The sequence below is a fragment of the Rhodococcus oxybenzonivorans genome (assembly GCF_003130705.1).
In the GTDB taxonomy this organism is placed as follows: domain Bacteria; phylum Actinomycetota; class Actinomycetes; order Mycobacteriales; family Mycobacteriaceae; genus Rhodococcus_F; species Rhodococcus_F oxybenzonivorans.
This window is the reverse complement of record NZ_CP021354.1, coordinates 1,770,254-1,827,617: the sequence shown is the minus strand read 5'-3', so window position 1 is coordinate 1,827,617 and position 57,364 is coordinate 1,770,254. Positions and strand designations below refer to the sequence as shown.

52 protein-coding genes and 2 pseudogenes (2 of these 54 cut by a window edge) are annotated in these 57,364 nt (G+C 63.5%); 35 read left to right on the top strand and 19 right to left on the bottom strand.

The window, feature by feature from the left end:
• Positions 1-1,233, bottom strand: the 5' portion of a protein-coding gene (locus CBI38_RS08790) for an LVIVD repeat-containing protein (RefSeq protein WP_109328142.1). It extends 291 nt beyond the left edge of the window; 1,233 of the gene's 1,524 nt are visible here — the first part of the coding sequence; it begins with the start codon at positions 1,231-1,233; its stop codon lies beyond the left edge, outside the window.
• Positions 1,234-1,380: 147 nt separating this feature from the next.
• Here CBI38_RS08790 and CBI38_RS08785 point away from each other — a divergent pair, with 147 nt between their 5' ends.
• The 10 genes from CBI38_RS08785 to CBI38_RS40260 all read left to right on the top strand — a co-directional run bounded on the left by CBI38_RS08785 (position 1,381) and on the right by CBI38_RS40260 (position 11,647).
• A complete protein-coding gene (locus CBI38_RS08785) occupies positions 1,381-2,040 on the top strand; it encodes a TetR/AcrR family transcriptional regulator (RefSeq protein WP_109328140.1) in 660 nt (219 codons plus the stop codon).
• Between the two features lie 3 nt (positions 2,041-2,043).
• Positions 2,044-2,523 carry a nucleoside deaminase gene (locus CBI38_RS08780; RefSeq protein WP_109328138.1) on the top strand — a complete coding sequence of 160 codons (480 nt, stop codon included), beginning with the start codon at positions 2,044-2,046 and terminating at the stop codon, positions 2,521-2,523.
• A gap of 532 nt (positions 2,524-3,055) precedes the next feature.
• Positions 3,056-3,829 (top strand): deoxyribonuclease IV, encoded by a 774-nt coding sequence (locus tag CBI38_RS08775; RefSeq protein WP_109328137.1) that lies wholly within the window; start codon positions 3,056-3,058, stop codon positions 3,827-3,829.
• Between the two features lie 264 nt (positions 3,830-4,093).
• Positions 4,094-5,416, top strand: a complete 1,323-nt coding sequence (locus CBI38_RS08770; protein ID WP_162603197.1) for a PucR family transcriptional regulator — start codon at positions 4,094-4,096, stop codon at positions 5,414-5,416.
• A gap of 384 nt (positions 5,417-5,800) precedes the next feature.
• Positions 5,801-7,261 carry an NAD(P)/FAD-dependent oxidoreductase gene (locus tag CBI38_RS08765; protein WP_335743617.1) on the top strand — a complete coding sequence of 487 codons (1,461 nt, stop codon included), beginning with the start codon at positions 5,801-5,803 and terminating at the stop codon, positions 7,259-7,261.
• 20 nt (positions 7,262-7,281) lie between these two features.
• The gene (locus tag CBI38_RS08760) at positions 7,282-7,605 is read left to right on the top strand and encodes a 2Fe-2S iron-sulfur cluster-binding protein (protein WP_109328131.1); all 324 of its coding nucleotides are present in this window, start codon (positions 7,282-7,284) and stop codon (positions 7,603-7,605) included.
• Between the two features lie 83 nt (positions 7,606-7,688).
• Complete coding sequence (locus tag CBI38_RS08755; RefSeq protein ID WP_109328129.1) at positions 7,689-8,429, top strand: SDR family NAD(P)-dependent oxidoreductase; 741 nt, start codon at positions 7,689-7,691, stop codon at positions 8,427-8,429.
• Between the two features lie 77 nt (positions 8,430-8,506).
• Positions 8,507-9,742 (top strand): cytochrome P450, encoded by a 1,236-nt coding sequence (locus CBI38_RS08750; RefSeq protein WP_109328127.1) that lies wholly within the window; start codon positions 8,507-8,509, stop codon positions 9,740-9,742.
• A gap of 373 nt (positions 9,743-10,115) precedes the next feature.
• A complete protein-coding gene (locus tag CBI38_RS08745; protein ID WP_109328125.1) occupies positions 10,116-11,423 on the top strand; it encodes a 3,4-dihydroxy-2-butanone-4-phosphate synthase in 1,308 nt (435 codons plus the stop codon).
• A 26-nt stretch (positions 11,424-11,449) separates the two neighbouring features.
• Complete coding sequence (locus tag CBI38_RS40260; RefSeq protein WP_335743616.1) at positions 11,450-11,647, top strand: riboflavin kinase; 198 nt, start codon at positions 11,450-11,452, stop codon at positions 11,645-11,647.
• A 208-nt stretch (positions 11,648-11,855) separates the two neighbouring features.
• Here the strand turns inward: CBI38_RS40260 and CBI38_RS08735 are convergent, their stop codons facing one another.
• Complete coding sequence (locus tag CBI38_RS08735; RefSeq protein WP_230990112.1) at positions 11,856-12,569, bottom strand: carboxymuconolactone decarboxylase family protein; 714 nt, start codon at positions 12,567-12,569, stop codon at positions 11,856-11,858.
• Positions 12,570-12,896: 327 nt separating this feature from the next.
• Between CBI38_RS08735 and CBI38_RS08730 the strand changes: the two genes are divergently transcribed.
• Complete coding sequence (locus CBI38_RS08730) at positions 12,897-13,547, top strand: TetR/AcrR family transcriptional regulator (RefSeq protein ID WP_109328121.1); 651 nt, start codon at positions 12,897-12,899, stop codon at positions 13,545-13,547.
• A 101-nt stretch (positions 13,548-13,648) separates the two neighbouring features.
• Here CBI38_RS08730 and CBI38_RS08725 read toward each other — a convergent pair whose 3' ends face one another.
• Genes CBI38_RS08725 through CBI38_RS08715 form a run of 3 tightly spaced genes read right to left on the bottom strand, consistent with a single transcriptional unit; the run spans position 13,649 to position 15,785 of the window.
• The gene (locus tag CBI38_RS08725) at positions 13,649-14,425 is read right to left on the bottom strand and encodes an enoyl-CoA hydratase-related protein (RefSeq protein ID WP_109328119.1); all 777 of its coding nucleotides are present in this window, start codon (positions 14,423-14,425) and stop codon (positions 13,649-13,651) included.
• Positions 14,422-15,303 (bottom strand): enoyl-CoA hydratase-related protein, encoded by an 882-nt coding sequence (locus tag CBI38_RS08720; protein ID WP_109328117.1) that lies wholly within the window; start codon positions 15,301-15,303, stop codon positions 14,422-14,424. The genes CBI38_RS08725 and CBI38_RS08720 overlap by 4 nt, the downstream gene beginning before the upstream one ends.
• A complete protein-coding gene (locus tag CBI38_RS08715) occupies positions 15,300-15,785 on the bottom strand; it encodes a nuclear transport factor 2 family protein (protein WP_109328115.1) in 486 nt (161 codons plus the stop codon). The genes CBI38_RS08720 and CBI38_RS08715 overlap by 4 nt, the downstream gene beginning before the upstream one ends.
• 508 nt (positions 15,786-16,293) lie before the next feature.
• Here CBI38_RS08715 and CBI38_RS08705 point away from each other — a divergent pair.
• Complete coding sequence (locus CBI38_RS08705) at positions 16,294-17,487, top strand: flavin reductase (protein ID WP_109328111.1); 1,194 nt, start codon at positions 16,294-16,296, stop codon at positions 17,485-17,487.
• Positions 17,466-20,759, top strand: a complete 3,294-nt coding sequence (locus tag CBI38_RS08700; RefSeq protein ID WP_204164895.1) for a carboxyl transferase domain-containing protein — start codon at positions 17,466-17,468, stop codon at positions 20,757-20,759. The genes CBI38_RS08705 and CBI38_RS08700 overlap by 22 nt, the downstream gene beginning before the upstream one ends.
• A 51-nt stretch (positions 20,760-20,810) precedes the next feature.
• On the opposite strand, the gene CBI38_RS08695 is transcribed toward CBI38_RS08700, so the two are convergent.
• Complete coding sequence (locus CBI38_RS08695) at positions 20,811-22,142, bottom strand: MFS transporter (protein ID WP_109328109.1); 1,332 nt, start codon at positions 22,140-22,142, stop codon at positions 20,811-20,813.
• 303 nt (positions 22,143-22,445) lie between these two features.
• Here CBI38_RS08695 and CBI38_RS08690 point away from each other — a divergent pair, with 303 nt between their 5' ends.
• Complete coding sequence (locus tag CBI38_RS08690; RefSeq protein WP_109328107.1) at positions 22,446-24,404, top strand: NAD(P)/FAD-dependent oxidoreductase; 1,959 nt, start codon at positions 22,446-22,448, stop codon at positions 24,402-24,404.
• A gap of 968 nt (positions 24,405-25,372) precedes the next feature.
• On the opposite strand, the gene CBI38_RS08680 is transcribed toward CBI38_RS08690, so the two are convergent.
• Positions 25,373-26,086 (bottom strand): ATP-binding protein, encoded by a 714-nt coding sequence (locus CBI38_RS08680; protein ID WP_472515504.1) that lies wholly within the window; start codon positions 26,084-26,086, stop codon positions 25,373-25,375.
• A gap of 208 nt (positions 26,087-26,294) precedes the next feature.
• Between CBI38_RS08680 and CBI38_RS38895 the strand changes: the two are divergent.
• Positions 26,295-26,464, top strand: a pseudogene (locus CBI38_RS38895) (ISL3 family transposase); the annotation flags it as partial.
• 95 nt (positions 26,465-26,559) lie between these two features.
• Here CBI38_RS38895 and CBI38_RS08670 read toward each other — a convergent pair.
• Both CBI38_RS08670 and CBI38_RS08665 read right to left on the bottom strand, forming a co-directional pair.
• Positions 26,560-27,306, bottom strand: coding sequence for a glucose 1-dehydrogenase (locus CBI38_RS08670; RefSeq protein WP_109328100.1), 747 nt, complete (start codon positions 27,304-27,306; stop codon positions 26,560-26,562).
• A 201-nt stretch (positions 27,307-27,507) separates the two neighbouring features.
• Positions 27,508-30,135, bottom strand: coding sequence for a LuxR C-terminal-related transcriptional regulator (locus tag CBI38_RS08665; protein WP_230990111.1), 2,628 nt, complete (start codon positions 30,133-30,135; stop codon positions 27,508-27,510).
• A 381-nt stretch (positions 30,136-30,516) separates the two neighbouring features.
• Between CBI38_RS08665 and CBI38_RS08660 the strand changes: the two genes are divergently transcribed.
• The 9 genes and pseudogenes from CBI38_RS08660 (at position 30,517) to CBI38_RS08620 (ending at position 39,189) form a co-directional block, all read left to right on the top strand.
• The gene (locus CBI38_RS08660) at positions 30,517-32,178 is read left to right on the top strand and encodes a class I adenylate-forming enzyme family protein (RefSeq protein WP_109328096.1); all 1,662 of its coding nucleotides are present in this window, start codon (positions 30,517-30,519) and stop codon (positions 32,176-32,178) included.
• 60 nt (positions 32,179-32,238) lie between these two features.
• Positions 32,239-32,640, top strand: a complete 402-nt coding sequence (locus CBI38_RS08655) for a nuclear transport factor 2 family protein (RefSeq protein ID WP_109328094.1) — start codon at positions 32,239-32,241, stop codon at positions 32,638-32,640.
• A gap of 77 nt (positions 32,641-32,717) precedes the next feature.
• Entirely contained in the window at positions 32,718-33,839 is a 1,122-nt protein-coding gene (locus CBI38_RS08650) for an LLM class flavin-dependent oxidoreductase (protein WP_109328092.1), read from the top strand.
• A gap of 302 nt (positions 33,840-34,141) precedes the next feature.
• Positions 34,142-35,257: an NDMA-dependent alcohol dehydrogenase gene (locus CBI38_RS08645; protein ID WP_109334946.1), complete on the top strand. Its 1,116-nt coding sequence runs from the start codon at positions 34,142-34,144 to the stop codon at positions 35,255-35,257.
• Positions 35,258-35,314: 57 nt separating this feature from the next.
• Positions 35,315-35,809 (top strand): annotated as a pseudogene (locus CBI38_RS08640) (steroid 3-ketoacyl-CoA thiolase); the annotation flags it as partial.
• 148 nt (positions 35,810-35,957) lie between these two features.
• A complete protein-coding gene (locus tag CBI38_RS08635) occupies positions 35,958-36,719 on the top strand; it encodes an SDR family NAD(P)-dependent oxidoreductase (RefSeq protein WP_109328090.1) in 762 nt (253 codons plus the stop codon).
• A 226-nt stretch (positions 36,720-36,945) separates the two neighbouring features.
• Positions 36,946-37,734, top strand: coding sequence for an amino acid ABC transporter substrate-binding protein (locus CBI38_RS08630; protein WP_109328088.1), 789 nt, complete (start codon positions 36,946-36,948; stop codon positions 37,732-37,734).
• 25 nt (positions 37,735-37,759) lie between these two features.
• Positions 37,760-38,428 carry an amino acid ABC transporter permease gene (locus CBI38_RS08625; RefSeq protein WP_109328087.1) on the top strand — a complete coding sequence of 223 codons (669 nt, stop codon included), beginning with the start codon at positions 37,760-37,762 and terminating at the stop codon, positions 38,426-38,428.
• The gene (locus tag CBI38_RS08620; protein WP_109328085.1) at positions 38,425-39,189 is read left to right on the top strand and encodes an amino acid ABC transporter ATP-binding protein; all 765 of its coding nucleotides are present in this window, start codon (positions 38,425-38,427) and stop codon (positions 39,187-39,189) included. The genes CBI38_RS08625 and CBI38_RS08620 overlap by 4 nt, the downstream gene beginning before the upstream one ends.
• Before the next feature lie 3 nt (positions 39,190-39,192).
• On the opposite strand, the gene CBI38_RS08615 is transcribed toward CBI38_RS08620, so the two are convergent.
• From CBI38_RS08615 to CBI38_RS08600, 4 genes are all read right to left on the bottom strand, one after another.
• A complete protein-coding gene (locus CBI38_RS08615) occupies positions 39,193-39,687 on the bottom strand; it encodes a GNAT family N-acetyltransferase (RefSeq protein WP_109328083.1) in 495 nt (164 codons plus the stop codon).
• A gap of 104 nt (positions 39,688-39,791) precedes the next feature.
• Positions 39,792-40,640 (bottom strand): patatin-like phospholipase family protein, encoded by an 849-nt coding sequence (locus CBI38_RS08610; protein WP_109328081.1) that lies wholly within the window; start codon positions 40,638-40,640, stop codon positions 39,792-39,794.
• 17 nt (positions 40,641-40,657) lie between these two features.
• Positions 40,658-42,457, bottom strand: a complete 1,800-nt coding sequence (locus CBI38_RS08605; protein WP_109328079.1) for an AMP-dependent synthetase/ligase — start codon at positions 42,455-42,457, stop codon at positions 40,658-40,660.
• On the bottom strand, positions 42,450-42,992 hold the full coding sequence (locus CBI38_RS08600) for a MarR family winged helix-turn-helix transcriptional regulator (RefSeq protein WP_109328077.1): 543 nt from the start codon (positions 42,990-42,992) through the stop codon (positions 42,450-42,452). Before CBI38_RS08600 ends, CBI38_RS08605 begins: the two co-directional genes overlap by 8 nt.
• Before the next feature lie 270 nt (positions 42,993-43,262).
• On the opposite strand from CBI38_RS08600, the gene CBI38_RS08595 reads away from it, so the two are divergent.
• From CBI38_RS08595 to CBI38_RS08565, 7 genes are all read left to right on the top strand, one after another.
• Positions 43,263-43,766: a GNAT family N-acetyltransferase gene (locus CBI38_RS08595; RefSeq protein ID WP_109328075.1), complete on the top strand. Its 504-nt coding sequence runs from the start codon at positions 43,263-43,265 to the stop codon at positions 43,764-43,766.
• Between the two features lie 74 nt (positions 43,767-43,840).
• Positions 43,841-44,236: an antibiotic biosynthesis monooxygenase gene (locus CBI38_RS08590; RefSeq protein ID WP_109328073.1), complete on the top strand. Its 396-nt coding sequence runs from the start codon at positions 43,841-43,843 to the stop codon at positions 44,234-44,236.
• Positions 44,237-44,297: 61 nt separating this feature from the next.
• Positions 44,298-45,638 (top strand): SWIM zinc finger family protein, encoded by a 1,341-nt coding sequence (locus tag CBI38_RS08585; protein WP_109334945.1) that lies wholly within the window; start codon positions 44,298-44,300, stop codon positions 45,636-45,638.
• The gene (locus tag CBI38_RS08580; RefSeq protein ID WP_109328071.1) at positions 45,635-47,110 is read left to right on the top strand and encodes a DUF5691 domain-containing protein; all 1,476 of its coding nucleotides are present in this window, start codon (positions 45,635-45,637) and stop codon (positions 47,108-47,110) included. The genes CBI38_RS08585 and CBI38_RS08580 overlap by 4 nt, the downstream gene beginning before the upstream one ends.
• On the top strand, positions 47,107-48,210 hold the full coding sequence (locus tag CBI38_RS08575) for an ATP-binding protein (RefSeq protein WP_109328069.1): 1,104 nt from the start codon (positions 47,107-47,109) through the stop codon (positions 48,208-48,210). Before CBI38_RS08580 ends, CBI38_RS08575 begins: the two co-directional genes overlap by 4 nt.
• Positions 48,207-50,375 carry a DUF5682 family protein gene (locus CBI38_RS08570; protein WP_204164892.1) on the top strand — a complete coding sequence of 723 codons (2,169 nt, stop codon included), beginning with the start codon at positions 48,207-48,209 and terminating at the stop codon, positions 50,373-50,375. The genes CBI38_RS08575 and CBI38_RS08570 overlap by 4 nt, the downstream gene beginning before the upstream one ends.
• Positions 50,372-51,532, top strand: coding sequence for a VWA domain-containing protein (locus CBI38_RS08565; protein ID WP_109328065.1), 1,161 nt, complete (start codon positions 50,372-50,374; stop codon positions 51,530-51,532). Before CBI38_RS08570 ends, CBI38_RS08565 begins: the two co-directional genes overlap by 4 nt.
• A 7-nt stretch (positions 51,533-51,539) precedes the next feature.
• Here the strand turns inward: CBI38_RS08565 and CBI38_RS08560 are convergent, their stop codons facing one another.
• The 6 genes from CBI38_RS08560 to CBI38_RS08535 all read right to left on the bottom strand — a co-directional run bounded on the left by CBI38_RS08560 (position 51,540) and on the right by CBI38_RS08535 (position 55,943).
• Positions 51,540-51,743: a hypothetical protein gene (locus tag CBI38_RS08560; RefSeq protein WP_109328063.1), complete on the bottom strand. Its 204-nt coding sequence runs from the start codon at positions 51,741-51,743 to the stop codon at positions 51,540-51,542.
• Positions 51,744-51,932: 189 nt separating this feature from the next.
• Positions 51,933-53,060: an acyl-CoA dehydrogenase family protein gene (locus tag CBI38_RS08555; protein WP_109328061.1), complete on the bottom strand. Its 1,128-nt coding sequence runs from the start codon at positions 53,058-53,060 to the stop codon at positions 51,933-51,935.
• 10 nt (positions 53,061-53,070) lie between these two features.
• Positions 53,071-54,246 carry an acyl-CoA dehydrogenase family protein gene (locus CBI38_RS08550; RefSeq protein ID WP_109328059.1) on the bottom strand — a complete coding sequence of 392 codons (1,176 nt, stop codon included), beginning with the start codon at positions 54,244-54,246 and terminating at the stop codon, positions 53,071-53,073.
• 117 nt (positions 54,247-54,363) lie between these two features.
• Positions 54,364-54,807, bottom strand: coding sequence for a hypothetical protein (locus CBI38_RS08545; RefSeq protein ID WP_109328057.1), 444 nt, complete (start codon positions 54,805-54,807; stop codon positions 54,364-54,366).
• A 24-nt stretch (positions 54,808-54,831) separates the two neighbouring features.
• Positions 54,832-55,350 (bottom strand): twin-arginine translocation pathway signal, encoded by a 519-nt coding sequence (locus CBI38_RS08540; protein WP_109328055.1) that lies wholly within the window; start codon positions 55,348-55,350, stop codon positions 54,832-54,834.
• Positions 55,347-55,943, bottom strand: a complete 597-nt coding sequence (locus CBI38_RS08535; protein ID WP_109328053.1) for a hypothetical protein — start codon at positions 55,941-55,943, stop codon at positions 55,347-55,349. The genes CBI38_RS08540 and CBI38_RS08535 overlap by 4 nt, the downstream gene beginning before the upstream one ends.
• A 184-nt stretch (positions 55,944-56,127) precedes the next feature.
• Here CBI38_RS08535 and CBI38_RS08530 point away from each other — a divergent pair, with 184 nt between their 5' ends.
• The 4 genes in view from CBI38_RS08530 to CBI38_RS08515 are tightly spaced (each overlapping or abutting the next) and all read left to right on the top strand, a layout consistent with a single transcriptional unit that may run on beyond the window.
• Positions 56,128-56,586: an Asp23/Gls24 family envelope stress response protein gene (locus CBI38_RS08530; protein WP_109328051.1), complete on the top strand. Its 459-nt coding sequence runs from the start codon at positions 56,128-56,130 to the stop codon at positions 56,584-56,586.
• On the top strand, positions 56,583-56,897 hold the full coding sequence (locus CBI38_RS08525) for an Asp23/Gls24 family envelope stress response protein (protein WP_109328049.1): 315 nt from the start codon (positions 56,583-56,585) through the stop codon (positions 56,895-56,897). The genes CBI38_RS08530 and CBI38_RS08525 overlap by 4 nt, the downstream gene beginning before the upstream one ends.
• Entirely contained in the window at positions 56,894-57,073 is a 180-nt protein-coding gene (locus tag CBI38_RS08520) for a DUF2273 domain-containing protein (RefSeq protein WP_109328047.1), read from the top strand. The genes CBI38_RS08525 and CBI38_RS08520 overlap by 4 nt, the downstream gene beginning before the upstream one ends.
• Positions 57,066-57,364: the beginning of a DUF6286 domain-containing Asp23/Gls24 family envelope stress response protein gene (locus CBI38_RS08515; protein ID WP_230990110.1), read on the top strand. The gene runs 685 nt beyond the window's last position; only the first 299 of its 984 coding nucleotides appear in the window; it begins with the start codon at positions 57,066-57,068; its stop codon lies beyond the right edge, outside the window. Before CBI38_RS08520 ends, CBI38_RS08515 begins: the two co-directional genes overlap by 8 nt.

Here is a 57,364-nt window from a genome sequence, read left to right as displayed (position 1 = left end):
CGGGACGAAGTACGCGATCTCCTTGATGTCCTGCAGGTCGCGGACGTCGAAGACACGAATACCGGACTGAATCCAGCCGCAAGCCAACGCGGTGGGGTCCACGGGCCGATCCACACTGCAGTAGTGCGCGTCGTAGCCGAAGGCACCGTTGCCACCGTTGTCCCGGGCCCACACGTCCATGTTCTGCGGCAGGTTCACCTCGAGTTTGATCGTGTTGATCAAGCGCAGATTCGCATCATCGGACGAGTCGATCACCTTCACGCCACCGGATCCGCCTTCGTCCACGGTGAAGATGACCGGTGCGCCGTCCACAGTGATGGGGATGGTGTGCTGCGTCAGCTGACCGTCCGACCACAGTCTGCGGCCCACGTGCGGCACCACGGGAAAGAGATCGCGGCGCTGGACAGCGCTGATGTCCAGCACGGTGATGCCCGCCAGCGTCGAGATATACATGCGGTTTCCATCAGGCGTGATCCCGAAGCCGTGGTTCGACACACCGGTCAGGCCCGTCCAGACCACGCGGGGTTCGGCCGGGTTGCTGACGTCGATAGCCGACAACTGGCCGCCGGCAGTGCCTGCAGCCCAATATGTCCGGCCGTCCGGCGAGAAGCCGCCCTCGTGCGTCGTGATCGGCAGCGGGAGCGACAGCTGCGTTCCCGTCCCCGGATTGAGGAGCCGCGGACGCGTGCAGTCCTGGGATACGTCGTAGATCGAGAATCCACCGATGCCGGTCAACAGTCCGACGCCCGTGCCCGCGAGCAGACCGCGCCCCGGATCGACCTTGAGCGACTCCCAGGTGCCGGCCTGCATCGGCGGTTCGATCAGGGTCCCGGTGTGACGCGGGCGGGCGGGATCGGATACATCCACTACCTGGACGCCAGGGCCTGGACGGTCGAGCCGGGTGGGAATATTCGATCCCACATACACGCAGTTGCCATACGCGGCGCTGACGATTCCCGCCCCTTGACCCTGGAGTTGGCCGAGCAGTCCGAGGTTGCACGAGTACGGTTCCTTACTGCGTCCACTCCGGCGGTCCGCGAGCGGCACCTGCCCTTGCATCCCCGATTCCTGATCCGACCCCGGTCCGCACTCGGCGCGATCGACCGCTGTGCGTTGGACGGAAAGGAAATCCGTCACCGGGTCTGCGACCGCGGGCGCGGCAACGAGCCAGACAACGAGGACTCCAGCTAACGCGGCAACCCGGCGACCTCGGTGCGAGCGGTGTGAACCCATGCGCGACATGCTAGGTATTTCACACCAGAAACACCGGCGTTTCTGGAAAACAGTTCAATTCTTCGATTCGCGCACCGGCACCGCGCCGACACGGTGCCGCGCGTGTAGCGACGCCGAACAGGCTCGGTGCACGTCTACTCTGACACTATGCGCGAGTCGGCAGGATCCACAGCCATTGAGCCACTTCCCGCAGGCCGCCATCGCCTCGACCCGACGGCGGTAGCGGCCTCCCAGCGGTACCGCATCGACTTTGCCGCCCTCGACGTTCTGGCCGAAAAGGGCTACGCGGCAGCAACAGTGGCCGACATCATCACCTCCGCGCGCGTGTCCCGACGCACGTTCTACGAGTTCTATGCGAACAAGGGTGAGTGCTTCGTCGCCGTGTGCGCGCTCGCGACCCGGATCATGGCGGAAGAACTCGACGCGGCCACAGACACCTCGCTGCCCTGGGAGCTGCAGTTGCGCGCCCACATTCAGCGCTACCTCGACGTCCTGGCCGCACAACCCGGCGCAGCGTATGCCCTCACTGTGCAGACGTTCGCCATCCCCGAGCTTCGGCAGGCCCGCGAGGCGATGTTCGACAGTCTTCTCGATCGAATGCGCGGACTTCATCAGCTCGCCCGTCAGCAAGATCGCACGCTCCTCCACCTGCCCGACGACCTTCTGCGGCTACTTGTCGGGGGCTTCGACGAACTGCTGCGCACGAATCTGCGCGCGCGTGACGGGCACAGCCTTCCGTCGCTTGCTCCGATGATGACGCGGGCGGCAATAGCAATACTGCAGAGTTCCGGAACAGCGGAGCGCTGACGGATGTCGACGTCGCCCAAACCCACCCGGCTCACCCTCGATCCGGAAGAGTTGCTCGCGGCCGCGGTTGCCCAAGCGGAACTGGGCGCCCGGGAAGGCGGCATCCCGATCGGCGCCGCCCTCTTCGCCGGAAACGGAGACCTCCTCGGCAGTGGCCGCAACCGTCGCGTCCAACACGACGACCCCTCGGTGCACGGTGAAACCGATGCCTTCCGGGCCGCCGGACGTCAGCGTGACTATCGCTCGACCGTCATGGTGACGACGCTGTCGCCGTGCTGGTACTGCAGTGGACTGATCCGCCAGTTCAACATCGGGGCGGTCGTCATCGGCGAGAGCGTCACCTTCACCGGAGGGCACGAATGGCTCCGAGAGCACGGGGTCGATGTGACGGTTCTCCGCGATCAGCACTGCATCGACTTGATGACCGAGTTCATCGAAACCCAGCCGGACCTGTGGAACGAGGACATCGGGGTCGCCGACTGAGGGATGCCTGCTCTGCGCAGGGTGGTCTGATCCTCACCCCGGGGTCGGTATCGGTACCGAGCACGCTCGCACAGGATGGAATCACGTCAGAAACGCCGAGCTGACGCCCTCGCCGCCTCCGAGAAGGAACACCAGATGTCGAAGAGTCGTTCACCCCGAACCCGCGTGATCGCAGCGCTCGTAGGAGCCGCCGCCGCATTGTCGATCGGGATGGTGGGTCCGGCGGCTGTGGCTTCCGCCGCGCCTCCCTGCAAGATCAACTGCCATCAGCCGAATCCGAAGCCACTACCCAAGGACCTCGGAGACAGCTGCCAATTCTGCACTTCGACGCCCGGCGGACCCTCACAGCCGCCCCCTCCACCGCCGCCGCCACCGCCGCGCCCGCCTGACAAAGACCAGCCGACACAGAGCCCCTCGCCCCGCATACGGAGCGAGGGGTGTCGGCGTGTCCGGGTCCGTGCGTCCCGAATCGACCCGCACTCCGGCCAGGTGTTGCGCCCCACACCCGACACCCACCCCCTACCCTGAGTGCATGCGCATAGGAGCACATGTCCGCCAGGACGACGATCCGATCGGATACGGCGAGCGGCTCGGGGCCGACATCATCCAGATGTTCCTCACCGACCCCCAGAAGTGGAACAAACCGCCCACGCACCCGCGGACCGACGAGATCCGCGAGAGCCCCATCGACGTCGTCGTCCACTCCTCCTACGTGATCAACGTGGCGAGCCTCAACAACCGGCTCCGCATGCCATCGCGCAACGCCGTGGCACAGCAGGCTCAGGCCGCCGCAGACATCGGCGCATTCGGGCTGGTGGTGCATGGCGGCCACGTCCGCGACGGTGAGGACGTCAACGAAGGGATCATCAACTGGCGCAAACTCTTCGAGCGCCAAGCCGATAAGGGTGGTTTCCCGGTGCCGATCCTCATCGAGAACACGGCAGGTGGTGACTTCGCGATGGCCCGCCACTTCGACGCGATCGACCGGTTGTGGCAGGAGGTCGGCGACTTCGGTGCCGGCTTCTGCCTCGACACCTGCCACGCCTGGGCCGGCGGTGAAGACCTGGTGGGTGTGGTCGAGCGCATCAAGGCCATCACCGGACGCATCGACCTCGTGCACCTCAACAACTCGCGGGACGCGTTCAACTCCGCGCGGGACCGGCACGCCAACCTGGCCGACGGGACCATCGACCCGGAACTGCTCGCCGAGGTCGTACGCACGGCAGGCGCACCCGTGGTCCTCGAAACGCCGGGCGAAGGACTCGTCGATGATCTGGCTTTTCTCCGGGAGACAGTCGGGCACTAAACGGTATGGCTAACAGCGGGACGAGCCGGGGGTTTAGTGCCCAACGAATCTGGGTGAGTCGCAGCTTCGCCAGGGGTGGACCGGCGGGTATGCATATGATGCAAAGCCATCGGCGGACGACTCGGTCAACAAATAATGCGTCGGTCGAGATCATGGCCGAGCCGCAGCCATCGCGATCGCTTGGGCGCGCCCCAGCACGACGTGCGGTGCCCATCGACGAACCTCGGTGCCTGGTGGTCAGTATTCTTGTCACACGTTCGAGAAATGAGTTTGCGGATGAAGAGAGCTGACGGCGTCGGCGAGTGGGTGGCATATTCGGGCATCGGTGTCCACGAAGTGATCCTCGCCATCACAAGGGCCGCGGACAGAAGCCTCTTGGAAATCGCGGACGAGATCGTCGCACGACTCACCTCCGAGATCGCTGAATTCACCGCCGACGAGCCCATTGTCGAACAGTTGAACGCTGGTGCCGCACATAACTTCGCCATCACCATGCGAATACTTCGACACGAAATCGAGATCGATCAGGTTGATCCGTCCGAACCTGCGAATGAACTTGCCCGACTACTCGCCCAACGCGAGATTCCGATCACCGCACTGGAGCACGCCTACCGCCTGTACCAGGACAGTGTTGTTCGGTGGTGCCTTCGGGAGCTGGCGGTCCGCAGTGACGACGCGGCCGTAACCGCGCAGGCTGCATTGGAGATCACCGCACTGGTATCTGCCCACGTCAACCTGATTGCCCAGAATTTGTTGACGACATATGAGGCTGAGCGAGATGCATGGCGGCTTCGGCGGAGCGCCTCCCGCTCAGCACGTATCAAGGACATACTGGACAACCAAGCGATCGATATCGGCTCGGCCGAGGCAGCACTTGGCTACCGCCTCAACCAATACCACATCGGGGTGATCGCGTGGACAGTACGGAGCGAAAGGCCCGATGACGAGCTGAGTCATCATGAGGGAGCGGTAATTGCACTCGCCAGGCACCTAGGCATCTCTGGCCACACGCTGTTCGAGCCGCGCGACGAACACACCGGATGGGCTTGGCTACCGCTCGGACAACAAGACAACCTCGACCTCGAGAAGTTTGCATCGATCACAACGAATTGGGACCAGCCAGTTTCGGTGGCGGTTGGTGCACCTCAGAAGGGCGTCGCCGGGTTCGTCCGCACTCACTCGCAGGCCAATCAAGCTCGAACTGTTGCCCAAGCTTCGCGCGTCCCGACCCCACGAATCATCTCCATTGCCGATATCGGCGCGGTCGCGCTGATGTGCAGCGACCTCAGCGCGACTCGGGCCTGGGTCGCCGACGTTCTGGGTCCGTTAGCCGCTGATGACCCGGCGGCCGAGGATCTACGCACTACACTGCGTGAATTCCTTCGCGCCGGTGGGAGTTATGCCGCCACCGCCACTGCGTTGCACATGCACCGGAACTCCGTCGTCTACAGGATCCACAAAATCGAAGATCAGCTCGGCCGGAACGTGCGCGAAAGACGGCTGGAACTCGAGAACGCTCTAGAGTTGTGCTTTTGGCTCGGCGGGACGGTACTCGCTCCGGACCCGGACAAAGCCGGGACATCCTGATTACTGGCCTATAGCCGGCACCGAGAGGCAACCGAACACGACGGACGACCGGCGACGGGCGTCTCTGGTTTCTGTAAAGGCTATGCGAGGAAGAGATCGCCTGTCGCACGCTCGGTGCCGGTTCGTCGATTGAACGCGCACGCTCATGCCGGGCACCTGGGTCACGTGCAGTCGGCAACTGAGGTCTGTCGCGCACCAATGCAGCCGACGCCGGAGAGTGTCGGACGCAGCCCAGATCATGACTGCCCACACAGCCGTTACCGAATGTGATGGGGCGCACAAAACTGCACGAAATCTGTGTGCGGCCAGCACGGTGATATGCCGCTGGCACCCTCTTAGCGTCTAAGTAACAACTTCAATGATGCCGACGCGAAATGCGACGACATGTGTGGACGCAGAGCCGGGAGGCGGCCAGAACCTTTCGGAGACGAAAGATTTGCTCATTCAACACGCCACCAACGTTACCGCTGCAAAAGCAGAGCACAGAACGCTTCACGGGTAGCTCACCGTCCGGCAACAGCCGGACGCCCGCGTGACCGGTTCGTTCGCGAAAGAAAACAGAGAAGGGGACTTCAGATGTCGAACCGACACCTGCTTGTCATAGGTAATGGCTGCGGTGGTACCGAAGCGGCATTTGCCGCACGCACCTCCGGATGGGAGGGACCGATCACCCTGCTGGGTGACGAGAGGTTTCAGCCATACCATCGACCACCCCTCTCGAAGACATACCTCGAGGGCGAAGTCACCGCAGAATCATTGCACTTGCGTGGCGACGTGGCATATGAGCGCAGTGCGATCACCCTCCACGCAGGCCATCGCGCTCAGGCGATCGACCGCAAGCATCGCAAGGTCGCAATGTCCGACGGTACCGAAATCGGATACGACGAGCTGATTCTTGCAACGGGAGGCCGCCCGCGGACGCTTCCGGTCGCAGACGCGCTTCCCCAAAGACCCTCGAATCTCCACTATCTCCGCACAAGGACTGATGCAGACGCGCTTCGAGATGAACTGCGCCCCCAACGGAGCGTCGTTATCATCGGCGCCGGATACATCGGCTTGGAGGTGGCCGCGGCCGCCGTCCGGATCGGCATGACCGTCACCGTGCTGGAGGCTGCGTCCCGCGTACTTGCTCGCGTTACTGCGCAGCCGATCTCCGAATATTACGAGGCCGTTCACCGTGAGGCGGGGGTCAATATCCTTACCAACTGCGTGTTAGAAGGGCTGGAGACTCGAGGAGACGGCCGCATCGAAGCAGTTCGCTGCTCGGATGGCACACGACTCGCCGCCGATGTGGTCGTCGTTGGTATCGGGCTGATACCGAACAGCGAATTGGCCGCAGCAGCAGGCCTCGAGGTCGATAACGGCATCGTGGTCGACGACGACCTTCGCACAGCCGATTCCCACATCATGGCTGTAGGAGATTGTGTTCGCCAGTACAGCCATTTGTACGACCGCTTTGTCCGTGTCGAGTCGGTCCCCAACGCACTCGAACAGGCGCGCAACGCGGCTGCCGTACTGTGCGACAAGCCGACCCGCCCGACTGGCGCTCCATGGTTCTGGTCCGATCAGTACGACCTGAATCTGAAGATGGTCGGCCTGTCGGAAGGGTACGACCGCTTGGTGTTACGCGGAAGGCCCGAAGACCGTTCCTTCAGCGCCTTCTACGTAGTGGGTGACCGAGTGCTTGCGGTGGACACAATCAACCGACCTGCCGATTTCAACGTCTCCAAGAGACTTATCTCGGAGCGAATTCCTGTGACCGCGGACCTGCTCGCAGCGAGCGACGTTTCGCTCCGGGATCTCGTCAATGCGGCGCAACCGTCAACCTCGAGCTCCACAGCCTGAATCTAGGAGGATCACCGACCATGCCAAAAGCAACCTTCATCTCCCCTGACGGGAACCACGACGAACTGAGCGTCGCGTCCGGAACCACTCTTATGCAAGCTGCAGTCGGGCACGGCATCCGTTCGATCGTGGGTGACTGTGGTGGCAGCGGTGCCTGCGCAACCTGCCACGTCTACGTGGAGCAGGAGTTTCTCGACAAGCTCACTCCCATGGATTCCAACGAGCAAGAGATGCTCGAATGCGCCTCCTCCCCCGTGCAAGACAACAGCCGTTTGAGCTGCCAGATCGCGATGCACGACCACCTCGACGGAATCACCGTCGAAGTCGCCCCGACCCAGTGGTAGTTGACCGACCAGACGCAAACCAGACAGTACTGATCAGCGGCTCCTGGTGCCGCACACGTCGACAGACAGATGAAGGAGCTCACATGAGAATGCAGGACAAGGTCGCACTCATCTCGGGCGGCGCACGAGGTATGGGCGCTTCCCACGCTCGAATGATCGTCGCCGAGGGTGGGAACGTCGTCATCGGCGACATTCTTGATGACGAGGGCGAAAGTCTGGCAAAGGAACTGGGAGCGGACAAGGCGGTCTACACGCGACTCGACGTTACCGATTACGCCGATTGGCAGAACGCTGTCGACCTGTCTGTGAGGACGTTCGGCAAGCTGAACGTCCTCGTGAACAACGCCGGCATCGTCAATATGGGGTCGCTGACCGACTATTCCATCAAGGAATGGGACGACATCATCGCCGTGAATCAGACCGGACCGTTCCTGGGCATCAAAGCCGCCACGCCGACGCTGATTTCGTCTGCGCCGTCGTCCATCATCAATATATCGTCGACCGCCGGCTTCCAAGGCATCGCCGAACTTCACGGCTACACGGCCTCCAAGTTCGCCGTGCGTGGTCTGACCAAATCGGTCGCGCTCGAATTGGCCCAGCACGGCGTTCGGTCGAACTCCGTCCATCCCGGGACCGTGTCGACGCCGATGAACGCCGACTTGGATGTGGCGGACTTCAACCCGATGAAACGCATGGGCAACGTCAAGGAGGTTTCACAACTGATCATCTACCTCGCCAGCAACGAATCCAGCTTCGTTACTGGAGCCGAATTCCTCATCGATGGAGGGGAACTGGCGGGCATGGGGCCGCTCAGCTCGAAATAGCACCACCCGAAGGTAGACAGCAACAGAGACCGAACGATCCCACATCACCAACAAGCTATAGCGGAAGTGAGCGAATAATGGGAACAGCACCTGAAACGATCGTCCCAACCCCCGCACGTAACTTGCCGGCGAATGTTCCGCCGGAACGGATGGTTGATTTCGACATGTTCAATCCGCCCCACATCGACCAAGGCGCCCAGGAGGCATGGAAGCACCTGCAGGATCCCGGCACGCGCGATCTCGTGTGGACTCCCCACAACGGTGGGCACTGGATTGCAACGCGCGGCTCACTGATCCAGCAAATGTTCACGGACTTCGAGCACTTTTCGAGCGAATGCCCCTTCCTGCCGCGCGAGGCAGGCGAACAATACAGTTTCATTCCCACATCGATGGATCCGCCCGAGCAGCGACCGTATCGGCGCATTCTCAACGCGAGCGTCGGACCCCATACCATCGACCGCATCGGCGACGACATCAGGGAGACCGCACGGGCACTGATCGGGGACATCCGCACCACCGGCAGTTGCGACTTCACCAAGGAGTACGCGGAGGTCTTCCCGATCAAGATCTTTCTCATGATCGTGGACCTTCCGCTGAGCGATGCCCCGAAGCTTAAGTACATCGGGGATCAAATGACCAGGCCTGACGGCTCGATGAGTATGGGCGAGGCAATCGATCTCTTCTTCGAGTACCTGTCACCCTTTATCGACGCTCGTACGGAGAATCCGGGCGATGACGCGATCAGCACCGTCGTGCAAAGCCAGGTCAACGGCCGACCGATCACCAAGGACGAGGCACTGAAAATCTGCGGCCTTCTTCTGCTGGCAGGGCTGGACACCGTGGTGAACTTCTTGAGCTTCACGATGCACTTCCTGGCCACGCATCCTGAGGAGCGGCGCGCCCTTGTCGCTGATCCCCAGCTGATACCGACCGCCACGGAGGAGTTGCTGCGGCGCTTCGGATTGGTATCCGATGCCCGCCTGATCAAGAAGGACATCACCATCGACGGAGTGGATCTGAAAGCGGGCGACATGGTGGCGTCGCCGACCATGCTCTACGGTCTCGACGACCGCAAGAACAAGTGCCCGATGGATGTCGACTTCGGTCGGGAGGAAATCGACCACATTACCTTCGGTCACGGCGTACACCATTGTGCGGGCGCTCATTTGGCGCGTGTCGAAATACAGACGACCTTGGAGGAGTGGTTGGGGCAAATTCCCGAATTCGAGGTTGCCGACCCATCGAGGGTGGGCTTCCAGTCAGGAATTGTGAGCTCCATGACATCGGTTCCATTGCAGTGGACTACTGATTAATCGACGACACACCGCGATCGGCATACGGGCCGATCGACGCCTCTGAGGAACGAGGGCAGTGCACCGTAGGTGGCATCCATAGCGATGCCGCCAAAGGGTGAGCCTCACGGCCATCAAGGGTCTCCCCTTGTTCGCCGTGAGGCCACTCCCTCGCCGCGGGCGCTGTCGATCCGCATGTGTCTGCCCGTCGCCATGACTCGACGTCGAACCGATCGATCACCGAGGAGTACGCCACCGATGCGCACATCTACGTTGACGTTGACATGTCGAGGCGCAGCTGCGATTCTGGTCACAGGGGAAACGCCGCCATTCGAGAACGTGACCAAGGCAGGACTCCGACGTCCGTTCGCCCCCCAAGATTGGAGATGCACGCATGAGTAATTCGGTGACCCGAGTCCAGCAAGCTCTGTCCGACCTCGCCGCCGGCCGAACCGTTGCGCTCGCGGGCAGTGCGGGCGGCGATCCCGATGGCTACCTGCTCTTGGCGGCGGAGAAGGCATCCCCTGCCGCGCTCGCATCTATGGTCCGCCATAGCTCTGGTTTCGTCTGTGCGGCGGTCACCCGGCGTGTCTGCGAACGTCTGGGGTTGCCACCGATGATGGGGACGATCCCGGACCAGGCCAGCGACTGGTACACCGTCTCGGTGGATGCGATCGCCGGGGTGGGTACGGGGATTTCCGCCGCCGACCGGGCACGCACCCTCGCAATGCTCGCCAATCCCGACAGCGCGACCGGCGACTTCACCCGCCCCGGCCATGTCGTACCGGCCCGGGCGCGCGAGAACGGAGTACTCGAGACCCGTGGTCCAGCGGAAGTCATAACGGACCTCGCTCGTGCGGCCGGTCTACGCCCGGTCGGCGCATTTGCTGCGCTCGTCTCGGAGGAAGATCCCACCCGCATCGCGAACGAGGACGAAACCCGTGATTTCGCCCAGGCACAACAATTGACATGGTTGTCTGCGGACGACGTCGCTATCTATCGCCGGGTATCCGAACTACACGTCCGATGCACCTTCACCATCACTCGGGAAAGCCCTTACGGCGAGCTGCTCACCTCCGGATTTCGGAGTGAGGTGACCGGCACCGATTACATCGCCTACCGAATCGGTCGACCCCAGAGTGCGGACGCGCCATGGATCCACGTTCACCGCGAATCAGACTTCGCCCCGCATGCCGACTCCACAGACCCTGATCGTCAGGCAATGTTTGCGCGGATAGCCGCACATGGTGACGGCGTGGTGCTGATCGAACGGAACACGAACGATCTCGATTCGTACACTCTCACCTCAGAGCAGCAGGACCGCAGACGCATTGACCGGAATGCGGACATCGCACAGGTGATCCGAGAGCTCGGGATTTCCTCATTGCAGCTGCTGGACCCGCCAGCCGATCTTCGCGGGACCCTGGAGATCATGGGAATCGAGGCGTCGGTGCTGTCCCACGCTGATGCGGGTTCGACTGTGAAGGCACCGACTTGCACCACGACAAGCACCGCGCACACCGTCGCCGGGCTGGTGCGACATGGTGACCAGCGGGGTCGCGAACTCGGTTTCCCCACCGCGAATCTCGAACTCGATACCGAAGCCGGGAGCCCTTCTTCCGAGGCTCACCTGGTGGATGGCGTGTGGGCAGGTCACTGCGCGCTCGCCGATGGCAGGTCGATCCCGCCGCAATCTCGATAGGTCGACGTTCGACATTCTACGGCCGTGTGGGGACGCGACTGCTGGAGGCGCATCTACTCGATTTCGATGAAAATTTGTACGACCTCGAAGTCACCGTGCATCTCGAACACTGGATACGCGGACAAGCGACCTTCGCCTCGAAGGAAGAACTCATTGCCGCGCTCGAGGACGATGTTCGGCGCACTAAGGAGCTTCTGTCCGACACTTATCCCACCGCCGGATAGCTGAGCGGATCCCTGACGGAGACCGAAGAACCGATCAGCGACGTGATGAATGCGTGCCATAGTTCGGCGGCTGGCGCGACCCTCGATCGCTGACCGCTCCATCACCTCCGTCGCGACTCGGCAGAAAGTCCAGACGATATGTCACTACCGGTTGCGCTCAACCCTGGTTGCGACCTCCTCAACCCTGGTTGCGACCTCATAGAGACGGTCAGCGCACTCCCCTGTGCGGTGGCGCGTGGGATGCGATCAGGAGGACCTCCAGTATCGCGATGCGGCCGGCGCCGAGTTCGATCGCATTGCGCAGGTGCAGCTTCATGCCGGGAAGAAAACGATGGGTCGGCGTTGCATCCACCGCCAGGGCGATAAGTTCTTTGGTGACGGCGCGCACGTTTTTCGTCTTCCATGGGAGACCGCAATACTCGCAGAATGCAGCGAATCCTTCGGGAGAGATCCGTATCAGCGCAGCGAGGAAACCAGGTAGCTCATCCTCTAGACGCTGACGGTAGGGGTCGCTTCCTACGTATCGCTCCCAGAGGAGACGCTGGTCGGCATCGAGCGCTGAATCCGCCTGCTCGTTGTGCCGTTCCGAGGTGAGAGCGTGGAGGTGTTCGGCGGTTGCGAAGAGGGTGTGCACTCCGAGCCCCGACACCAGCATGAGTACCTCGTGGACTTGGTTCGCGGTCGCTCCCAGGTCGAGCGCCTCCTGCATGTAGCGTTCGGCACCCACGATGTCCAGAGTGGTGACGGACGCGCGAACCGCGAGTTCGACTAGCGCGCGGGTCAGCGGGTCCAACGGTTCCCCGTCGCCGACGTCATTCAGGTACACGTCGGCGACGGCGCGCAGGTGATCGAGCGAAACTTCATCGCGGATGGACGGTACCGACGGCCGCGCGGAGTCGGGCGGGCCCTCGGACTCGGTCACCGCGGGACAGCTTCCGTGTGCAGCAATCGGACGATAACGGCGGCTTCATCGGGACTATGGCGAGTACCGCACACCACGGAACCACCGACGGACGTGATCCGCTCCCCGGGATCGGTATTCGTCATGTCGGCCTCGCTCATGAGTCGGTACAGCGGCTTCTCGGGTGAGGCCGCAGAACTCGTGTTTTCCGCCTTCCGACGCTATGCGATCACGAACACCGTGTCAATCAACGTTGAAGTAGATTTACATCAACGTTGATGGATTTCCCGTCTTCCGCCGCGTAGCATCCCCTACGTGGCCAGAACACCAGTGACGAGAAGCAGCGGAATGAGCCGGCGCCGCCGTAGCGCGCAGAATGACAGTAGCCCCAGCTATCAGGCGAAACGCCGTGAACTCCTCCAAACGGCGGCTGATGTGTTCCAGGAAAAGGGTTACGACGCCGCCACGTTGAACGACATTGCGGAGCGTTTCGGAACCGATCGGGCCTCGATCTACTACTACTTCGCCAGTAAGAAGGAATTGTTCCAGGCCCTGTTTCAGGACGTTGTGATCGGCGTTCTCGACGATAACGTTTCTGCTGGAACAGAGATCGCGGAGATCGACGCCGACGCCCCTGAGAAGCTCCGTCGACTCGTCGAATTACTGATGCTCTCGTACGAGAACAACTATCCCTATATCTACCTGTATATCCAGGAGGACATGGCGAAGCTCGAGTTCCAGTCGACTCCATGGGCCAAGGACATGCTCCTTAAGACGAAGCGTTTCGAGGCAATCGTCGCCGGCGTCCTCGAGCAGGGGGTGGCAGAGGGAACCTTTCGTGAAGATGTTCCCACTGCGCTGATGGCGAAAGCGTTGTTCGGGATGATCAACTGGACCCATCGGTGGCTCAAGCCTGGCTCGCACAGGGTTGACGCAAGACAGACCATTGATGCGTTCTGCGCGCTATTCTTCCAGGGCGCACTGGCCAAGCCCGCTTAGATCCGTGCAGCCTTTCGCTGTTTGCTGTTTTCGAGCGGGTGGGGTGCCGTGAGCACGCGACCTACATCGCGGCCCGCGGCACGTCCACAACTGTTCCTCGTCTACCGGCCGGTCCACTGCGGCTTTCGCTTCTCGGCGAACGCCGCTCGCCCCTCGAGCCGGTCGGCACTGGCCGCATACGCTTCGATGGGTTCGTAGCGGGTCGCCAACGCGATGTCCAGGGGCCAGTCCAATCGGGACAGCACGGCATCCTTGGCCGCCTGCACGGCGAGCGGGGATGCGGCCGCGATACGCTCGGCCCACTGGTCGGCGGCCTTACCGAGTTGCTCGGGTGCGACGACTTCGTTGACGAGTCCGTACCGTTCGGCGTCGACGGCAGTGATGCGGTCCCCGGTGAGAATCATCGCCATGGCGATGTGATGCGGGAGTTGCCGAATCGCGCGGTGCATGATGCCTGCCTCGCCGATGATTCCGACCTTCGTTTCCGGGATACCGAACTGGGCGTTGTCCGCCGCCACAATGACATCCGCGCACATCGCCAGTTCGAATCCGCCACCGACGGCGTACCCCTGGACGGCGGCAACGAGTGGTTTGCGCAGCTTCAACAACGGACCTCCGACGCCGGTGAGTCCACCGCCGAGGGCCATCCTGCGACCGTCGCCTTCCGTGCCGCCGCTCACGTCGGCGCCGGCACAGAACGCCTTCTCCCCGGAGGCTGACAGGACGGCCACCCACAGGTCCGGGTCGGCGTTGATTTCGGTCCACGCCTCGAACAACGACTGGTCCATCTCGGCATTGATCGAGTTCAACGCCTTGGGGCGATCGAGTGTGACGCGTGCGATGTGGCCATCGCGGGTAAACCTGACTCCGCTGCTCATGAGGTTGCCTTTCCGGATGGTACTGACGAAGTGGAGAGAGGGGCATCGACCGGCGCACGGTACGAGGCAATGGCCGCCTTCAGGCCGACCTCGGCAATGAAGGCACGAACCTGCGCCACCGATGGCGATAGATGTAACAGCGCGTCCATTTCTGCGCCACCCTGTGCGGCAGTGCGTACGCCCATGGCCTCCATAGCGCGGTTGACCGACAGTTTCTTGATGCGCAAGAGGTCGGAGGGAACCCGGGCTATTTGGGCGGCGAGGCGTTCGACAGTCTCGACGACTGTGTCTGCCGGAACGGCTCGGTTGGCCCACCCCCATTCGACCGCGGTGTCACCGTCGATCGAGTTGCCGGCGATGAACGCGAGTTCCTTCGCCCGTTTGGGTCCGACCAGCGGCGCCCACAGCGGGGCTATGTATCCCCCACCGAGCGGCACAGCCGGTTCACCGATGCGCGCATCATGCGCCACGATCGTGAGATCGGTGAATACACACATCTGAGTGGCGCCCGCGATGCAGTAACCGTGGACCGCCGCGATCACCGGTTTAGGGTGATCCCAGATGGCGAGGTAGCGATTGACGTTGCGCGCGAGCCGTTCTCGATCCGACACCGGGTCCTTGGTGGTGGTATATTCGCCGACCTGGTCGATGTCGTAGCCGGCGGAGAAGCCCTTTCCTTCGCCGCGGATCCCGACGACGGGACCGCCGGTGGTGGCGAGACGCTCGAGGGCGTCGCTGAACTCGTCGAGGAGCGCATTCGACAGGGCATTCGCTTTGTCCGGGCGGTCAAGGACGATCCAACTGATCGGCCCGCGGTGCTCGACACGCAAGTGCTGGTACTCGGTGTCTACTGTGGCGGTTGTGGTCGGCGTGGTCATGCCGAGGCACGTCCGATCGGGATCTGCTTCTTGACGTGGAAGTCGACGACGCCTGCCGCGCGCAGTTCACGGCGGGTGAAACGCCAGCCGTGCTCGTCGTCGCGCACCAGAACATCGTGGTACTGGCCGAAGAAGTGGCCGTCCGGCTTGCCTTCCTTGGTGTACTGATGCCACGCATACAGCACCGAACGGACGGTCGCACTGCGCATTTCCTCGTCGAAGTCGACAACGACGTTGGAGACATGATGACTAGTGGCGGTGAAGAAGGTGCCGATTCCGTCGAGGGTCTTTCGATAGGCGTCGCGTCCCTCGGCGCCGAAGTCGGGTCCATACGCGACGTAGCAGTCCGACGTGAACAGGGCCGCGAGATCGTCGGGCTGGTTCATGTCGAGGTAGTACGCGTAGTCGTACAACACTCGTTCGACTTTCTGGGCCTCGACGAGTTCGGTCAGTTCTCGACTCGACAGTGCACTGGTAGTCATGATCTTCCTCCGATGTGATGGGGCGATGTGCTGAGTGCGGATTCCTCGGTGCCAGGCGTGTACTGGCGGTGAAGCTGCGCTGAGGCGCCTCTGGACGAGAAACTACCAACAAGCTACACCGATTTTCAACGCTTGTGTAGACGCACTTGCTCCCTATTCTTCGCCCATCCCGTGTCCCAGGATCATTATCTGAGCACTTCACGAGGCTTCTGGCGTCACGCACACGCTCCATCTGGCATCAACATGATTGTAGACGTTTGTCAACATAACAGTTGACACGGCGTGAAGGTCGATGCGACGATCGTCCTTAGAGCGACGCACGTCACATGCCCGACCGAGACGGAGACTTGGTGCAGTTCCACCTCGAACAGACCGGGGTGATCGGAAGGCGCTCGGATCTCGAGGACGGCATGGCAGCACAGCGGCCGACCCATACTCGGAAACCAGACTCAACGCAAGCACACACACCGATCAGGCCTTTGGGTCCTGAGCCGAGAAGGACAACCCGATGACACTCACCGACACCAGCACAGTGATCGACCCGGGACATTTCCGGACTGTGCTCGGCCACTTCCCGACCGGCGTCGTGGCGATCACCTCCACTGATTCCGCGGGAGGGCCGGTCGGCATGGCCGTCGGCTCCTTCACATCGGTATCGCTGGATCCCGCGCTGGTCGCGTTCCTCCCCGACAAAAGTTCCAGCACCTTCCCGAAGATCCGGGAATCCGGTCGCTTCTGCGTCAACGTGCTCGGCGCCGGCCAACAGGACGTCTGCCGAAGTCTGGCAATGAAGGGATCAGACAAGTTTGCGTCGATCTCCTGGACGCCGACCAATCGCAACAATCCTCGAATTCACGAGTGCATCGCCTGGATCGACTGCACAATCGAAACAATCCACGACGCCGGTGACCATTTCCTGGTGATCGGTCGGGTTACCTCGCTCGAGGTCGATGATGCCGCCTCACCGCTCATCTTCTTCCAAGGTGGTTACGGCTGTTTCTCGTCGACCTCCCTCACCGCACCCGGTGAGGCTGACCTGCTGCGCCCCCTCAGCATCGTCGATCAGGCACGTTCGGAAATGGACGCGGTCGCCCGCGAGCTAGGAGTCGAATGCTGCGCCTCGGTCGCGATTCGGGATCAGCTGGTCCTGGTCGGCAGCAGCATGGCAAGCACTCTACCGACGTCACCACACACCCGACTCGGGCAGCGAATGCCCTTTGTGCCCCCACTCGCCCTCCCACTGATGGCATGGTCCGAGGGACGCGAACGAGACAAGTGGATCGGACGCGGCGGCGGGGCTCTCGATCGTGCCCTGCTCGAGCAGGCGATATCCCGTGTCCGCGACCGCGGCTGGTCACTTGTGCTTCGCAGCGACGCACAAGTGCGGTTCGAAGGGGCCGTTGCGCGTCTGCCGCTTACCGGTGCCACGGGCGATCTGGCATCTGATGTCACCGAGGCCGCCCGTGCCCTCAGTCTGGAGGGATACGAGCCAGCCGAAATCGAACCCGCTGCCACCTATGACGTCCGAATCATCAGCGCGCCCGTATTCGGTGAAGATTCCCAACCGGCGCTCCTCTTGAGCCTCTACCAGCTCCCCCGCCAACTGTCCGGGGCGACGGTCGAACAGTATCGGAATCGATTGATGACGGCGGCCGAGAGGGTCACCGCGAGGCTGGGCGGATGCACGCCCACCGTAACCTGACCATCCTCGAGAAGGGGACGGTTTCCGCCGACCCAGTGACAACGAAGGGAAAGCGATTGCCGGGCTTACTCATCGCTAACCGCGGCGAGGTCGCTTTGAGGATCATCCGCACCGCCCGCAGATATGGGCTTCGCACCGTCGCGGTTCACAGCGTCGACGAGTCCGAAGCAACCCACGTCCGTGCGGCCGACGAGGTGCGTCCGCTGGCGAGTTGCGGCGCGGCTGCCTACCTCGACATCGATCAAATGGTCAACGCAGCCATCACGTCCGGATGCACCATGCTCCATCCCGGATACGGATTCGCGAGCGAAAATCCGGAACTGGCCGACGCCTGTGCACGCGCAGGTATTACATTCGTGGGACCCGACTCCGAGACACTCCGGCTCTTCGGTGACAAGTCGGCGACGAGGGCTCTGGCCGAAGAGATCGGAGTTCCTGTCCTTCCTGCGACAAATGGTGCGACGGGTCTTCCGGAAGCGCTGGCCTTCATGGAAGCGCACTCGGGCGGCCCGGTCATGGTGAAGGCTCTCGCTGGTGGCGGCGGCCGCGGAATGCGGGTCGTGACAAACTCCGCCGACATCGGACAAGCGCTCATTCGTTGTGGATCCGAGGCGCTGCGTGGTTTCGGGCAATCACAAGTCTATGTCGAGCGCTATCTTCCGCGGGCGTGGCACATCGAAGTTCAGGTGCTCGGCGACGGTGCCGGCGACCCGATACACCTCTGGGACCGCGACTGTACGATTCAGCGCCGCCATCAGAAGCTCATTGAGATCGCGCCTGCTTCACATTTGCCGGACCCGACGCGATCGGCTCTTCTGCGCTCCGCACTCGATCTCGCGCGGGCCACACACTTCCGAGGTGTCTGCACATTCGAATTCCTTGTCGATGCCGACTCTCCCGACCTCTACTACTTCATCGAAGGAAATCCACGGCTGCAGGTCGAGCACGGTGTCACCGAAGAAATCACGGGCGTCGACCTGGTCGCAGCCCAGATTGCCATAGCGGAGGGGGTGTCGCTGACGGACCAGGGTCTTTCCCAGGAGGCCATCGGAAACCCGCGCGGAATCGCTGTCGAAGCGCGAGTCACCCTCGAGCCCGCGGTCTCCCCCACACAGAAGATCACGCGGTTCGACCTTCCGGCCGGATCCGGTATACGGGTGGAAAGCCACGGCTACGCAGGTATGCAGGCAACCAATGCCTACGATCCGCTCCTGGCCAAGATCATCGTTCACCGGCTGGGCGCGACCTTGGCGCAGGTTCTGGTTCACCTCGAGGCCCAGCTGCGTCGTAGCGTCATCGAGGGGGTGCCCACCAACCTGGCGCTGCTGCGGTCGGTGCTGGCCGACCCTGCGATTCCGCGTGGTGCGATGACGACGAGCTTCGTCGACGATTACCTGCTCGGATCATCGCGCGTACCGGTGTCTGCAGAAGACACACAGGCCACCGACCTATTCGCACCGTCGGCCGGAACGGTGGTTTCGATCGCCGGCGAAACCGGGCAGTGGGTTGAGCAGGGGGAACCGGTAGCAATTCTCGAGGCCATGAAAATGGAGCATGAGATAATCGCCCCGGCCGCCGGACGACTGGAGAAGGTGACTGTGCAGGTCGGTGACTTTGTCGCCGAGGGAGCCCAGGTCGCAACGCTCGCGGCGGTCGCCATCGACGGCCAGCCTGCGCCCGCCACAACCGCCACTTGTGGGCTGCCCGATCTGGACGACATCCGTTCCGATATCGCCGAAATCAGAGATCGCCACGAGGCCGGTCTGGACGCCGCCCGTCCAGAAGCCAGCGCACGAAGGCACCTGGCCGGGAAACGGACCGCCCGCGAGAACCTCGCAGACCTTTTCGACCCGCACTCCTTTCGTGAATATGGCCCGCTTGTCATCGCGGCGCAACGTCGACGGCGGACGCTGGACGACCTCGAAGCCAATACACCTGCCGACGGCCTCGTCGCCGGATTCGGCAGGGTGAGCGCAGCCGAGTCCGACGCGCAGAACACCCAGGTCGCCGCCCTCGCGTACGACTACACCGTGCTGGCGGGAACCCAGGGACTGCAGAACCACAAGAAGGCCGAGCGGATGTTCGAACTCGCCCGGCGACGGGGAACACCGGTGATCATCTTCGCCGAAGGGGGCGGCGGCCGTCCCGGGGACACCGACAACCAGGCCAAGGCAACCGGGATGGACCTGGGAACGTTCGTCGCGCTGGGTCGGCTCAACGGACACGTTCCGACGGTAGGCATTGCGGCTGGCCGTTGCTTCGCAGGCAACGCGGCACTGCTCGGTGCCTGTGACGTCGTCATCGCAACCGGCGACGCGAACATCGGGATGGGCGGACCGGCCATGATCGAGGGAGGTGGGCTGGGGACGTTCGCGCCGGAGGCTATCGGGCCCGCCCCGGTCCAGGCGGCCAATGGAGTCGTCGACATTCTCGTCGATGACGAGGCTGCGGCCGTAGCCGCCACCAAGAAGTACCTCGGCTACTTCCAGGGCTCTGCCCGTCAGTGGTCCTGCGCCGATCAACGTCGATTGCGCAACGCCGTACCCGAGCGACGATCTCGGGTGTTCGATATTCGTGCGCTCATCCACACCCTGACCGATGAGGAGTCGGTACTCGAGCTTCGAGAGCAATTCGGTCGAGGAATAGTCACGTGCCTGGCTCGGGTGGAGGGTCGACCGATGGGCATCGTCGCGAACGACGGACGTCACCGCGGCGGCGCGATCGACAGCGACGGGGCCGACAAGATGGCGCGCTTCCTTCGGCTCTGCGATACCTATGAACTGCCGATTGTGTCCCTCTGCGACACCCCCGGATTCATGGTAGGCCCCGAAGCAGAAGAGACGGCTATGGTGCGGCATGTCAGCCGACTGCTTGTTACCGGCCCAAATCTCGCTGTTCCGTTGTGCGCGATCGTAATCCGCAAGTCTTACGGACTCGGAGGGCAGGCCATGGCCGGCGGAAGCTTTCGAGTTCCGGACGCAATGCTCGCTTGGCCGACTGGAGATCTCGGCGCTATGGGGCCCGAAGGGGCAGTGCGGCTCGGGTTCCGCCGAGAACTCGACGCTATCGACGACCCGAACGAACGCGAGCAGACCTTTCAGTCTCTATTGGCCGACTACGAGGCCCAGGGCCGTGCCACGAACGCAGCATCGGTCTTCGAGATCGACGATGTCATCGATCCGGCCGACACCAGAGCGTGGATCGTGCAGACCTTCGACCGCGCCAACAGCAAACCCGTTGAACGGGTTCGGTGGCATCTCGACACATGGTGATACAGCGGCGGAAGCGCCCGCCCCCCGAGGGAGGCGGGCGCCCGCTCACCGTCAGTCTTCGAGCGCCGCGCGATGCTGGTCCCGATCGACACCGCGGATTGTGAGCAGAGCGATCGCGCTGATCACGGCGCAGCCGAGTGTGTAGTAGGCCGCGGACAACGGATCACCGGTCGCCGAGGCCATCCACGTGATGATGTACGGCGCCGTGCCTCCGAACAACGCCACCGAGAGCGTGTAGGTGACGGAAATTCCGGTGGCTCGGTTTCGTGTGCGGAAGCGTTCGGAAAGAAAGGCCGGCATCGGTCCCCCCACTGCACCGATAAGCACCCCAGCGAGCGCAAGCGCGGTCAGACCACCCGCGAAACCGAAGTTGAGCATGGCATAAAGGGGATAGGAAAGCACCACAACGGCCACTGAACCCCCCAGTAGGACAGGACGACGCCCCACTCGATCGGACATGGCACCGAAGATCGGCATGGAAATTGCCGCGATGATCCCGGTGATCAACGCGAGCAGGTAGGAGCGTTCGAAGGACATCTCGAAGCTTTTCGACAAGAACGCCGGCATCCCGACCATGAAGGTGTTTCCGACCGCGTTGTAGACGACGACGGCACCCATCGTGACGAGAAAGTAGATCAACGAGCGTCCTTGCGGTGCCGACGAAACCTCCGACGACGGGTCATGCGCTGCGCGTTCGATAGTCATGTGCTTGAAGTGCGGTGTCTCGTCGACGCGCATCCGCAGATAGAGGATGACGACACCCATTGGGGCGGCGAGCAGGAAGCCGACTCGCCATCCCCACGACGCCAACTGAGCGTCGGAAAGGGCAATCGCCAGCACTGTTGCCACTCCACCACCGAGAACGAATCCCAGTGTGGTTCCCACGAAAGACCAGGACCCGTACACCCCGCGTTTGTTCGACGGTGCGGACTCCACCATCAGTGAAACGGCGCCGCCCATCTCACCACCGGCCGACAAGCCTTGACCGACACGGCAGAGAGTGAGCAAGATCGGCGCCAGCATCCCGATGTGGGCGTGCGTGGGCAGGAGTCCTATAACCGTGGTGGACGCGGCCATCAGCCCGATGATCATCGCCAGTACGGGCCGGCGTCCGATTCGATCGGTCAAACGTCCAAAGACGACAGCACCGACAGGACGCAAGAAGAACGCGAGCGCGAAGATGAGAAACGTCGACAGGATCGCCGTCGTCGGATTGCCGGAAGGGAAGAACAGCGGCGCGAAAATCGGTGCCATATATGCGTAGATAGCGAATTCGTACCATTCGACGAGGTTGCCGAGAGACCCGGCGATCAGCGCCTTCCGGGAGGCGCGCAGATCGAGCACCCTCTCGGTAGAGGAGTCCGAGGTAATGGCGTGAGTCATTGCGATTCCGTTCTGGTGAGAGCCAGCGAACCACCTAGTGGGATCGGCTGACACTGGTGTGTGATACACGGCACAGCCAGGAATGAGGCTGGCACATCCACCATTCCCTGTCAACGGCGATGTAGATAGATTGCCGATCGTGCCCCGCACTGCATTCACTCGATTTTCAACTCACACGTTGACAAACTGCGCGACCGGCTGCGACCATGGCATCAACGAATAATCAACGCGAACGTTGAACGAGTCGTCATCGCTTGATTCTCTGCCGCTACAACGTTCGGCCCCCGCGAGAGGTAGTCAGATATGCAGACAGCCAGTCCGGTCACATCCGCAACCGCGACCGAGTCGAGTCAGTTCAACCCGGACGGCCTCAGTGAGTCCGAGGTACGGACTGCGGTGTCCATCGCGAATGTCCCCGCTCTGCTGATGGTGGTCTACCAAACGACCGGAGAGGAGAAGTGGCTCGAGCAGCCCTACCGCCCCACACGCGGTAAGGGTCTCGGCGACCACGACTCCGGAGGACTCACCGAGGAGATCCAGGAGGAAATCCGCCAGGCGGCAGTGCAGGCAATCCTGGACTTCCAGGCCGGAGTCAAGCCCGCGATCGAGGCACCGACAGCTGAACAGACAGTCCGGATGATCAGCGTCTGCATGGGCGAGCCGGTCGCAGACCAGTACGGCCCGATGTTGTCGCTCGAGCTGGCGCGCCGCGCAGCGCCGAACGCCCCCGAGCTCGCACTCCCCCCCGTCGAACCACCCGTCGGATTCAACGTCATCGTGATCGGCACTGGTGTCGCCGGCATCGCAGCAGCTCATCAGCTCGAAGACATGGGCATCGATTACATAATTCTCGAAAAGCAACCGGAAGCCGGCGGCAACTGGTGGCAGAACACTTACCCCGGCGCCGGCGTCGACACCCCCAGCCACCTGTATTCCTTTTCGTTCGCCAAGAACGACTGGAACACCCACTTCGAACTACGCAACGAACTTCAGGAGTACTTTGGGCGCGTCCTCAAGGAGGTCGGCGGCAACGAACGAGTCCGGTACAACACCGAAGTTCTCGCCGCGACCTACGACGAGACGTCACGAGGGTGGCACGTTGAGGTACGAAACGCTGACGGATCGATCGAGACCCTGCGCTCCAATGTCGTCATCAGTGCTGTCGGTGTTCTCAATCGACCGGTAACACCGAATCTCCCCGGCATGGAGAGCTTCCGTGGAACGAGTTTCCACTCAGCCAACTGGCCCGAAGGACTCGAGGTCGAAGGCAAGCGGGTCGCCATCGTCGGTACCGGCGCCAGCTCGATGCAGATCACTCCCGCCATCGCGGATCGGGTCGAACACCTGACGGTCTTTCAGCGCTCACCACAATGGGTGGCACCCTTCGAGAAGTTCCGGATGCCCATCCCCACGGAACTTCGGCGACTGTTGCAGTCGTGCCCCCTTTATCACAGCTGGTACTGGATTCGACTGTTCTGGCAGTTCGGCGACAAGGTCATCGAGTCCCTGCGCGTCGATCCTGAGTGGGAACACCCCGAGCGGTCTGTCAACGCTCGGAATGATGCGCACCGTGAGTACTTCACGCGGTACATCACTGCGCAGGTCGGCGACCGTACCGATCTCCTCGACAAGGTGATGCCCGACTACCCCCCGTTCGGCAAGCGCATCCTGCTCGACAACGGTTGGTACGAAGCCCTGCGTCGGGACAACGTCGACCTCGTCAACGAATCGGTTGCCGCCGTGACCGAGACGGGACTCGTCAGCGCATCCGGAGCCGAGATCGACGCCGACATCATCGTCTGGGCTACGGGGTTCGAGGCCGCCCGCTTCGTCTCCTCGCTCGATGTGCGCGGAGTCGATGGACTGTCCCTGCGAGAAGCATGGAATGATGACGACCCACGGGCGTACCTGGGTGTCTCGGTTCCCCAGTTCCCCAACTTCTTCATGCTCGGCGGCCCGAACTCCTTCCCCGGTAGCGGCAGCTTCATGTTCTTCATGGAAGTTCAAATGCGGTACATCCGGGGCCTACTGACCAAAATGTTCGAACAGGACATCGCCGCCATCGACGCACGAACCGATGCAACCGAGCAGTACAACGAGCTCGTCGATACCACCCACGCCCGCACCGTCTGGACCCACCGTGGGATGTCAACCTACTACCGCAACTCGCGCGGACGAGTCGTCTTCGTCATGCCGTTCCTCAACGTCGAGTACTGGGAGATGACGCGACGGCCCGATCTGGAGAACTACACAGTCAGATGATGATCGAACATCAGTGAGGGACTGAAGTCCGCCGCGCGCGACTCACCCCCTCAATGCCGGTGCCGGTGCTGAAAACAATCGCACCGGCGCCGGCATTGAGGGGGACTCGATGTCGACCACCGGACATTCCAACGAATCCCGCCTGGAAATGGTCACCCTCAGTTGACCGCTCAGTTCGGGTCTTCTGTGTGACCGGCATCCGCGCTGCGGCCAACGGACGGCTCCCCGAGGCCGTAGGCGACTGCGGGATCGAACCCCAGCAAAAGCGCCGTACTTCTGCGCTTCGTGGTACCTATTCGGACCGAGTGCTTCGCGGGTCAACGCCTGACACTCGTCGTGGTAGACGGTTAGGTCGTGGAACAAACTGCGGAACTACCCACGGAGCGATCCATCGCCTCGGCCGCGCCCATGAGTACGGCCGCCCGCTCGTACGTCTGACGTCGGCATGCGATCCATGACAAAGCTTCCAAACAGACAGCAGCAGTGAGCGGCTCGTCCACCCGTCGAGTCAGCCACAAACATTGCTCGAGGTGCGCTCTGCACCGTCGAAGTCATCCTGCTGAATTGCCGCGACTCCCTCGCCCACAATGAGTAAGATCGATATACCTACTCACCGCGGGATTGATCGTGAGTGCTTGCTCATGGCAAGTGATAGCCCGAGGAGCGTCACCGTTCAGCTGGTACGCCACTCCGAGCATCATGAGAGTCCAGATGTGCAGGGCGGAATCCTGTTCCTCCCCAAACACACTGAGGCCTTCATCCAAACGCGGGCATGCGCGAGGAAGATCGCCACTGTAGAATCGCGTAGAGCCCATCGGCATGGGCAATCCGCGCATGAGTCACCTTGTCGCCAGGCACCTGTGCGACCAGTGCTTCTCCCTCCGCGACGAAGTCAGCTGCGACAGAGAGATCGCCCAGTACTTCGGCGAGAACGCTCGCGGCATACAAGGCCTTGACGCGTTCGGCCGTCAAATCCCGGGTCTTGCGCGCGAGTGCACGATCGAGCCAGTTGCGTCCTTCGTTGAACCGGCCACGGATGAGCCAGAACAGCAGCAGCGTCGCGTCATGATCAGGCTGGATTCGATCGCAGCATCGTCATCCCCGGCCAACCTGAATTCCAACGCCTCTCGCAAATTCGAGTTTTCACGTTCGAGACGAGTGATCCACTCCAGTTGGTATGCACTGATCCACTCGGTCTCGGCTTCGACTACTAACCGCTGATACCAGTCGTGGTGACGCCGACGCAGGTCTGCGAATTCGGCTGCATCTTCCGCCTTCTCGCGGCCATATTCGCGGAGCGTCTCGAGCATCCTGAAACACACTGTGGTGCCCGATTCCTCGCGAATCAGGATCGACTTGTCGACCAACGATGCCAACGCATCGAGTAGGTCTTCCGGTGACATCCCCAGGCCGCAGATCCCATTCGCGTCATCCAGTTCGAACACTCCGGCGAATACCGAAACCTGAGCCCGTGTCGGTGCACCACGACTGCCCACGGTCAGCAGTCTGTGTCTGTCCGTGAGACGTTGGAGGACTTGATCCGAAGACAGCGCCTGCAGTCGGGCCACAGCCAACTCGATCGGCAGTGGCAGACCTTCGAGTCGTTGACAGATTCGAGTGATGGTCGGCCGATTCTCATCGGTTAACTCGAACCCCGGAACTGCCGCCGTGGCCCGCTCCATGAACAGCATCACACCATCGTATTCACTCGGCGTCGACGCGGTTGAATCACTCTCTGCATCAGGGACCGTCAGCGGCGGAACGTGCAGAACTGCCTCACCGCCGATACCCAGCGGCTCGCGACTCGTCGCCACGATCTTCAGCTCTCCGCCACGTGCGTATGAGCGTCTCAGTCAGTACCGCGACTGCGTCGACGAGATGCTCACAGTTGTCGAGTACGGGCTCTCGAACGGTCGGATCGAATCGGTCAACACCAAGATTCGCCTCCTCACCCGCCGCGGATTCAGGTTCCCCCCCCCCCCGAGGCCGGCATCGCAGTCGCGATGCTCAGCTCGGGGGCACCCCGCCCACAATCACCCGGCCGAACCACCCACGAATGAGTCTGCAGTGCTCTGGAGTGCGCGTCGGGCTTCCGATCAGCTCTCGAGGCGCTGGTAGGCCGTACGCAATTTGCCCCCCGGTGGACGAGCCGAACCTATTGGGCGAGCATGCCGGCGTCGATAAGGTGTTCGGCACCGGTGATGTAAGAGGATTCGTCCGAAGCAAGGAAGAGCACGAGATTGGACACCTCGTTCGGATCGGCGATTCTTCCCAAAGGGATCAGTCCGAGCGCGTCACCGCCCGATTCATCGGTAGCTTCCACCATCATCGGTGTCTGGATAAATCCCGGATGGACGGAATTGACCCTGATATTCTTCGGCCCATACTCTATCGCGGTTGCCTTCGTCATGCCGCGTACCGCGAATTTGCTCGCAACGTAGGCGAGGCTGGGAAATCCGTAGTTGGCCGCGATTCCGGCGATGGACGAGATGTTGACGATGGCGCCGATTCCTGCGCGTTCCATGGACGGTAGGACCGACTTCATCCCGTAGAAGACCCCGTCTTGGTTGATCGCGCACACCGTCCGATAGTCGGCCTCACTCAGTTCTGCGGTCTGTGTAACGGGTCCGAGAATACCCGCGTTGTTGACGAGGACCGTGATGTCGCCAAAGGCACGGACGCCGTGTTCGACCACCTCGGCCCACGACTGCGGATCAGTGACATCGTGATGAAGGAAGAGGGCATTGCCCCCAAGATCTTCGGCCAACTCTTTGCCAGCGGCATCAGACAAGTCCGTCAAGATGACCTTGGCGCCCTCCTCGACGAATTTCCGGGCGTGGGACGCCCCCATTCCGCGAGCTGCCCCGGTGACGAGTGCGACTTTGCCATCCAGTCTGTTCATAGGTTGATTCCTTCTGTGAGAGTGTGCGACTTCAGGACTTCGATTCGTGGCTGCAATCGAGCTGGCTGATAACTACCTGAGATCGGCAAAGTCAGCTCAGGCACCGCGAATGTGACGAGCGTCGCAGACGACTACCCGCGCTGTCAACGTCAACGTAAATGTGAACACCCGGCCATAGATGCCTAGAGCGCGGTTAGCCGACTACATGTGCATCGCGAAGGCCGTCGCTACCTGGTGGCGGCCAGTCATTCCAAGCTTGCGGAGGATCCTGACGACATGGCCCTCGACCGTGCGGGGAGACAGGACCATCCGCGCCGCGATCTCCTTGTTCGACAGTCCATCCGCAATATGCCGGGCGACTTCGTGTTCGCGCGGTGACAGCAGTGCGGCAGCTGACGACCCCGAAGATCTGTGCTCGATAGGCACTTCCTCTTTCAGAGCAAACCGGACCATCTCCGGTATCGACATCTCCGCTCCACGGCGGCGACATTGTGCGAACCGCTCATCCCCGAGGCCGGTGCGGGCGGTCGACTCGAACTCGGCGCGCCGCTCCACCCAATGCCGGGATCCATAAAGTTGCATGCCGAACGACTCCCACATTCGCGACGCCGCGCCGAGAAGGACCGCCGAACGTTCTTTCGACCCTGCGGCCGCCTCCGCCCAGCTGAGCAGGTCAGTTACCAGAGACGTGCCGACCACGTCGTCGAACTCCCTTTTCAGGGCGAGGCTTTCCATCGCACGGCGCAGTGCCTCATCGTATCGTTCATCCGCCAAGGCAGCGAGACCGAGGCCATAAACGGCATAGGACAGCATCCATCGCTCCCCCGCGAGTTCAGAGTGCACACGCACAAACTCGAAATGCTCGAGAGCGCGCACAGTGTCCAGGGTGGAGCAGTAGAACATCCCCATTTCAATATGGAGTGCCCACAGCAGATCGATGTTCTCGGGCAGTTCCTCATACCTGTTCAGAGCGTCTTTGAATAGCGGTTCGGCCGACTCGAAGTCACCGTCCAGGTAATCCTTCAGTCCTTTGGTCTGCGTTGCGAAGGCTATGGTCGCGTCGTCACCGCACGCCGAGGCGAGTCGGATCGATTCGTCGAGAACATCGGACGCCGCCGACCGATCGCCTTGCATTGTCTGGACCAGTCCCAGGGTTGCCAGCAGCCGGCCTCGGCGAGCTGTGGGAGCGGTATCTCTCTCGGCGATACGCATCAACCACATCCGATGCTCACGCACCGAAAATCCAGAGGACCAGAGGAACCAGGCCGTTGAGACGAGTTCGGTTGCGGTGGAAAGCATCTTGTCGCTTCCCGCCGATAGCGCGGTGTGCAAGGCCTTGCGCAGATTAGCCCGGTTGCTCCGCAGCAATTCGCCTGCCCGCTGTTGTCCAGAGCTCGCCCAGGACTCGACGGAGGACCTGACAAGCGTTGAGCACGACTCGAGGTGCCTCAGTTGTAGCGCGTCGGCTTCGGTCGGACTGAGCTTCCCGGCTCCGTATTCGCGGATCGTTTCAAGCATGCGGAATCGGGCCGAATCACCCCTCTGCTCGCGTTGCAGCAGCGATTTTCCCACGAGTGCGGAGATGCCGTCGAGGATTAATTGTGCGGGTAGGTCGTCGTCGCTACACACCTGTTCGGCCATCGGTAGGTCGAACTCGTCGACGAAGACGGACAAGCGCGCCCATAGCTTTTGCTGGGCCGATGTACAGAGCTCGTAACTCCAATCGACCGTGGCCTGCAAGGTGCGATGCCGTTCGGGTCCGGACCGATTTCCGGTCGTCAGCAGCTCCAGCCGTCGATCGAGCCGCTGCTCGAGGTCTTGGACCGAAAGCACGCTCAATCGTGCGCAGGCGAGTTCGATCGAGAGCGGAATGCCGTCCAGCTGGCTACATATTCGACGGACAGTGTCGCGATTGCGATCGGTGATGGAAAAGCCCGCAAGCACTGCTGCCGCTCGGCTTTCGAATAGCTGGAGGGCGGCGCCGACGGATCCGGAATCGTCGGAGCGTGTCGTCGAGAGTGGTGCCAACGTGAAAACGTGCTCGGCTGGGACAGCGAGACGTTCACGACTGGTGGCGATGATACTGACCTGCGACGTGTGGCGAAGTAGGTAGGCGACAAGGTCCGCACAGGAATCGACGATGTGCTCACAGTTGTCGAGAATGATCAACATCTGCTTGTGCCTGAGGTAGTGAACCAAGACCTCCTCGAGCGGACGCCCAACCAGGTCGGGTTGAGCGATCCCCAGTCCGTCCAGGACCTCCTGAGCAAGAAGCCCCGATGTCTTCAAAGACGCCAGTTCAATGAAGCGCACGCCGTCGGCGAATGCCCTCCGGAAGTCGGTGGCTGTCTGAACAGCGAGGCGGGTCTTTCCGATGCCGCCAGGACCGGTAATCGTAATCAGGCGTGTGGTACCGAGGAGCCGCCGGAGGGCGAATAATTCCCCGTCTCGACCGACGAACCCCGTCGAGAAGGTCGGAATACTGCTGCCGTACTGGCGATACGGAGCGACTTCTGGTGGCTGGTTCGACGATTCCGACCGAATGTGGCGCACCAACTTGGCAAGGGTGTTCCGTGATCTGTCCCAATTAATAGCACGGTGAATGTCGGCGATACTGATGTCCGGGTCTTCGGCCAGCAGGGTCCGAATCGCCGGTTCGAAGGCGTCGGCGACCGACCCCTTCCGGGGACGGTGGTCTGTGGGCGGCTCGTCATAAGCAAGTGCGCGACGAACAGTATTCCGCGACATACCGAGACTCTCGGCAATGCCCTTGATCGTTGCGCCCTTCGCGTGCAGTTCGCGTATTTCGCGCCATTCGTCGGCGTTCACGATGCCTTCCTGGGTACCCCCGCGCGACGTGGTGTCGGGGAACCCCGTCCACTGCGCCATCGTGACACTGTGCAACTACGGGGTCAAGATCTGACAGCATGTGACACGACGCCGCCCATCACGCGCAGACCAGCCGTGAACCCCGCTCTGACCTGCACGAAGATATCTCTCGCACGAGCCCGACTAGATGCGTAGTGGATCGCGTAGAGGAACGGGTTCCATCCACACCGCGGAGTCGGCAGAGTGATGGGCACCACACCGACGCGGAGTTCCGATGAGGAGCTGTTCCGTTAGTCGGCGGCTCAGCGCCCGGCGGACGGAGGACACTCCGCCGGCATCCGATGGAACTCCCCTGGTGTTCACGATCGAGCGAGGAACGACATGGTTGACACTGGTGACTGGTGCGAGGTGCTACCGGTTGCAGATCTCCTGGTCCGCGGGGCCCGGAGCCATCCCGACCGGGACTTGATTGTTTTCCCGGACAGCCGATACACCTACGCAGACGTGCTCGAACGGGCAACGCACGTTGCGCGCGGACTCATCGCCCTCGGGGTACGTCGGGGCGACCACGTCGGTCTGCTCGCCCCGAACGGAATCGAGTTCATTGAGGGCTTCTTCGGCGCGGCGCTGATTGGCGGTGTGATCGTTCCGCTCAATGCTCGACACAAGGCCAGTGAGCTCGGGTACATCGTCCGAAACGCGGACTTGGCCGCAGTGTTGACGGTGTCCGGAGATGACGCTTATGTCGACTTCGTCGACGTCATGCACGACGCTCTTCCATCATTGGCCGAGGCCGTCACGGACCGGGACCTGCACCTCCCGGAGGCACCCCTGCTGCGGCAGGCAGTACTCCTCCGCGGTGAGAGCAACAACCGAGGGTTCGTCGGCCGCTCGACGCTTGATCGGTTGGCGGAGACGGTTCCCCCCTCGGATATGGATCAGATTCGGCGGCGAGTCAGAATTCGCGACGCCGCAGCAATCCTGTATACCTCAGGCACCACCGCGAACCCCAAAGGCTGCGTCCTTACCCATGAGGCTTTGACCCGCGGGCCAGTCGAGCGCGCCGGCAAACGGCTCGTGACGGACGATCGCCATATCAGCTGGGCCGGCGGTCCGCTCTTCCACATCGCCGCACTCTCGCCGCTGATCGGAGCGATGGGAGCGGGAGGAACCTACGTCACTGATATCTATTTCGAACCCGGTCGTGCCCTGACGCTGATGAAGCAGGAGCGTCCGACCACTGCCTGGCCGTGGTTCCCCGCGATGATGCAATCATTGTTGGACCACCCCTCGTTCGACGCAGCAGCGCTCGACTCGCTTCGCTACTTGTTCTTGATCGGACCGCGAGTCCTGATCGAGCAAGTTCAGCAAACCTTCCCCATCGCAGAACTCGTGGCCGCATGCGGGATGACCGAAACCGCTGGTATTTACGCGCTCAGCGAGCGATCCGACACCATCACAGACCGCTCGGGAACCCAGGGCAAGGCTGCCCCTGGAATCGAGCTGCGCATCGTCGATCCCGACACCGGCGCCGACCAACCTCAGGGCACCCCGGGCGAAATGCTTGTGCGCGGATACTGCGTCACGGAGGGCTATTACAAGGATCCGATCAAGACAGCGGCAGCGATCGACACGGATGGGTGGTTCCACACCGGCGATTTGTACAGTCGGACCGAGACGGACTGCCTCGTGTTCCACGGCAGGCTCAAGGACATGCTGAAGGTCGGCGGCGAGAACGTTGCGGCCATCGAGGTCGAAGCCTTCCTGTGTGAGCATCCGGCCGTCAAGGCCGCGGCCGTGATCGGCCGACCCGATGAGCGTCTCGACGAGGTTCCCGTCGCGTTCATCGAGATTCGCGCAGGCCACAGCGTCGAGCCCGAGGAAGTGATCCAGTTCTGCCAAGGCAGGATCGCGCGGTACAAGGTCCCCCGCGCGGTGCACCTCGTCCAACCCGATGACTGGCCGATGTCCGCGACCAAGATCAACAAGCGCGCACTCGCAGAGCGCCTCGCGGAAATAGAAACCGGCGTCGGCGCGCTTTAACGCTGATCCGAAGTTATTCATCCACAGTACGACCATTCCGAATCATGTCTGGAGAAGTACGTGACAACCCCTGAACAAAACATAGAAATTGCCAATAATTTCGCCAAGGTGTTCTCGACAGGAGACGTGGATGCCATCCTGGATTGCCTCCACCCCGATGCGACTTACTGGGTGTCAGGGCAGATCGAGGGAATGTCGGGCAACTACGACAAGAAGCGACTTGGCGAACTCCTCCGCGGTGTGACGAGCATCTATAGAGAAGGTGCGCTGCAGATTACACCTACAGGTGCCGTCGCTCAGGGTGACCGGGTTGCCGTCGAGGCGGAGTCCTATGCAGAACTCAACAATGGCCGCGTCTACAAAAACCAGTATCACTTCTTATTCGACATCGCCGACGGAAAAATTATTCACGTCAAGGAGTACATGGACACCAAACACGCTTACGACATCTTCTATTCCTGAACCGACCCGCCCGGCGAGGCGCGTGGCCACAAAGTCCTCGCCCAGGAAACACCCTCACCCGATAGAAGGACAGAACAATGGCAATGGAAACAGGACTCATCGTCCACCCGTACATGCGCCCCGAGCGGACCGCGCGCCAGACGTTCGACTGGTGCGTAAAGCAGGCCATCGAGACCGACAAGATCGGCTTCGACTCGATCATGTTCTCCGAGCATGCCTCACAGCGTTGGGAGAATATTCCCAACCCAGAGTTGATCATCGCAGCAGCCGCACGCCAGACCGAGCGGATCAAGTTTGCGCCGATGGCTCACATCCTTCCCCACCACAATCCGGCGAAGCTCGCAATCATGGTCGGCTGGCTGTCGCAGATCCTCGAGGGCCGGTACTTTCTCGGCGTGGGTGCCGGCGCCTATCCGGACGCTTCGTACATTCATGGCATCAAGAACGGTGAAGACACTCAGTTCACCAACGAGATGGTCCGCGAGTCACTCGACATCATGGAGAAGATCTGGAAGCGCGAACCCTTCTTCTATGAAGGACGTTTCTGGAACGCCGGCTACCCGGAAGAGAAGCACGGCGACGAGGGCGACGACCAGCACAAGCTGGCCGACCTCAGTCCGTGGGGTGGTGCACCGGAAATCGCCGTGACCGGATTCAGCGCCAAGTCACCGTCGATGAGGTTCGCGGGCGAGCGCGGATTCCGACCGATGTCGATCTTCTCCGGGCTGGACGCCCTGAAGATGCATTGGGACATCTACTCCACCGCCGCAGAGGCAAATGGGCACGTCGCTGATCGTTCGCGCTATCACGTGTCCCAGACGGTGTTCGTCGCCGACACGGACAAGGAGGCGAAGCGGCTTGTGATGGAAGGGCCAATCGGATACTGCTTCGAGCGCTACCTCATTCCGATCTGGTGGCGCTTCGGCATGATGGACGGATTCATCAAGGACGCCGGAGCGGACAGGGCCGACGTCGATCTGGAATGGGTTGTCGACAACGTGTTCTGTGTGGGCTCACCGGACACCGTGGTAGACAAGATCAACACGTTGTTCGAGGCCAGCGGCGGATGGGGCACGCTGCAGATCGAATCCCACGACTACTCCGACGATCCCGCCCCCTGGTTCAATTCTCTCGCGATGATCCAGAGCGAAGTAGCGCCGAGGATTTCGCTTCCGCAGCCCGCCGTCTCCGCCGGATAACAAAGTCGAACCAGAAACCGGGGGCCTGCTCCGCGCACCGGATCAGGCCCCCGGAAGCTGGTCTCCAGACCACTCACTCGATTTCGAGCCACGAACGCAACGGCAGATCGGAGCGTGGCGGTATAGCCAGTTCGCCAGGATGCGGGAGTCAGGAATTCGGCTCGTTGCGGTAACCGATTCCCCTCGATCAAAGGCATTCGCATCTCGCGCTAGGACGGCTCCCAGGCGTCGCCTCTGACACCGCACTCGAATTCCGTGAACACACGTCGAGACATATAGGAGCAGGCATCAGCATGGCAACGATCAAAACCCGCGGAGCGATACTGCGCGAACAGCCAGGCAAGTTCGAGATCGTCGAACTGGATCTCGACGAGCCTCGGCAGGGCGAAATACTTGTCAAGATGGCAGCATCCGGTCTCTGCCACACCGAGGCCAGCATCGCCGCCGGGCACATGGGCATCGGCCACTTTCCGATGTGTGTCGGACACGAGGGAGCCGGCGTTGTGGAGATGGTCGGCCCGCATACTCCCGGCTGGGAGGTCGGCGACCATGTCGTACTTTCCTGTTTACCGCAGTGCGGACGCTGCAAGATGTGCGCAACAGGCCACGGCAACCTCTGCGACCTCGCACAGCACTTGATGCTCGGCTCCCGATTCGACGACCCCCAGAGCTGGCGGATGTCCCTCGACGGTAAACCGGTCGGTCAGTGGTGTGGTGTTTCGACGTTCTCCGAATACACCACAGTAGGCGTGGTGTCCGCAGTCAAGATCGACAAAGCCATCCCCCTCGACAAGGCCTGCTTGGTCGGGTGCGGCGTCAACACCGGGTGGGGATCCGGTTTCAACATGGCGCAGCCGGTCCCCGGCGACACCGTGATCGTCATGGGCATCGGTGGCATCGGCGCCTTCGCCTTGCAAGGAGCCCGTCACGGCGGTGCTACCAACGTCATTGCAGTCGACCCGGTGGAATTCAAGCGATCGAAGGCACTCGAGATCGGCGCAACACACACCGCCGCCGACATGACCGAGGCGACCGAGATCGCCCGAAACTTGACCAACGGGCAAGGCGCGGCGGCAACCATCGTCACCGTCGGCACCCTCGAGCCCGAACACATCACCGAAGCCTTCGACTCCGTCGCGAAGCGCGGCACCGTCGTACTCACTGCGCTTGGCGACTCGGCGCACATCGGACTGCCGATTTCTCCTTTCGAGCTGACGCTCTATCAGAAGCGAATTCAGGGATCGATGTTCGGCGGAGTAGCCCCGATGTGGGACGTCACCAAGATGCTTGACATGTATATGGCCGGCCAACTCAAACTCGACGAAATCATTACTCGCACCTACTCCCTCGACGAACTCGACCAGGGATACGCCGACATGCACGCTGGCCTCAACATCCGCGGCGTCATCATCTACTGATCCTCCGACGCCGCTAGCTCGAGCGACGCAGACCTCGAGCGGCATACATGCCGGAACCAGTACGCGGCCCGGTTCCCCGAGGCGCAGTGGCACATCACCCCGGGTAACTCGTCCCCGCTGACCGACGGTGCGTCCGGTGCACTGATCATGAGTAAGGAGATGGCCGCCAAGCTGGGCCTGACTCCGCGGGCGCGGTTCCATTCGTTCTCCGTTGCGGGCGACGACCCGGTGTTCATGCTCACCGCCCCGATCCCGGCGACGAAGAAGATCCTCGCGAAGTCGGGTCTGAGCATCGACGACATCGACGCCTACGAGGTCAACGAGGCCTTCGCGCCGGTGCCGCTGGCGTGGGCGCACGAGTTCGGTGCCGACCCGGCCAAGCTGAACCCGCGCGGCGGTGCGATCGCCCTCGGTCACGCGCTCGGCTCCTCGGGTACCCGCCTGCTCGGCACGCTGGTCAACCAGCTCGAGGCCACCGGCGGACGCTACGGCCTGCAGACGATGTGCGAGGGCGCGGGCATGGCCAACGCCACCATCATCGAACGCCTCTGATCCCGACGCCCAGCGGTGTTTCCACCGGCGGCCGAGACCCTCGATCCAGAAGACAGGCAGCGGCACTGGTCGTCCAATTCTTCGTCATACATGGCCACAACTATTCACGGTCGGCAATGCATCAGTTGTCCAGAACAGAGGAGAACCAATGAACATCACCGAAGCCGTTGCCGTCGTCACCGGTGGAGCATCCGGCCTCGGCAATGCCACCGCCCGCACCTTGCACGAGCGTGGAGCACACGTCGTACTGCTGGATCTGTCATCCTCCGGAGGAGACGTCGCTGCGAAAGAGATAGGCAAGCGCGCCTACTTCGTGGCCGCCGACGTCACCTCGTCTGGTGACGTCCTGTCGGCGATCGACTTCGCCGCATCCCTCGGTGATTTGCGGGTGGTAGTCAATTGCGCTGGCGTGGGAACACCAGGCAAGGTTCTCGGAAAGAGCGGACCCCTTCCGCTCGCAGATTTTGAGCGGGTAATTCGCGTCAACTTGATCGGAACTTTCAACGTGCTTCGACTTGCAGCCGAGTGGATTGCGCAGACCGAGCCGGTGGACGGCGAGCGTGGCGTCATCATCGACACCGCATCCGTAGCAGCATTCGACGGTCAGATCGGTCAGCCGGCGTACGCGGCATCGAAAGGTGGAGTCGCGGCAATGACCTTACCGATTGCCCGCGAACTTGCGCGCCATCTCATCCGAGTAGTCACCATTGCACCCGGAATCTTCGAAACGCCGATGCTGGCCGGACTTCCCGAGGATGCGCAAACCTCACTCGGCAAGCAAGTTCCACACCCATCTCGCCTCGGCCGAGCCACCGAGTACGCGGCTCTCGCGGCTCATATCATCGACAACGCCATGCTCAACGGTGAAACCATCCGCCTCGATGGGGCCATCCGCATGGCACCGAAGTAGACAGCGGCTCTATCGCTTGAGCGGCGTAGTCGGACTTCGAGGTCAACGTGATAACTGGCTGCCGACGGCCGGACCGCCGTGAGGAAATCGGCGACTTCGGGGCCGGCGTCTGCAACGACACCTGCCACGCCCGGGCCGGCGGTGAAGACCTCGAAGCCCGGAAGATCCTCTCCGAACCGCACTCGACCAGTACGGTGAGCTGATCCGCCGAACGAGGAGGAACACCGTGCGACGCACACTTCCGGCCATCCTGATCGCCGCTGTCACCGCCCTGTCCCTGGCAGGATGCAGCAATTCCGACTCCGGCCCGGTCATCGACCAGGTGCGCGAGGCGGGCGTCCTCAAGGTAGGCACCGAGGGCACCTACACGCCGTTCAGCTATCAGGGCCCCGACGGTCAGCTCACCGGCTACGACGTCGAGGTCATCCGCGCCGTCGGTGACAAACTCGGTGTGTCCGTCGAGTTCACCCAGACCCCGTGGGACTCCATCTTCGCCGGCCTCGAGGCGAAGCGATACGACCTGGTCGCCAACCAGGTCACCGTGAACGACGAGCGCACCCAGAAGTACGACCTGTCGACGCCCTACACGGTGTCGGAGGGTGTGATCGTGACCCGCGCCGACGACAACTCGATTACCGGACTCGACGATCTGAACGGAAAGACTGCAGCGCAGTCCGCGACCAGCAACTGGGCTCAGGTCGCAAGGGACGCCGGGGCAAATGTCGAGTCCGTGGAGGGCTTCGTGCAGGCGATCACACTTCTGAAGGACGGACGAGTGGACGCCACCGTCAACGACAACCTCGCCGTCGCGGAGTATCAGAAGCAGACTAATGACGCGGGCGTGAAGATCGCGGCCGAGACCGGCGACACGAGCGAACAGGCCTTCGCTGCCCGGAAGGACAGCGGCCTGATGCCCGACATCGACAAGGCGCTCGCCGAACTGCGCGCCGACGGCACACTCGCGAAGATCTCGGACAAGTACTTCGGCACCGACGTGTCCGCGCCGAGTAACTGAACCGGCACGCACGAGGAGCGCCGGAGTGGACGACGCAACGATCCAACTGATCCTGGACAACCTGTGGCCGATGCTGAAGGCCACACTCACCATGACGATTCCGCTGACTATCGTCAGCTTCACCATCGGATTGGTCATTGCCCTGCTCGTCGCGCTGGCCAGAATCTCCTCGATCACACCGTTGTCGATCGCGGCCCGCTTCTACATCTCGATCATCCGGGGCACACCGTTGCTGGTGCAGCTGTTCATCGTCTTCTACGCGTTGCCGCAATTCGGAGTGACGCTCGAACCGTTCCCGGCGGCGGTGATTGCGTTCAGCCTCAACGTCGGGGGTTACGCCGCGGAAGTCATTCGTTCGGCGATCCTGTCCATCCCGAAAGGTCAGTGGGAAGCCGCCCAGACCATCGGCATGGGATACACCACGACGTTGCAGCGGATCGTGCTCCCCCAGGCCGCCCGTGTGGCCGTTCCGCCGCTGTCCAACACGCTCATCTCGCTGGTCAAGGACACCTCCCTGGCCTCGACGATCCTCGTCACCGAACTGCTGCGCGTCGCGCAACTCGCCGCCGCACCCACGTTCGACTTCTTCGCCCTGTACGGTGTCGCGGCGCTGTACTACTGGGCGATCTGCATCGTCCTCTCGGCCGTTCAGGGCCGACTCGAGGCCCGACTCGACAGGTATGTGGCCAGATGACCGACACCCGCACCCCACTGCTCCAGGTTTCCGGCGTCGAGAAATCGTTCGGTGAACATCGCGTGCTGCGCGACATCAGCTTCGAGGTCCTGCCCGGCACCGTGACCGTGATCATCGGCCCGTCCGGTTCGGGAAAGACCACGGTGTTGCGAACACTCAATGCGCTGGACCGCGCGGACGCCGGCGTGATCTCAATCGGTGAAGTGTCGGTCGACTTCGCTGCCCAGATGGACCGGTCCACCCTGGCTCGGTTCCGGGCACAGAGCGGCATGGTGTTCCAGGCCCACAACCTGTTTCCGCACAAGACGGTGCTTCAGAACGTCACCGAGGGTCCGGTGGTCGTCCAGAAGCGGCCGAGAGAGGAAGCGCGTGCCGACGCCCTGGCACTGCTCACCCAGGTGGGGCTGGAGGACAAGGCGAATCAGTACCCATACCAACTCTCGGGCGGCCAGCAGCAGCGCGTCGGAATCGCCCGAGCACTCGCACTGAAGCCCAAACTGATGTTGTTCGACGAACCGACGTCCGCACTCGACCCCGAACTCGTCGGCGAGGTCCTCCGCGTGATCCGCGATCTCGCGACCGAGGGCTGGACCATGGTGATCGTGACTCACGAAATCCGGTTCGCGCAGCAGGTGGCCGATCAGGTGCTGTTCATCGACGGCGGCGTCGTCCTCGAACGCGGTACGGCGAAGGACCTACTGACGAACCCGACCGGGCCGCGGCTACGGCAATTCCTGCACCGCATCCTCGATCCGCTCTGAACGTCAGCGAACGGCCTTCTCCAACAGCACGACGCTGGGCCATTCGACCTCGAAGTCCCGGCGGCCCACCAGGAAGAAACCCTGCTCCTCGTAGTACGTGCGCAGTCGCCTGTTGGTTTCCACGCACTCGAGCCGGACGACGGACACGGCCTCGCTCCGGGCGTGCTCGTCCACCCACCGCAACAGTTGCGCCCCCAACCCCGGGCTCGCATGGCGGCGATCCGTCATCACCCGCGCGACGTAGGTAGCGGGAACCTCGTCGTCGACCCAGATGTCGGGATCGGCGCGCAGCACGCGCAGGGCGCCCGCCACGATTCCACCGGAGCGCGCGACGCGCCATTCTCCGGCCTCGATCTGCTCACGCACATCGGCGAGCGACACATCACCGCGGCTCGGCGGGTCGATCTGCTGCTCGGCAAGCCAATCCTCTGCGTCCCAGTGCATCTGGACGATGTCTTCCGCCTGATCCAGCACTGCCCGCTCCACCGTGACCGCCATGCACTCACAGTAGCGACCCCACGGGGAAATCAAATCACCGCTGCGCCCGTGTCGATCTGCGGTAATGTGACCGGGATTACAGTGTCCGCGTAGCCGCTGAAGCTCTATCTGTGCATGTGTGGCAGAAGCAGGTCTGCCTGCCCGACCTCGACGGGGGCCTCGTCGAGCCACTGCGCAGTCTGCTCCTGGGCCCGCCGTATCAACTCGTCCGCGTCGCCGAAATCTGCGGGGCTGGTGTCCAGTGGACAGAGGGGTGGCACGACCTTGATGTCGGCAGCGCCCTCATAACGTTCGATGTCGAGCGCAAGGCGTTGATTGATCGCGAGCGTCACCCCGAGCAGAGCCATCCCGAGTGCGCTGCGGGGAACCTCGGACAGCGTGCAGGAATATCCGGTGGGCAGTACCCACACCGTCGTGGCACCGAGTTCGATGGCGTGCGAGATCGGGGTGTTGTTGACCACGCCACCGTCCATCAGCGCGCGACCCTCGACGACTACCGGCGGGAGAATCCCCGGAATGGCAGCGCTGGCAAGGACGGCATCGACGGCGGGACCGCTCGACAGCCGAACGTCCTTGCCGGTCAACACGTCGGCGGCGATCACGTGGAGCGGGATCGGAGCGTCCTCCATCCGCCCGAAGCGTAAGTGCTTTTCGAGGATCCGCCGGATTCCCCGGTTGGAGACCAGATGATTGTCGATCCCGACGAAACCCACGAAGCCGGTGAACAGGCCGGTCGGGAACACCGAGCTCCGCTTCAGCCCGCGCCACAGATCGGCCAGTTCCCGTAGATCCGATTCCGAGGACCCGGCCGCCAGCCAAGCGCCGTTGAGCGCTCCCACAGAAGTTCCGACGATGAGATCGGGGCGAATTCCCCTGCCTATGAGCGTTTGCAGCATTCCGACCTCGATGGCTCCGAGACTCGCCCCACCGGACAGAACGAAAGCGGTCGTCATGTCGCCACGGTAACCGGTCAGGTCCGGCGATACAGCGCATCGATATCGGCGGCGAAGCGTTCGGCCACAACTGGACGCTTGATCTTCAAGGTGGCCGTCAATTCCCCGTCCGCCTCGGTGAGGTCGCGGTCGAGGATGACGAACCGTTTGATCGACTCGGTGTGGGAGACGGTGGTATTCGCGTCGTCGACGGCATCCTGCAGCTCCGCGCGCAATTCTTCGTCTTCGCGCAGATCGGCGACCGATGCGTCGGCAGGTCGCCCGTGGGCTGCCTTCCACTTGTCGAATTCCTGAGGATCGACGGTGAGCAGCGCACCGATGAACGGGCGACCGTCACCCACGACCACGGCCTGCGAAACTAGTGTGTGCGAGCGCAGCCGATCCTCGAGGGGCCCCGGTGACACGTTCTTGCCCCCTGCGGTGATCAGAAGGTCCTTCTTGCGTCCGGTGACGGTGAGATAGCCTTCGTCGTCGAGGTGGCCCAGATCGCCGGTGCGGAACCAGCCGTCGTGCAGCGCCTCCCGAGTGGCGTGCTCGTTGCGCCAGTAGCCGCCGAAGACGACGTCACCGCACAATTCGATCTCACCATCCTCGGCGATGCGTACACCGTGTCCGCCGAGCGGCCGGCCCACCGTTCCGATCTTCTGCGCCCCGGGGACGTTCACGCAATGCGCGGCAGTGGATTCGGTGAGTCCATACCCCTCGTACACGGGTACGCCCATCCCACGAAAGAAGTGCCCAAGGCTCGGCATGAGCGCTCCGCCTCCCGAGATCGCCCACCAGCAGTCGCCACCCAAGGCTGCCCGCAGCCTGGCGTAGACCAACTTATCGGCGACGGCGCGGCGCAGCGCGAGCAACGGTCCCGGCCCACCGTTGTCCTGGGCCCGGCTGTACTCGACGGCCGTCGTCTCGGCGAAGTCGAAGATCCGCTTCTGCAGGCCACCACCGGATGCCGCCTTACGGGCGGCACCGTCGCGCACCTTCTCGAAAACCCGCGGAACACCGAGGATCGTGTGCGGGCGAAAACGTTCGAATTCTCCCGTGACCGTCCCGAAATCGGACCAGTGTGCCTGGGTGGCCCCGGCCTCGAACATTGCCAGGGACACCGCCCGGGCGAGGACGTGTGCCAGGGGGAGGAAGGTGAGGACGCGGTTGCCGGGACGCGCCACGTCCCCGATCGGCGCAGCGAGGAGGGCCCGCACCTCCGACAAGAAATTGCGGTGCGTGAGAATGCACCCCTTGGGTCTTCCGGTGGTCCCGGAGGTATAGACCAGCGACGCGAGATCGCCGGCGGTCAGCGCGACGACTCGCTTGAACACCTCGGAGTCGTCAACCGAGCGTCCGTCCTTGATGAGGGTGCCCACCGCATCCTCGTCGATGGTGAAGATGTGCTTCAACGTGTACGGGATGCCGTCGCCCTCGAAGCTCGACGCATGAGCCGGCGTCTCCACCACGGCGGCCACCGCCCCCGAGTCCGCGATGATCCACCGGATCTGATCGGGCGACGAGGAGTCGTAGACCGGAACCGAGGCCGCACCGGTCGCCCAGATGGCGTAGTCGAGCAAGGACCACTCGAACCGAGTGGACGACAGCAGTGCTACCCGGTCGCCCGGTCGGACACCATGGGCGATGAGGCCCTTCGCGACCCCGGTGACGAGTGCGGCGAAATCCTTGGCCGTCACGTCGACCCAGCCATTGGCCTCCGGCCGGGCGTACATCACCCGGTCGGGCGTGCTCTCCGCATGCGCGAACACCGTCAAGACCGCGTTCTCGTGCTCGGAGACGCTGAAGGTCGGCGGGCTCGTGAACTCACGCACGGGTGTCGTCTCCGTTGCTCTCGAAGCTCGAGGGGCGCCGCGAAGGGTCGTCGCCGCCATGGCGGAATCGGCGCAGATGATCGGCGAACGCGGCGATGTCACGGTCCGACCAGGACGCCATCCTGTCGCGCACTTCCTCTACCCGTCGGGCATCCGCACCCGCAAGCACGGCGACACCGGCGTCGGTGAGGGTCAGCGGATGGCCGCTGCGAAGCGGTCCGGCCTCGGCCCGCACCCACCCCTCGTCGATGCAGACACGCAGCTGGCGCGACACCGTGGAGCGGTGCACTCCGAAGGACTCGGAGATCTGGGTGGCCCGGCACCCGGGATTGCGGGCGATGTACGAAAGCAGCGAATGCTGAGCGAATGTCGGCGAACCCGCCGGAGGTCCGTCGCCGGCGACGAGCTGGCGGACGAGCCGGACGAGTTCGTCATGGACAGCCACGACGCCCGATGCGGACGACTCACCCGATTCGACCTCGTTGTGTTGCACACTGCAACTATATCGAGACTCCCGCGCCTCGGCCACTCGCACCCACTTCCCTCGCCGCTCCTCGACCCGCCGCGGCGGCCGACACACTCACGCGTGGTGCTCATACTGCTATCCCCGACCCGGAAAAACTCGAAAGCGGGAAACCCTCGACAGTCACAATTGGAGAACGCTTCGCCCTGTGCAGACTCCCAGTGTTGCGACGGTATCTGCCCGCCATCGCTTGCACGGGCTCCGGGTCCAGCTATCGGCCAGCAGCAAACCGCCGCATAAATTCGTTGCGACGGACAGAATTCTCGCGGCAGGCTGTCGAACATGCTCATACGACGGGAAACTGCCCACGACGTCAACGCGATCGCCGAGGTCCATCGCCAGGCCTTCGACGGCGACGCCCCCGTCGAGGTCAACCTCGTCGAGCGACTCCGGTCGAGCCAGGCGTGGATTCCGCCGCTGTCCTTCGTCGCCGAGTGGCACGAGTCGGTAATCGGACATGTGTGCCTGACCCGGGCCACCGTTGCTTCGACGCCGGTGCTGGCATTGGGCCCCATCGGTGTGCTGCCGGGCCACCAGCGCGGTGGGGTCGGTTCGGCGCTCATGCATGCCGCCCTCGGCGCCGCTGATTCCCGTGACGAACCGCTGGTAGCACTGCTGGGCCACCTCGAGTACTACCCCCGGTTCGGGTTCGTCGCCGGATCCTCCCTCGGGATCGAACCGGACGAGCCTTCCTGGTCGTCCCATTTCCAGGTTCGCCGTCTCACTACCTGGGACTCCGCCCTGTCGGGAATGTTCCGGTACGCCGCGCCGTTCTATCAACTCTGAGGCGAGTGGACAGTGTGCAGCCCCCGAGCCGCTGGTAGTTTGCCAATAGACAAGCAGGATCCGAGGTAACGACAGTGACGAACGCCGCCGACAGCGTCCGAACGGGCGACGTCGTCGACACGTCCGTGACGACGACCATCGTCCGGCGGGTCAGCCAGGGGTGCGAAGAAGAGTTCGCCGATTGGATTCAGGTCGGCCTCGGTCTGGCACGCCTCTTCCCCGGTTTCCTCGGCGGCGGATGGCTCAAGGAGAGCAGCACGTCCGCTGTGTGCGTCATCGTCCTCAAGTTCGAGACGCAGGCGGCCTTGGACAATTGGCTGACGTCTTCGCTGCGGAACGGATGGTTGCGGACCGGCGAGAACATCGCCGTCGAAGATTCCACCGACCGGATATCGAGCATCGCGGGATTGTTCGACCCACCCCGGCCCGCGGACCGGTTACCCGACTCCGGTACGCCCACACCCACCTAGACCGTGCCTGTGAGCGCACCCTCCTCCCTGCATGTCGGACTACTCGCCTACGGTGACTGACGTGACGTCGCCTTGGTCGGAGGGACAGGTCGCATCGGTCGCGACCGATGCCGGCTCTCTCGCTGCCGCACGCACGCTCTCGGCGTCGTGGTCGGATACCGGCCACACCGGCACCGCACTGTGGGGACTGTGCCAGGGTAGCGGCAGGAGCCCATACCGCACCGTGGTCGATCTCGACGGGCCCGCCTTCTCGTGTTCGTGTCCGAGCCGGAAATTCCCCTGCAAGCATGCGCTCGGGCTACTCCTTCTCTGGTCGCAGGGGCAGGTCCCGGACGCGGCTGACTTCCCGCCGTTTGCGCGCGAATGGCTGGGACGACGGGCCACGCGGGCAAGCGAGCCCGGTCCGCCTGCTCCCCCGTCGACCGCCCAGGGGAAGTCTGCCGAACGTCGAGCCGATCGGGTGGCCGCGGGCCTCGACGAACTCGATCTGTGGCTCACCGATCAGATCCGCAGTGGGCTGGGATCCACAGACACGTCACCCGCCGCATTCGATGCCGTTGCGGCCCGAATGGTCGACGCACAGGCTCCCGGCGTCGCATCGGCGCTGCGTCGGCTCGCCTTCACTGTCGCGTTGCGCCCCGACTGGCCGGCGAGATTGCTTGCCGAGTACGCCAAGCTGCATCTACTCGTGGTCGCGCATCGTCGTCTCCCCGAACTGCCGGAGCCGTTGCGGGCGACGGTCCGCGCCCACGTGGGATACCCGGTCTCCACCGACAAGGTGCGTGGTGAACCGGCTGTGCGTGATCGGTGGATGGTGCTGGGCTCCCAGACCACCGAAGAGAAACGGCTTTTCACCCGCAAGGTGTGGTTACTCGGCCGGGATCACGGCCGTTGGGCACTCTTGCTCGATTTCGCCCACGGCACACCGAATTTCGCGAACGCCGTTCCGCCGCTCGGTTCCCTCGTCGACGCAGATCTGCACTTCTATCCCGGCGCCGCGCCGTTGCGCGCGCAGTGGGACGCCGGCCACGGTGCGGCAGAACCGTTCACGACGCTTCCCGCGGGAGGCATCGACCCAGCCCTCGACGCCTTCGCCCACGTCATCGGCGCCGACCCGTGGGTTCGTTCGTGGCCCGTGTTGCTGGGCGGTGTCACGCCGACGGTCACGGACGAGGGATGGCTGCTGGTCGACGCCGAAGGGCGAGCGTTGCCGGTCACCGGTGACGAGAGAAATTTGTGGACACTGCTCGGCATCTCCGGCGGCCACCCGGTCACCGTGTGCGGTGACTGGAACAGCGAGGCACTGACTCCGGTGTCCGTGTTCGACCGCGGTGTCGTCCACTCGCTCGTATCCGCAACGGCACCGTCCGTCTCGACCCGCACGGCAGGCAGACGACGATGAGCGAACTTCTGTCGACGGCCCTCCTGGGTACGGCCCGGTCCACTCCCGCACTGCAGGACCTCGCCACGGGGCAACTGGCGCAATCGATTACTGGCGATCCTGCCGAAGTACTGCTGGGTGCGGCCGCTTTGGAAAACGCCCATCGAGCAGGCGGGGTCACTGCCTCCCTGCACGTCGCGCCTGCGCCCGCCGAGGAGGACGACCGAGTGCAACTGCCCCCGGCGGCGGCCGACCACCTGATGCAACTGCTCGCCGCCAAGTCGTGGACTCTGACGGAGTGGTTCGCCGTGGCCGTCGAGCGCGGGTACCGGGCGCCGGATCATCTCGTCGCCGACCTGATGTCCGCGGCACGGAGCAACGACACGCACCGGGAGAACATTCTCCGGCTCACCGGACCACGCGGACAGTGGCTGGCGGCCCAGAACCCGGAATGGTCGATGCTCCGGCGGACAGCCGATCGCCTCGAGGTGTGGCATCGCGGCTCCCATCCGGAACGTCTGCAGTGGCTCACGGCGATGCGCTCGGTGAATCCGGCGGCCGCCACGGCGGAAGTGCAACGTACGTGGGATACCGAACGCGGTGAGCACCGGGCCGCGTTCATCGCAGCATTGGCCACCGGACTCGGCGACGCAGACGCCGCCCTCCTCGAGCACGCACTCGACGACCGACGCAAAGATGTTCGCCAGCATGCAGTCCAGTTGCTGCGCCAACTTCCCCGCTCGGCGTACGCGCAGCGGATGGCTGCCCGCGCCCGCGCGTGGGTGCGGGTGGAGAAGAAGCCTCTCCGCACCCGCCTGGTGGTGAACATGCCGGGTTCGCTCGACGATTCGGCGCGGCGTGACGGCATCGAAAACGTGCACTTCAAAAACAAGGGAATTCGGAGTTGGTGGCTGCGAATGGTGGTCACCGCAGCACCACTGTCGGCGTGGGACGACATGATCGGATCCGCATCCCAGGCCCTGGACATCCGCATCGAGGACCAATGGCGTGATGTGATGACCGAGGCCTGGGTCAACGCGACAGTGTTGCAACGCAACCCGCGATGGGCGTCCGCCTTCCTGCACAAACAGGGCAGGCAGACCGAGCGGCGCGTCGTCCCCCTCGTTCCCGCCGGTGAGCGGCTGGAGTACATACTCGCCGGCCACGCCGACTCCTACCTGCTGGGCGTGGACGGGGCGGCACTGTTCGACGATCTCCCGCACCCGTGGCCCCTCGAACTCGCGCAACGCATCATCGCCCGATTCGAGGACATCGCGGTGCGGCACGCCTCGACAGGCAAGGAGCTCGGACAATTGTCCCGGCACAGCCACTACTCGACGCTGCGCAGTGCCGAGACACACTTCCCGTTCAGCGCAGTTCCCCTGCTGCACGCGGCCGCCGAACGCACCCGCGACCACGGCTGGCAGCAGGCGTTCTCGACGGCCGCCGCCAACATCGAACACCGCCGAACGCTGCTGAAGGAGCTCGAGTGACCGAGATCGTGGCCGGCCAGGCCGAACTGCTGCGTCCCCATGCCGAACAGGACTACGCCGAAGAACTCGCGACCCTCGCCGCTCAGGACACCCGGCCGCGGCCGCCGTCCTGGAAGATGTCGCCGTGGGCCGTCGTCACGTACCTACTCGGGGGCGAACTCGAGGACGGCACCGTGATCACCCCCAAATACGTCGGCCCCCGCCGGTTGATGGAAGTCGCAGTCGCTACCCTGGCCACCGATCGGGCACTCCTGCTCCTCGGTGTCCCCGGCACAGCCAAGACGTGGGTGTCCGAACATCTTTCGGCCGCGATTTCCGGGACGTCGACGCTGCTGATCCAGGGAACTTCCGGAACCCCGGAGGAGGCCATCCGGTACGGATGGAATTACGCCCGGCTCCTGGCCGAAGGTCCCACCGCGGGAGCGCTCGTCCCCTCCCCGGTAATGACCGCGATGGAGAGCGGCCGGATCGTCCGAGTCGAAGAGCTCACCCGGATTCCGGCCGACGTGCAGGACGCGCTCATCACCGTGCTCTCGGAGAAAACCCTGCCGGTGCCCGAATTGGGCATCGAAATACAGGCAACCAAAGGTTTCAACCTGATAGCCACCGCCAACGACCGCGACCGCGGTGTGAACGACCTCTCCTCCGCACTCCGCAGGCGCTTCAACACGGTGGTCCTGCCGCTGCCCGCCAGCGAAGAGGACGAGGTCGCCATCGTCACTCGGCGCGTCGAACAACTGGGCGCCTCACTGGAACTGCCGAAAATCCCCGCGACGGTCGACGAGATCCGCCGAGTGGTCACCGTGTTCCGCGAATTACGCTCCGGCGCCACCTCGGACGGCCGTACCAAGCTGAAGTCGCCGTCCGGAACATTGTCGACCGCGGAGGCCATCTCCGTGGTGACCAACGGACTGGCGCTCGCCGCGCACTTCGGCAACGGCACGTTGGGGCCCTCTGATGTGGCCGCAGGCATCCTCGGATCCGTACTGAAGGATCCGGTGGCAGACAAGGTGGTGTGGACGGAGTATCTCGAAGCGGTTGTCCGTGAACGCGAGGACTGGTCGGACTTCTACCGAGCCTGCCGGGAGGTCACCGGGTGAGTTCCGATGTCCGTGTCTTCGGCATCCGCCATCACGGGCCCGGATCCGCACGGTCGGTGCGACGCGCACTCGAGGCGTTCACACCCGATGCAGTCCTGATCGAAGGGCCCGCGGACGCCGACCCGCTGATCGCACTGACGGCCGCCGATGCCATGGAACCGCCGGTGGCACTGCTGGCGTACGCCACCGGGGAACCGCGGACGGCTGCGTTCTGGCCTTTCGCAGTATTTTCCCCTGAGTGGCAGGCACTCTCGTGGTCCGCGGAGCACGGAGTCGACGTGCGGTTCTGTGATCTCCCGGCTGCTCACACGCTCGCCGCCGAATCCGCCGAATCCGATCGCACAGACCCGTTGGCCCAGCTCGCCGCGGCTGCCGGATACGACGACCCCGAACGCTGGTGGGACGCAGTAATCGAATCCGGCACCGGCGCAGACTCGTTCGACGCCATCACCGAAGCGATGTCCGTTCTGCGCAATGCCACCGACCTCGACGAGGAGACGAGAAGACGCGAGGCCTACATGCGCCAGACGTTGCGCAAGGCCATCAAGGGCGGTGCTCAGCGCGTGGCGGTGATCTGTGGTGCCTGGCATGCGCCGGCGCTCTCCGGGCCCCTCGGCCCCGCCACCGCCGATGCGCGAATCCTCAAGGGCCTGCCGAAGATCAAAACCTCACTGACATGGGTTCCGTGGACCCATTCGCGTCTGTCCACGGCCTCGGGGTACGGAGCCGGTATCACCTCACCGGGCTGGTATCACCACCTCTTCACCGCCGGCGACCGTACGATCCCACGTTGGCTCACCAAGGTGGCCCGCGTGCTGCGCGCCGAGGACCTTCCGGTGTCGAGCGCGCACGTCATCGAGGCGGTACGCCTGGCAGACACCCTGGCCGCCATGCGCTCACGTCCCCTGGCCGGCCTGTCCGAGGTCACCGAGGCAACCCGCGCCGTGATGTGCGACGGCAACGACGTCCTGCTCGACCTGATCACCCGGCGACTCGTGGTCGGTGAGGCACTCGGCGGCGTCCCGGACGACACACCCACCGTCCCGCTCGACGCCGACCTGCGTGCACGGGCAAAAACGCTCCGCCTCAAGCAACAGGCCACGGAGAAGACACTCGACCTCGATCTCCGCAAGGACATCGACGTCACGCGCTCCCGGTTACTCCACCGCCTGCAGCTACTGGGAGTCGGGTGGGGCGTTCCCGCGGACAGCGAGATCAACGCGACCGGGACGTTCCGCGAAACGTGGTCACTGACCTGGAAGCCGGAACTCGCCGTCGCCATCATCGAGGCATCACTCTGGGGAACGACAGTCGAGGCCGCAGCCACCGCCAAAGTACGGGCCGAAGCGTCGGCCGAGGACGTCTCCCTCGCCCAGCTCACCGCACTCCTCGAGCAGGCGCTGCTGTCGAATCTCACCGATGCGCTGCCCGAACTGCTCCGTGCGCTCGACACGGCCGCCGCCCTCGACCACGACGTGATGCATCTGATGGATGCGCTACCGTCCCTGACCCGGACCCTCCGCTACGGTGACGTCCGCGGCACCGACATCTCGTCCCTCGCCCGCGTCAACGACAGCCTCCTGGTGCGGATCTGCGCGGGACTGGGATCGGCGCTGTCGGGATTGGACGACGACAGCGCGATCGAGATGCGCCGGGCGATCGACGGAGTCCATGCCGCCGTGATGCTCCGCGACGAGGATCGCGCGTCGAAACGATGGCTGGGCGCTCTCGCCGGGCTCGTCGATCGCAGCGATGTGAACGGCCTGGTGATCGGCCGGATGGTCCGGCTGCTCCGCGACGCCGGCGCGATCAGCGAAACCGACTCCGCGACCAGGTTATCGCGGGCATTGTCTGTCGGCGCCACACCGTCCGCGAAGGCAGGATGGGTGGACGGCTTCCTCGGCGGCGGTGGCTTGCTTCTCGTCCACGATCGGGAACTGCTGCGCCTTCTCGACACCTGGGTATCGGGACTGGGTGAGCAGGACTTCGTAGACACGCTGCCGTTGCTGCGGCGAACATTCGGCGCTTTCGACACCGGGGAACGTCAGGCGATCGGCCAGTCCGTGCAGGGCGGAAACCGAAGCGAAGCTGCAGCTCCGATCGACCCGCGGCGAGCCGCGGTCGCGATCCGCACGGTGGCCGACATTCTGGGAGTGCCGTCGTGAGCGAAGACGCCGAGCGGTTACGACGGTGGCGGTTGCTGCTCGGTGACGCCGCCGAGGAGTCGACGGGGGGGCTGGGCTCCAAGTCGGATGCCGCGATGGACGGTGCGCTGTCCGCCCTCTACGACGCGAAACCCGAGGACACCAGTAGCCGTCGCCGCGGTGCCGGCCTGGGAAGCTCGGCGCCGAAGGTGGCGCGGTGGCTCGGCGACATCCGGACGTACTTCCCGAGCACCGTCGTCCAGGTGATGCAGAAGGACGCCGTCGACCGGCTCGGACTTACCGAGTTGCTGCTCGAACCCGAACTGCTCGACGCCGTCGAACCCGACGTCCACCTCGTCGGCACGCTGCTGAGCCTCAATCGGGTGATGCCCGAAACGAGCAAAGCCACCGCCCGCATGGTCGTCGACACAGTGGTCCGGCAGATCGAGGAACGCATCGCGCAGAAAACACGGACCGCGGTGACCGGCGCCATCAACCGGGCTGCGCGCACCACCAATCCGAAGCTCCGTGACGTCGATTGGAACCGCACCATCCGCGCCAACCTCGCCCACTATCTTCCTGAGTACAAGACCGTGGTGCCGGAACGGATGATCGGGTACGGACGTCGATCACCGACGGTGCACCGCGACGTTGTCCTCGCCATCGACCAGTCGGGGTCGATGGCGTCGAGCGTCGTCTACGCCTCCGTCTTCGGCGCCGTTCTCGCATCGATGCGCGCCTTGAAGACTTCGCTCGTCGTCTTCGACACTGCGGTCGTGGATCTGACAGACAAACTGTCCGATCCTGTGGACGTCCTGTTCGGCACGCAGCTCGGCGGCGGCACCGACATCAACAGGGCGATCGCCTACAGCCAGTCGCTGATCGACAGACCGACCGAATCGCTGTTCGTGCTCATCTCGGACCTGTACGAGGGCGGAATCCGCGGCGAGATGCTGCGGCGGATGTCTGCCATGAAGACGGCCGGGGTCCAGGTGATCGTGCTGCTGGCACTGTCCGACGACGGCGCCCCGTCGTTCGACCATGACAACGCGGCGGCCCTGGGTGTTCTCGGGATTCCCGCGTTCGCCTGCACACCGGACAAGTTCCCGGAATTGCTGGCGCTCGCACTGGAACGCGGCGACATTCGCAGGTGGGCAGACAGGCTCCAGACGGAGTGACGCGGGCCTAGCCCGCGGCCATCCGGCGGTCGCTGTGCAGTTCGGGGTGCGCGTCGGCGCGAATCCTGAGCAAGACAAGGCCGGAGACCGACGCGACGATCAGCGACGCGACCGTCCACTGAACGTGCAGCTCGGAAATCCCGACTCCCGCACCGACGAGTCCCACGAAAAGCAGGCTCCACATGATCGCTTTGACTGGACCGGACCCCATGGCAATACTCCTTCACCGAGATTACGAACGTCCCCCGTGAGTTCTGGTGTTGCGCGCAGAACGTTATCCGCGTCACACCACCACCACCCGCGCGACACGTCGGAAACGCCGTAATTCGATACCAAGCCGAGACCAACCCCTGTGAGTACTTATTAACCGCGGGCGGTTAACAAGTACTCACAGGTGCTCTTAGATGATGCTGATGGTCCCCTGGGTGGTCGCCGCCGCGAGGACACGAAGGTGGTCGTCGGAGCCGCCGAGGATGTGTTCGATGGCGGTGAGCCTGCTGACGTAGTGCCCGACCGGATACTCCGCAGTCATGCCGATGCCACCGTGCATTTGGATCGCTTCCTGCCCGATCTTGCGGGCCGAACGCCCGATCTGCAGCTTCGCACGAGAGGCGACCACCGGGTCGACGGTTCCGTCGGCCAGAGACATCGTCGCGTACAGGCTCATGCTGCGAGCCAGTTCCAGCAGCACATACATATCCGCCGCTCGATGTGTCAGGGTCTGGAATTTCGCGATCGGGACACCGAACTGCTTGCGGGTCTTCAGGTACTCGGTCGTCAACCGCAACGCTTCCTCCATCGCGCCAACCGCCTCCGCGCACAACGCCGCCTGCGCCCGGATCTGCGCGCCCTCGATCGCCGACGACGCATCGCCGCCCTCACCGAGCGGCTCCGCCGGAGTGTCCGACAGTTCGATCTGCGCGGCGCGCAGTCCGTCGTGAGTCGCGTAACCCGTGCGGGTAAGCCCGTGAGCGTCGGCGTCGACGAGGAACAGCCCGACCCCACCACCGGGGAGTGTCGCTGTGAGGACCAGCGTGTTCGCGCTTCCCCCGTGCAGGACGGGGTTCTTGATACCCGACACCGTCCAGGAGTCGCCGTCCTGCTTCGCGGTCGTGGACACTCGGGTGGAGGGCCACCGCACCCCCGGTTCCCGATCGGCGAACGCCAGCAACAGGTTGCCCTCCGACACCTCCGGCAGGATTCGGCGGCGCTGCTCCGTGCTGCCTACCGCAGCGATCAACCCGCCGGGAACGAGCACCGCGTCGAGGACGGGTTCAGGGGCGAGCCGGCGGCCGATTTCGGTCATCACCGACGCCACCTCGACTGGACCGGCGCCCATTCCGCCGTCATCCTCGGCGAAGCTCAAACCGAGCAGTCCCACCTCGGCGAGTTGCTTCCACACCTGCGGGCTCCACCCCTGCTCGGTGTCGGTGACGGCGTTACGCTTCTCCGCGTCGTAACTGCGGCCGAGTAGCTCGCGGGTGGTGTCGCGCAGCAGTTTCTGTTCGTCGGTCAGTTCGAAATCCATGACACACCCCTCACAATCCGAGGATCGAGGAGGCGATGATGCTGCGCTGCACTTCGCTCGATCCGCTGTAGATGGACACCTTGCGGTAGTTCAGATACGTCGGTGCCGTCCGCTGCGCCCAGAGCGGCGAGGCAATACCCTCACCGGCCGCGAAGGGCAGCGAGTCCGGTCCCGCGACATCGGTCAACAACTCGAGCGTGGCCTGTTGCAGCTCGGACCCCCGCAGCTTCAGTAGCGACGACGCCGGATTCGGCTTCCCGTCGGCCGAACTCGCCACCACCCGCAACTGCGTCAACTCCAATGCGATGATCTCGTTCTCGAGTTCCGCGACTCGCGCGGCGAACAGCGGATCCTCCAGCAAGGTGCCGTCCCCGACCGCAATCTCTGCGGCGCGTTTTTTTGCCTGCGCCACACGCACCTTGGAAAATCCGAGCCGGGTCACCCCGGTGCGCTCGTTGCCGAGGAGGAACTTCGCGTAACTCCAGCCCTGGTTCTCTTCGCCCACGAGATTCTCCGCCGGGACCCGAGCGTCCTCGAAGAACACCTCGTTGACTTCGTGGCCGCCGTCGATGAGTTTGATCGGGCGCACCGTCACCCCGGGCGTACTCAGGTCGACGAGGATGAACGAGATCCCGGCCTGCTTCTTGGGCGCATCCGGATTGGTGCGGGCGAGAACGAAGATCCAATCCGCGTGCTGCGCCAGCGTGGTCCACGTCTTCTGACCGTTGATCACATACTCGTCGCCGTCACGGACGGCGCGGGTCTTCAGCGACGCCAGGTCCGAGCCGGCCTCGGGCTCGGAGAACCCCTGGCACCACCAGATGTCGAGATTCGCGGTCGGCGGCAGGAACCTTTCCTTCTGCTCCTGTGAACCGAACGCCGCAATCACCGGGCCGACCATGCCGGTATTGAACGCGAGCGGCTCGGGCACCGACGCCAACTGCAACTCTTCCAACCAGATGTGCTTCTGCACCGGCGTCCAGTCCCGGCCGCCCCACTCCACCGGCCAATGTGGCGTCGCGAGCCCGTTTGCATTCAGGATCCGCTGCGACTCGACGAACCCCTCCCTCCCCACCTCTTCTCCGCGCGCATACCGCTCACGGATCTCCGCCGGAATCTGCGTGGTGAAGAACGTTCGCATCTCGTCACGGAACGCCAGCTCCTCGTCGGTCAAAGCCAGATTCATCGGGATTCCTTCGCACTCGAGGTCGGATTCATGTTCTGGATCCGACGTTACTCCCTCGTGCGGCTTCGCCGCCCGTGAGTACTTCTCAACCAGCCACGGTTAACAAGTACTCACGGGTCAGGCGGTGCGAAGGACGAGCAGATACGCGCCACCCGCAGCATCGATCTGCGACTCCACCCGTAGGTCCGGAGCCAACCGGGACAACCGGTCGAGCAGCCACTCCGACGCCTCTTCGGCATCCGACTTGCCCGGGCAGCGCGCCACCGCGACACGCCCGCCTTTGCGGCTCAACTGCTCGACCACGCCGATGATCGGTGCGGGATCGACGACGAACAACCGGTCCGGCCACGGCACGACCGGTTTGACCGCGCCTTTCTTCGTATTGCACGCGCGGTGCGCCAGGCGTTCGGTGCCGCCCTTCGCCTTCGCCTTCTTCGCGGTGACAACGCTGTCGATACTGGGTCCGCGCGGATCGTTGACCGACATGTCGGGATCTACCGGTTCATCACACAGCCAGCAGCGCCACGATGCGCGTTCGCCGACCTCTCGGAGGGTGCTCATGCGCGCACACGCTACTCGCGCCGACTAGACAGGATCGAAGCCGGAGATCAGCCAGTCGTCGCCGGAGCGCGTGAGTTCGACGTTGATACTCGTCGCCGTCGTGGCCGGTTCGGGTTCCGCGGCACTCGTCGTCGTCTGGTTCACGAACAAGAGCACTGTCGCTGTGTCGGCCTGTACGTCCACGGGACCGGCCGCCGCCACCGTCGCCTCGGTGGCTACCTGGCTCTCCTGCGCGGCCGGCACCACGACCTCCGTGGTGAACTTCGAGTAGTAGTCGAGGAACTCTCCTGTCAGACGACCGCGGGCGGTGTCGACGACGCTCGCCACTGTGTCCGGCGTGTAGGACAGAAGGGCGACAGCGCCCTGCGACGCGGTGTCGGTCACCGCCGCGCGCACGTCGTCATCGACACGCTGGTCCGGTCGATACGTCGTCACGTAGAGGGTTGCGGCCAGCGCCGCCGCTACCGCGGTGAATGCCGCCAGGACGGAGACCAACCTGCGTGGGTTCCGCGACCACCATCGCGCCTTCTCGTCTGCGTTCACTGCACGAACCCCGCCTTCACGATCTTGTATCGGCCGTCATCGAGTTGCACCGTGACCCGCATCCGCTGTCCGCGCGGTTCTTCCGCAGCGCCGCCGGCATTCGAGACCTTCTGTGCGACCGCGACTATCACGTCGGCGGAATCGCCGCTCTGCGATTCGATCGCGGCCTGCCGCACCTCGCCCTCGGACTGGACCCGCGCTTCCTGCATGACGGCGACGAGGTCCTTCGAGCGCGCCTCGAACTCGACGCGGAACTCTCCGGCCGCGCCGTCGAGTACTCGCTGCACGTCCTCGTCGGCGCGCTCGAAGTTCATGGTCGTCAAGTTCACGACCCCTTGGCGGGCGGCGTCCAGTATCTCCGCCCGCTCCCGGACATCGCGCTCGGCCTGCCAGTGCGAGTAGCCGAAGTACCCACTGAGGGCGACCAGCGACAGCGCCGCCACCGACAGCACACCGGCGGCAACTGCAGTCCCGGAACTCCACCCGGCCGACGGCGGGGCAGCTCCCCCGCCCGGAGCCACCTGCGCTGTGTTCTCCTCCGGCGGAGTCGGCTTTTCCGGGGAAACGCTGTCCACGGCGGGCACGTCAGCCATCGATGTCCTTCGGTAGTGCGTGTTGTTACCTGGATCACTCGAATGCTACCCGTGGGCAATATCAGATATTTTCCGCCCACCGGCGCTCGCGACTTCCCGTCGGCGCATAGCTTGTGTCGGGCCACACGTACGGTCGGGTATCACTACTGTTGAGGACAAGGCAGGCGACTCGGAAGGATCCACGATGACCAGCGATTCAGGCGCGCGCAGCCGCGTGCAGTTCGGTGCCGGAGCGACGCCGGAACTCGTCAGCTCCCAGGGGCGGACCATCATCGCCGACGCCGTGGTCGCCAAGATTGCCGGCATCGCCACTCGCGAGATCAACGGCGTCTACGACGTGGGTGGCGGCACCGCCCGCGCAGTCGGCGCTCTCCGTGACCGGATCCCCGGCGCACGGGTCAATCACGCGCAAGGGGTCGCCGTCGAGGTCGGTGAAAAGCAGGCCGCCATCGACATCGGCATCGTGGCCGAATACGGCGTCGCACTACACGAACTCGCCGTCGGAATTCGCCGCAACGTCATCGCCGCCGTCGAGCGTATGACCGGGCTCGAGGTGACGGAAGTGAACATCACCGTCTTCGACGTCATGCTCGAGGAACCCGACATCGTGGCCGAGTCGGACCTCAAACCGAGGGTGCAGTGACAGGGTCGCCCTTGCCGGACACCGGCACCGAAGATCTGTCGGAACGGGTTGCCGCCGCCGTCCTCGCCACTCCCGGCGTCGCAGCCCTGCACGGCGGCCAATTCGGGGAAATCGCGACCTATCTGCCCGGCCGTCGTGTCACCGGAGTGACCATCGGCCCGTCGTCGTGCGCCGTTCACTTAGCCGTGCGCTACCCGGCGAATGTCGTCGATACCGCCGAAAACGTACGGGCCGCCGTCGAATCGCTGGTGAACGTCCCCGTAGACGTGACCATCGAAGATCTCTTGACCGAGACAGGACACACGCAATGAACAGTACAGTCACAGGGTTGGTCGTCGGGTTACTCCTCGCGATCGCCGGAATCCTCGGCGGCTTCAGCGGATTCGTCTTCGCGGTTCTTCTCGGCGCGGTAGGAATGGCCGTCGGTGCACACCGGGACGGTCACCTCGACCTCGGCGCCATCCTCCGAAGCCGTGGCCGTGGCTGAACCCTCCCCCACCGGATCGGCTGCCGGTGTCGGCGAGGCGGCCGCCGACTACGACGCGTCCGGATTGCGCGGCGAGTTGGTCATCAAAGAGCGCGCCATCGTGAAGATCGCCGTCGCCGCAGCCTTGCAGGTACCCGGCGTGGTCAGGCAGTCCGGCGGACTGTCCCGGCTCACCGGTCGCGAACTCCCCCGCGCCGATGTGTCGACGGGCGCCGATGCCGTCGCCATCAACCTGTACATCGCGATGCGCTGGCCGTGCCGTCTCGACCTCCTGAGCCGGCGGCTGCGTGC

What these genes read in the sequence shown, in the direction of transcription:
- CBI38_RS08520 (WP_109328047.1), top strand. Translation starts at nt 56,894, where the DNA reads ATGAACAGTACAGTCACAGGGTTGGTCGTCGGGTTACTCCTCGCGATC.
- CBI38_RS08775 (WP_109328137.1), top strand. Translation starts at nt 3,056, where the DNA reads ATGCGCATAGGAGCACATGTCCGCCAGGACGACGATCCGATCGGATAC.
- CBI38_RS08550 (WP_109328059.1), bottom strand. Translation starts at nt 54,246, where the DNA reads ATGAATCTGGCTTTGACCGACGAGGAGCTGGCGTTCCGTGACGAGATG.
- CBI38_RS08745 (WP_109328125.1), top strand. Translation starts at nt 10,116, where the DNA reads ATGAGTAATTCGGTGACCCGAGTCCAGCAAGCTCTGTCCGACCTCGCC.
- CBI38_RS08635 (WP_109328090.1), top strand. Translation starts at nt 35,958, where the DNA reads ATGAACATCACCGAAGCCGTTGCCGTCGTCACCGGTGGAGCATCCGGC.
- CBI38_RS08595 (WP_109328075.1), top strand. Translation starts at nt 43,263, where the DNA reads ATGCTCATACGACGGGAAACTGCCCACGACGTCAACGCGATCGCCGAG.
- CBI38_RS08545 (WP_109328057.1), bottom strand. Translation starts at nt 54,807, where the DNA reads ATGAGCACCCTCCGAGAGGTCGGCGAACGCGCATCGTGGCGCTGCTGG.
- CBI38_RS08780 (WP_109328138.1), top strand. Translation starts at nt 2,044, where the DNA reads ATGTCGACGTCGCCCAAACCCACCCGGCTCACCCTCGATCCGGAAGAG.
- CBI38_RS08750 (WP_109328127.1), top strand. Translation starts at nt 8,507, where the DNA reads ATGGGAACAGCACCTGAAACGATCGTCCCAACCCCCGCACGTAACTTG.
- CBI38_RS08785 (WP_109328140.1), top strand. Translation starts at nt 1,381, where the DNA reads ATGCGCGAGTCGGCAGGATCCACAGCCATTGAGCCACTTCCCGCAGGC.
- CBI38_RS08610 (WP_109328081.1), bottom strand. Translation starts at nt 40,640, where the DNA reads ATGACGACCGCTTTCGTTCTGTCCGGTGGGGCGAGTCTCGGAGCCATC.
- CBI38_RS08765 (WP_335743617.1), top strand. Translation starts at nt 5,801, where the DNA reads ATGTGTGGACGCAGAGCCGGGAGGCGGCCAGAACCTTTCGGAGACGAA.
- CBI38_RS08730 (WP_109328121.1), top strand. Translation starts at nt 12,897, where the DNA reads ATGAGCCGGCGCCGCCGTAGCGCGCAGAATGACAGTAGCCCCAGCTAT.
- CBI38_RS08725 (WP_109328119.1), bottom strand. Translation starts at nt 14,425, where the DNA reads ATGAGCAGCGGAGTCAGGTTTACCCGCGATGGCCACATCGCACGCGTC.
- CBI38_RS08715 (WP_109328115.1), bottom strand. Translation starts at nt 15,785, where the DNA reads ATGACTACCAGTGCACTGTCGAGTCGAGAACTGACCGAACTCGTCGAG.
- CBI38_RS08770 (WP_162603197.1), top strand. Translation starts at nt 4,094, where the DNA reads ATGAGTTTGCGGATGAAGAGAGCTGACGGCGTCGGCGAGTGGGTGGCA.
- CBI38_RS08660 (WP_109328096.1), top strand. Translation starts at nt 30,517, where the DNA reads ATGGTTGACACTGGTGACTGGTGCGAGGTGCTACCGGTTGCAGATCTC.
- CBI38_RS08620 (WP_109328085.1), top strand. Translation starts at nt 38,425, where the DNA reads ATGACCGACACCCGCACCCCACTGCTCCAGGTTTCCGGCGTCGAGAAA.
- CBI38_RS08720 (WP_109328117.1), bottom strand. Translation starts at nt 15,303, where the DNA reads ATGACCACGCCGACCACAACCGCCACAGTAGACACCGAGTACCAGCAC.
- CBI38_RS08560 (WP_109328063.1), bottom strand. Translation starts at nt 51,743, where the DNA reads ATGGGGTCCGGTCCAGTCAAAGCGATCATGTGGAGCCTGCTTTTCGTG.
- CBI38_RS08670 (WP_109328100.1), bottom strand. Translation starts at nt 27,306, where the DNA reads ATGAACAGACTGGATGGCAAAGTCGCACTCGTCACCGGGGCAGCTCGC.
- CBI38_RS08690 (WP_109328107.1), top strand. Translation starts at nt 22,446, where the DNA reads ATGCAGACAGCCAGTCCGGTCACATCCGCAACCGCGACCGAGTCGAGT.
- CBI38_RS08580 (WP_109328071.1), top strand. Translation starts at nt 45,635, where the DNA reads ATGAGCGAACTTCTGTCGACGGCCCTCCTGGGTACGGCCCGGTCCACT.
- CBI38_RS08755 (WP_109328129.1), top strand. Translation starts at nt 7,689, where the DNA reads ATGAGAATGCAGGACAAGGTCGCACTCATCTCGGGCGGCGCACGAGGT.
- CBI38_RS08615 (WP_109328083.1), bottom strand. Translation starts at nt 39,687, where the DNA reads ATGGCGGTCACGGTGGAGCGGGCAGTGCTGGATCAGGCGGAAGACATC.
- CBI38_RS08555 (WP_109328061.1), bottom strand. Translation starts at nt 53,060, where the DNA reads ATGGATTTCGAACTGACCGACGAACAGAAACTGCTGCGCGACACCACC.
- CBI38_RS08535 (WP_109328053.1), bottom strand. Translation starts at nt 55,943, where the DNA reads ATGGCTGACGTGCCCGCCGTGGACAGCGTTTCCCCGGAAAAGCCGACT.
- CBI38_RS08530 (WP_109328051.1), top strand. Translation starts at nt 56,128, where the DNA reads ATGACCAGCGATTCAGGCGCGCGCAGCCGCGTGCAGTTCGGTGCCGGA.
- CBI38_RS08650 (WP_109328092.1), top strand. Translation starts at nt 32,718, where the DNA reads ATGGCAATGGAAACAGGACTCATCGTCCACCCGTACATGCGCCCCGAG.
- CBI38_RS08760 (WP_109328131.1), top strand. Translation starts at nt 7,282, where the DNA reads ATGCCAAAAGCAACCTTCATCTCCCCTGACGGGAACCACGACGAACTG.
- CBI38_RS08700 (WP_204164895.1), top strand. Translation starts at nt 17,466, where the DNA reads ATGCACGCCCACCGTAACCTGACCATCCTCGAGAAGGGGACGGTTTCC.
- CBI38_RS08695 (WP_109328109.1), bottom strand. Translation starts at nt 22,142, where the DNA reads ATGACTCACGCCATTACCTCGGACTCCTCTACCGAGAGGGTGCTCGAT.
- CBI38_RS08680 (WP_472515504.1), bottom strand. Translation starts at nt 26,086, where the DNA reads ATGGAGCGGGCCACGGCGGCAGTTCCGGGGTTCGAGTTAACCGATGAG.
- CBI38_RS08705 (WP_109328111.1), top strand. Translation starts at nt 16,294, where the DNA reads ATGACACTCACCGACACCAGCACAGTGATCGACCCGGGACATTTCCGG.